The organism is Phycisphaeraceae bacterium (assembly GCA_019636795.1).
Classification (GTDB): domain Bacteria; phylum Planctomycetota; class Phycisphaerae; order Phycisphaerales; family UBA1924; genus JAHBWW01.
In genome coordinates this window covers 634,386-692,056 of sequence record JAHBWW010000002.1, presented here as the reverse complement: position 1 = coordinate 692,056, position 57,671 = coordinate 634,386, and the positions used below count along the sequence as shown (strand labels likewise).

General features: G+C 61.4%; 48 protein-coding genes (2 of these 48 cut by a window edge). 21 read left to right on the top strand and 27 right to left on the bottom strand.

All coding sequences use genetic code 11. The features are described from left to right. A protein-coding gene (locus KF757_06125) for a PAS domain-containing protein (GenBank protein MBX3322550.1) crosses the window boundary here: on the top strand, window positions 1-739 show its 3' portion. Its footprint begins 710 nt before the window's first position; only the last 739 of its 1,449 coding nucleotides appear in the window; its start codon lies beyond the left edge, outside the window; it ends in the stop codon at window positions 737-739. Here KF757_06125 and KF757_06120 read toward each other — a convergent pair. Further along, window positions 687-1,121 (bottom strand): hypothetical protein, encoded by a 435-nt coding sequence (locus KF757_06120; protein ID MBX3322549.1) that lies wholly within the window; start codon window positions 1,119-1,121, stop codon window positions 687-689. The two genes, KF757_06125 and KF757_06120, sit on opposite strands and share 53 nt — an antisense overlap. Before the next feature lie 116 nt (window positions 1,122-1,237). Here KF757_06120 and KF757_06115 point away from each other — a divergent pair, with 116 nt between their 5' ends. Both KF757_06115 and KF757_06110 read left to right on the top strand, forming a co-directional pair. Continuing rightward, complete coding sequence (locus tag KF757_06115; protein MBX3322548.1) at window positions 1,238-2,281, top strand: PhoH family protein; 1,044 nt, start codon at window positions 1,238-1,240, stop codon at window positions 2,279-2,281. A gap of 44 nt (window positions 2,282-2,325) precedes the next feature. After that, window positions 2,326-4,683 (top strand): HDIG domain-containing protein, encoded by a 2,358-nt coding sequence (locus tag KF757_06110; protein MBX3322547.1) that lies wholly within the window; start codon window positions 2,326-2,328, stop codon window positions 4,681-4,683. 211 nt (window positions 4,684-4,894) lie between these two features. Here the strand turns inward: KF757_06110 and KF757_06105 are convergent, their stop codons facing one another. From KF757_06105 to KF757_06090, 4 genes are all read right to left on the bottom strand, one after another. Beyond that, complete coding sequence (locus tag KF757_06105; protein MBX3322546.1) at window positions 4,895-5,617, bottom strand: hypothetical protein; 723 nt, start codon at window positions 5,615-5,617, stop codon at window positions 4,895-4,897. Window positions 5,618-5,884: 267 nt separating this feature from the next. Further along, the gene (locus tag KF757_06100) at window positions 5,885-7,024 is read right to left on the bottom strand and encodes a DNA adenine methylase (GenBank protein MBX3322545.1); all 1,140 of its coding nucleotides are present in this window, start codon (window positions 7,022-7,024) and stop codon (window positions 5,885-5,887) included. A 112-nt stretch (window positions 7,025-7,136) separates the two neighbouring features. Next, on the bottom strand, window positions 7,137-7,565 hold the full coding sequence (locus KF757_06095; GenBank protein ID MBX3322544.1) for a carboxymuconolactone decarboxylase family protein: 429 nt from the start codon (window positions 7,563-7,565) through the stop codon (window positions 7,137-7,139). 12 nt (window positions 7,566-7,577) lie between these two features. Further along, complete coding sequence (locus tag KF757_06090; GenBank protein MBX3322543.1) at window positions 7,578-9,911, bottom strand: thioredoxin domain-containing protein; 2,334 nt, start codon at window positions 9,909-9,911, stop codon at window positions 7,578-7,580. An 80-nt stretch (window positions 9,912-9,991) separates the two neighbouring features. Between KF757_06090 and KF757_06085 the strand changes: the two genes are divergently transcribed. Both KF757_06085 and KF757_06080 read left to right on the top strand, forming a co-directional pair. Beyond that, window positions 9,992-11,134 carry an efflux RND transporter periplasmic adaptor subunit gene (locus tag KF757_06085; protein MBX3322542.1) on the top strand — a complete coding sequence of 381 codons (1,143 nt, stop codon included), beginning with the start codon at window positions 9,992-9,994 and terminating at the stop codon, window positions 11,132-11,134. 12 nt (window positions 11,135-11,146) lie between these two features. After that, on the top strand, window positions 11,147-14,755 hold the full coding sequence (locus tag KF757_06080) for an efflux RND transporter permease subunit (protein MBX3322541.1): 3,609 nt from the start codon (window positions 11,147-11,149) through the stop codon (window positions 14,753-14,755). A gap of 72 nt (window positions 14,756-14,827) precedes the next feature. On the opposite strand, the gene KF757_06075 is transcribed toward KF757_06080, so the two are convergent. From KF757_06075 to KF757_06010, 14 genes are all read right to left on the bottom strand, one after another. Then, window positions 14,828-16,468 carry a hypothetical protein gene (locus KF757_06075; GenBank protein MBX3322540.1) on the bottom strand — a complete coding sequence of 547 codons (1,641 nt, stop codon included), beginning with the start codon at window positions 16,466-16,468 and terminating at the stop codon, window positions 14,828-14,830. A gap of 18 nt (window positions 16,469-16,486) precedes the next feature. After that, window positions 16,487-17,791, bottom strand: coding sequence for a hypothetical protein (locus tag KF757_06070; GenBank protein MBX3322539.1), 1,305 nt, complete (start codon window positions 17,789-17,791; stop codon window positions 16,487-16,489). Between the two features lie 36 nt (window positions 17,792-17,827). Next, window positions 17,828-18,142: a hypothetical protein gene (locus KF757_06065; GenBank protein MBX3322538.1), complete on the bottom strand. Its 315-nt coding sequence runs from the start codon at window positions 18,140-18,142 to the stop codon at window positions 17,828-17,830. 21 nt (window positions 18,143-18,163) lie between these two features. Continuing rightward, window positions 18,164-18,454, bottom strand: a complete 291-nt coding sequence (locus KF757_06060) for a hypothetical protein (GenBank protein ID MBX3322537.1) — start codon at window positions 18,452-18,454, stop codon at window positions 18,164-18,166. Window positions 18,455-18,484: 30 nt separating this feature from the next. After that, a complete protein-coding gene (locus KF757_06055; GenBank protein MBX3322536.1) occupies window positions 18,485-18,718 on the bottom strand; it encodes a hypothetical protein in 234 nt (77 codons plus the stop codon). Between the two features lie 65 nt (window positions 18,719-18,783). Next, a complete protein-coding gene (locus KF757_06050) occupies window positions 18,784-19,389 on the bottom strand; it encodes an HYExAFE family protein (protein MBX3322535.1) in 606 nt (201 codons plus the stop codon). Window positions 19,390-19,415: 26 nt separating this feature from the next. Further along, window positions 19,416-20,762, bottom strand: coding sequence for a hypothetical protein (locus KF757_06045; GenBank protein ID MBX3322534.1), 1,347 nt, complete (start codon window positions 20,760-20,762; stop codon window positions 19,416-19,418). 36 nt (window positions 20,763-20,798) lie between these two features. Next, complete coding sequence (locus KF757_06040) at window positions 20,799-21,701, bottom strand: ATP-binding cassette domain-containing protein (protein MBX3322533.1); 903 nt, start codon at window positions 21,699-21,701, stop codon at window positions 20,799-20,801. A gap of 49 nt (window positions 21,702-21,750) precedes the next feature. Next, window positions 21,751-22,524, bottom strand: coding sequence for a DUF4190 domain-containing protein (locus tag KF757_06035; GenBank protein ID MBX3322532.1), 774 nt, complete (start codon window positions 22,522-22,524; stop codon window positions 21,751-21,753). A 44-nt stretch (window positions 22,525-22,568) separates the two neighbouring features. Beyond that, entirely contained in the window at window positions 22,569-23,723 is a 1,155-nt protein-coding gene (locus KF757_06030; GenBank protein ID MBX3322531.1) for a cysteine desulfurase, read from the bottom strand. Next, window positions 23,724-24,329 carry a TetR/AcrR family transcriptional regulator gene (locus KF757_06025; protein ID MBX3322530.1) on the bottom strand — a complete coding sequence of 202 codons (606 nt, stop codon included), beginning with the start codon at window positions 24,327-24,329 and terminating at the stop codon, window positions 23,724-23,726. It abuts the gene before it with no gap. Further along, window positions 24,326-24,757, bottom strand: a complete 432-nt coding sequence (yidD, locus tag KF757_06020; GenBank protein ID MBX3322529.1) for a membrane protein insertion efficiency factor YidD — start codon at window positions 24,755-24,757, stop codon at window positions 24,326-24,328. The genes KF757_06025 and yidD overlap by 4 nt, the downstream gene beginning before the upstream one ends. Further along, window positions 24,696-25,100 carry a ribonuclease P protein component gene (gene rnpA, locus KF757_06015; protein MBX3322528.1) on the bottom strand — a complete coding sequence of 135 codons (405 nt, stop codon included), beginning with the start codon at window positions 25,098-25,100 and terminating at the stop codon, window positions 24,696-24,698. The genes yidD and rnpA overlap by 62 nt, the downstream gene beginning before the upstream one ends. A gap of 25 nt (window positions 25,101-25,125) precedes the next feature. Next, complete coding sequence (locus KF757_06010; protein MBX3322527.1) at window positions 25,126-25,635, bottom strand: hypothetical protein; 510 nt, start codon at window positions 25,633-25,635, stop codon at window positions 25,126-25,128. A 96-nt stretch (window positions 25,636-25,731) separates the two neighbouring features. Here KF757_06010 and KF757_06005 point away from each other — a divergent pair, with 96 nt between their 5' ends. The 3 genes from KF757_06005 to KF757_05995 all read left to right on the top strand — a co-directional run bounded on the left by KF757_06005 (window position 25,732) and on the right by KF757_05995 (window position 29,095). Continuing rightward, window positions 25,732-27,090, top strand: coding sequence for a hypothetical protein (locus KF757_06005; protein MBX3322526.1), 1,359 nt, complete (start codon window positions 25,732-25,734; stop codon window positions 27,088-27,090). Window positions 27,091-27,298: 208 nt separating this feature from the next. Then, window positions 27,299-27,754 (top strand): GxxExxY protein, encoded by a 456-nt coding sequence (locus KF757_06000; GenBank protein ID MBX3322525.1) that lies wholly within the window; start codon window positions 27,299-27,301, stop codon window positions 27,752-27,754. Between the two features lie 12 nt (window positions 27,755-27,766). Continuing rightward, entirely contained in the window at window positions 27,767-29,095 is a 1,329-nt protein-coding gene (locus KF757_05995) for a beta-ketoacyl-[acyl-carrier-protein] synthase family protein (GenBank protein MBX3322524.1), read from the top strand. A gap of 104 nt (window positions 29,096-29,199) precedes the next feature. Here KF757_05995 and KF757_05990 read toward each other — a convergent pair whose 3' ends face one another. After that, window positions 29,200-31,038 (bottom strand): hypothetical protein, encoded by a 1,839-nt coding sequence (locus KF757_05990; protein ID MBX3322523.1) that lies wholly within the window; start codon window positions 31,036-31,038, stop codon window positions 29,200-29,202. Window positions 31,039-31,291: 253 nt separating this feature from the next. Between KF757_05990 and lpdA the strand changes: the two genes are divergently transcribed. The 7 genes from lpdA to KF757_05955 all read left to right on the top strand — a co-directional run bounded on the left by lpdA (window position 31,292) and on the right by KF757_05955 (window position 43,258). After that, a complete protein-coding gene (gene lpdA, locus KF757_05985; GenBank protein ID MBX3322522.1) occupies window positions 31,292-32,839 on the top strand; it encodes a dihydrolipoyl dehydrogenase in 1,548 nt (515 codons plus the stop codon). Window positions 32,840-33,056: 217 nt separating this feature from the next. Continuing rightward, window positions 33,057-34,361 (top strand): hypothetical protein, encoded by a 1,305-nt coding sequence (locus KF757_05980; protein ID MBX3322521.1) that lies wholly within the window; start codon window positions 33,057-33,059, stop codon window positions 34,359-34,361. 169 nt (window positions 34,362-34,530) lie between these two features. Beyond that, a complete protein-coding gene (locus tag KF757_05975) occupies window positions 34,531-37,443 on the top strand; it encodes a hypothetical protein (protein ID MBX3322520.1) in 2,913 nt (970 codons plus the stop codon). Between the two features lie 127 nt (window positions 37,444-37,570). Beyond that, on the top strand, window positions 37,571-38,677 hold the full coding sequence (locus KF757_05970; GenBank protein MBX3322519.1) for a hypothetical protein: 1,107 nt from the start codon (window positions 37,571-37,573) through the stop codon (window positions 38,675-38,677). Between the two features lie 211 nt (window positions 38,678-38,888). Beyond that, the gene (locus tag KF757_05965) at window positions 38,889-40,262 is read left to right on the top strand and encodes a hypothetical protein (protein ID MBX3322518.1); all 1,374 of its coding nucleotides are present in this window, start codon (window positions 38,889-38,891) and stop codon (window positions 40,260-40,262) included. Between the two features lie 152 nt (window positions 40,263-40,414). Continuing rightward, entirely contained in the window at window positions 40,415-41,752 is a 1,338-nt protein-coding gene (locus tag KF757_05960; protein MBX3322517.1) for a hypothetical protein, read from the top strand. Between the two features lie 153 nt (window positions 41,753-41,905). Then, on the top strand, window positions 41,906-43,258 hold the full coding sequence (locus tag KF757_05955; GenBank protein MBX3322516.1) for a PQQ-dependent sugar dehydrogenase: 1,353 nt from the start codon (window positions 41,906-41,908) through the stop codon (window positions 43,256-43,258). Between the two features lie 164 nt (window positions 43,259-43,422). On the opposite strand, the gene KF757_05950 is transcribed toward KF757_05955, so the two are convergent. After that, window positions 43,423-45,393, bottom strand: a complete 1,971-nt coding sequence (locus tag KF757_05950) for a transketolase (GenBank protein ID MBX3322515.1) — start codon at window positions 45,391-45,393, stop codon at window positions 43,423-43,425. A gap of 267 nt (window positions 45,394-45,660) precedes the next feature. Here KF757_05950 and dnaN point away from each other — a divergent pair, with 267 nt between their 5' ends. The 6 genes from dnaN (at window position 45,661) to KF757_05920 (ending at window position 52,510) form a co-directional block, all read left to right on the top strand. Beyond that, window positions 45,661-46,839 carry a DNA polymerase III subunit beta gene (gene dnaN / locus KF757_05945; protein ID MBX3322514.1) on the top strand — a complete coding sequence of 393 codons (1,179 nt, stop codon included), beginning with the start codon at window positions 45,661-45,663 and terminating at the stop codon, window positions 46,837-46,839. 161 nt (window positions 46,840-47,000) lie between these two features. Continuing rightward, a complete protein-coding gene (bamA, locus tag KF757_05940; protein MBX3322513.1) occupies window positions 47,001-49,415 on the top strand; it encodes an outer membrane protein assembly factor BamA in 2,415 nt (804 codons plus the stop codon). Between the two features lie 103 nt (window positions 49,416-49,518). Beyond that, window positions 49,519-50,166: an OmpH family outer membrane protein gene (locus tag KF757_05935; protein MBX3322512.1), complete on the top strand. Its 648-nt coding sequence runs from the start codon at window positions 49,519-49,521 to the stop codon at window positions 50,164-50,166. A 9-nt stretch (window positions 50,167-50,175) separates the two neighbouring features. After that, window positions 50,176-51,237 (top strand): UDP-3-O-(3-hydroxymyristoyl)glucosamine N-acyltransferase, encoded by a 1,062-nt coding sequence (lpxD, locus tag KF757_05930; GenBank protein ID MBX3322511.1) that lies wholly within the window; start codon window positions 50,176-50,178, stop codon window positions 51,235-51,237. Further along, window positions 51,234-52,106, top strand: a complete 873-nt coding sequence (locus KF757_05925) for a UDP-3-O-acyl-N-acetylglucosamine deacetylase (protein MBX3322510.1) — start codon at window positions 51,234-51,236, stop codon at window positions 52,104-52,106. Before lpxD ends, KF757_05925 begins: the two co-directional genes overlap by 4 nt. Continuing rightward, window positions 52,103-52,510 carry a PEGA domain-containing protein gene (locus KF757_05920; GenBank protein MBX3322509.1) on the top strand — a complete coding sequence of 136 codons (408 nt, stop codon included), beginning with the start codon at window positions 52,103-52,105 and terminating at the stop codon, window positions 52,508-52,510. Before KF757_05925 ends, KF757_05920 begins: the two co-directional genes overlap by 4 nt. A gap of 4 nt (window positions 52,511-52,514) precedes the next feature. Here the strand turns inward: KF757_05920 and KF757_05915 are convergent, their stop codons facing one another. The 6 genes in view from KF757_05915 to pilM are tightly spaced (at most 31 nt apart) and all read right to left on the bottom strand, a layout consistent with a single transcriptional unit that may run on beyond the window. Continuing rightward, a complete protein-coding gene (locus KF757_05915) occupies window positions 52,515-53,144 on the bottom strand; it encodes a NeuD/PglB/VioB family sugar acetyltransferase (GenBank protein ID MBX3322508.1) in 630 nt (209 codons plus the stop codon). A gap of 15 nt (window positions 53,145-53,159) precedes the next feature. Then, complete coding sequence (tadA, locus tag KF757_05910) at window positions 53,160-55,175, bottom strand: Flp pilus assembly complex ATPase component TadA (protein MBX3322507.1); 2,016 nt, start codon at window positions 55,173-55,175, stop codon at window positions 53,160-53,162. A gap of 31 nt (window positions 55,176-55,206) precedes the next feature. Continuing rightward, window positions 55,207-55,917, bottom strand: a complete 711-nt coding sequence (locus tag KF757_05905) for a hypothetical protein (protein MBX3322506.1) — start codon at window positions 55,915-55,917, stop codon at window positions 55,207-55,209. Next, on the bottom strand, window positions 55,910-56,461 hold the full coding sequence (gene pilO, locus KF757_05900) for a type 4a pilus biogenesis protein PilO (GenBank protein ID MBX3322505.1): 552 nt from the start codon (window positions 56,459-56,461) through the stop codon (window positions 55,910-55,912). The genes KF757_05905 and pilO overlap by 8 nt, the downstream gene beginning before the upstream one ends. Beyond that, window positions 56,458-57,279, bottom strand: a complete 822-nt coding sequence (locus tag KF757_05895) for a PilN domain-containing protein (protein MBX3322504.1) — start codon at window positions 57,277-57,279, stop codon at window positions 56,458-56,460. Before KF757_05895 ends, pilO begins: the two co-directional genes overlap by 4 nt. 12 nt (window positions 57,280-57,291) lie before the next feature. Next, window positions 57,292-57,671, bottom strand: the end of a protein-coding gene (gene pilM, locus KF757_05890) for a pilus assembly protein PilM (protein ID MBX3322503.1). Its footprint extends 904 nt past the window's final position; the window shows 380 of its 1,284 coding nt (coding positions 905-1,284); its start codon lies off the right edge, out of view — the gene reads right to left on this strand; it ends in the stop codon at window positions 57,292-57,294.

Genomic DNA, 57,671 nt, shown 5'->3' with positions numbered 1-57,671 from the left:
CGTCGGCAACGCGTCGCACGAGTTGCGTACACCCATCGCGTCGATTCGGGCAGCGGTCGATACGCTGCTGGGTCCTGCGAAGAACGATCCGCAGATGCATACCCGATTCGCGGAGATGATCCGTGCCAATGTCGTGCGGCTCGAAGAACTGGTGCGCGATCTGCTGGACCTGTCAAGGTTCGAGTCAGAGGAATCGGTCGCGAGTTGTGCGGAGGTGGATTGTCTGGAGCTGTGCGCGGATCTTGCACAGGTTTTCGAGCAGGAGCACAAGGATCGCAGCATCGAGCTGGAGTTTCAATTGCATCAGGCATTACGACGTGTGTGGACAGACCGCTCTGCGTTGGAGTTGGTGCTCCGGAATTTGATAGAGAACGCGATCAAGTTTTCACACGATGGCGGAAGCGTACGGGTGCTGGGGTCGGTGGTGGCTGGCGAAGGCGGTTTGAGGCCGGGCGTGCGAATCGATGTGATCGATCAGGGGATCGGGATTCCGGTTTCACACCAGCAGCGGATCTTCGAGAGGTTCTTTCAGGTCGATCAGGCGCGTTCGGGCGGGGCCCAGCGTCGAGGTACGGGGCTCGGGCTTGCGATTGTCAAGCACGCGGTGCGGCGTCTTGGGGGCACTGTGGAGGTCAAGTCGGTGTGGAAGCAGGGGACAACGATGACGGTGCTGCTGCCCGATTCGGTCATGGGCGGGGGCGTCGAAGCGGAGCCGCCACGTCGCCGCGAAGTTGGGTGAAGCGTTCGGCCAGAGCATTGACGACGCGCAGTTCGTCGTTGGAGCGGCCGAAGCGCCCGATGGAGCAGGCGATTTCGATCTCGGAGTCATTCAGGCGCTTGAAACTGAGCGTGCCCGGCCCGCGGTCGAGTGAGTCGAGGCGATAGCGTTGGAGATCAGGCGAGGGGCTTGGGAGTCGAGTTTCGACCAGTTCATAAAGTGGAAGGATGCCTGCGACGACGGCGTCTACGTCGTCCCAGTCGCCTGCGACGGTGATCCGTGCCGGGCTGGTGTGGGCCGGGTCGTGTGCGGTGTCGCGGCGGGGTTGGGCGCATGCTGTCAGTGCCAGGAGGCACCCGAAAAGGGTGATACTACGAAGAGTATTGGGAAGGATTGCGTGCATACGCCCGAGAATACGCCGGGAGAGTGTGGTTGGTTTGTGAGCATGGGAAGAACCCGGCCCCTAAACTTAGGGTTCCGGTCTTTTGAATGCCGATGCGGTAGGGCCTGGAAGCGGAGTTGAACCTGGTGATCGTCACGATCTCGGTACCGAACGAAGAAGAGCGTGTGGGCATGGTGGGTGTCGCGGAGCGGAATCTGAAGATGCTTCGGGAGGCTCTGGGCGTGCACATCACGGCGAGGGAGAAGTTGATTCGGGTCGAGGGCGAGCCTCGGGCTGCTCAGGCGGCGCAGGGGGTGCTGGAGCAATTGCGGGCGGCATCGAAGGCCCAGAAGGGGCTTAGCCGCGAGCAGGTGCTGGAGATGATTACAGAGTCGGTCGGGCGTGATGGGGAACGTGGCCCGGCAACGGTCGGGGGCCATGGGCCTCCCTGGGTTGAAGACCTTGATGTGTATGTCCGTGGGGTGCGGGTGCGGCCTAAGACGCCGAACCAGCGGTTCTATCTCGACGCGATGCGCGATATGGACATGGTTTTTGGGATCGGGCCTGCGGGCACGGGCAAGACGTATCTTGCGGTGGCGGCGGCGGTGCATCTGCTCAAGCACAATCGTGCGCAGCGGATTGTGCTGGTGCGGCCGGCGGTGGAGGCGGGGGAGAAACTGGGGTTCCTGCCGGGGGATATGCAGGCGAAGGTGAATCCATATCTGAGGCCTCTGCTCGATGCGCTGCACGACATGATGGACTATCCGACGATCCGCCGATTCATGGACAATGACGTGATCGAGATCGTGCCTCTGGCGTTTATGCGCGGACGGACGCTGAACAACGCGGTGATTCTTCTGGATGAAGCGCAGAATACGACGCGCGGGCAGATGAAGATGTTTCTGACGCGCATGGGGCACGGGTCGAAGATGATCGTGACGGGCGACAGCACGCAGATTGATCTGCCCGATCCGACGCAGAGCGGGCTGCTGGATGCGGCTCGGAGGCTTCGGCGTGTCAAGGGGATCGGGTTCGTGTCGCTGACGGGGGAGGACGTGGTGCGGCACAATCTGGTGCAGCGCATCGTGGCGGCATACGGGGAGGATGATGCGGATCCGTTGTATGCTGGCGAGATCGGCGAGGCTCTGCTGGCGCGGGACGACGAGGAGGCGGGGGACTGATGCAGCGTGAGGCTCCCAAACCGAGTCGGGGTACGGGCGCGGCGATGCGTGGTCGTGGCCGGGCCGGTTCGGTGCAGCGCCGCCGGCGCTCGGTGGTCCGCGAGGTGCGTGAGCTGGTGCTGTCGCAGCGCGTGGGGTGGAGTCTTTCGGTGGGGCTGGTGCTGGCGCTGGTGACGAGCGTGACAGCGGTGTGGACGCGCGAGCAGCCTCTGGTGAGCGTCGGTCAGGTGATGCCTGAAACGTGGACGGCGAGGGTGGAGTTCTCGCTCGTCGATGACCAGCGTACGGAACTGGGGCGTGAGACGGCGCGGCAGAATCAGCCTCGGGTGTATGTGGCTGACGAGCGCGTGATCGACGAGATCCGGCGCTCGATCGAGAGGCTACCCGAGATGCTCGCGGGTGTGAGTTCGGTCGATGCGGTGGGGGATGACACCCGGCGAAGGTTCAGGCTCAATGAAGAGAGGATGGAAGCGATCAGGGCGCAGGCGGGCGAGGACCTGATCGGAACCTGGCGCGAGCAGACAGAGCAGTTGATCGGGAGGCTGATGCGTCGGCCGATTCTCGATGAGCAATCGTGGGTTGCGCGGCAGGAGGGGCTGAACCCGCAGATCAAGCTTGTGAGCCATCGCGGAGTCGACTTCGTCGAGAAGATCTCGGCGCCGATGAACTTCGGGGACACAGCCTCGTTTGATCGTGAGTGCGAGAATCTGGTGCGGCTGGCGGGGTTTGCTCCGCTTGTGGGTCCGATCGGTGCGGTGGGTGAATCGGTCAAGCATCGGCTGGTGTCTGATGGCAGGCCGACGTTTGTGTTCGATCAGGCAGCGACGATCGCTGAGCAGGCCCAGGCAGCGGAGGCGGTGCAGCCGGTGATCGAGACGATTGCCAAGGGCCAGCGTGTGTTCAGCCGGGGCGATGTGCTTGAGCCTTCGCAGTTTCGGATTTATGCCGAAGAAGTCAAGCAGTACCGGGCGGCGGCGGGGGTCTGGGCGGTGTGGACCGAGCGGGCGAGTGTGGCGGCATCGGTGTGGCTGATCGTGGCGCTGCTGATGGGCTATGTGGCGACATTTTCGCAGAAGATCAGTGCGAATCTCTCGAGGCTGGCGTGGCTGGGGGGCGTGATTGCGGCTTCGCAGCTTCTGGCGTGCCTTGCCTCGGTGATCGAGCCGCGGTATCTGGCGTTGACGGCGGTGGTGCCGACGGTGCTGGTTGCGGTGCTGTTGTCGATTGCGTACAACCGGCGCACGGCGATGTCGATCGGGGCGCTGATGGCGGTGCTCAACTGTGTGTCGCTCGATCAGTCGGTGGGGTTCTTTGTGCTGCTGCTGGTGGGGGTCGGGGCGGCGGTGTGGAGGCTGCCCGAGATCAGGGATCGTCAGAGTCTGGTGACGATGTCGCTGTGGGTGGCGGCGTCGTTGATGGTGGCGGCGGCGATCACGGGGCTGATGGAAAGGCCTTTTGTGGCGCGAGCGTTCAATGAAGCGGCGCGCGATGCGTTGCTGGCCGGGACGAGCGGGCTGCTGGTGGGCGGGATCACGCTGTTCGTGCTGCCGGCCATCGAGCGGGCGTTTGATATCACGACGAATTTGACGCTCATTGAGCTGCGCGACCCGAAGCAGCCGCTGCTGCGCGAGCTGCAGCAGCGTGCGCCGGGGACGTACAACCATTCGCTCAACGTGGCGAGCATTGCCGAGTCGGCGGCCGACGCGATCGGGGCCAACGGGCTGCTGACGTATGTTGGAGCGATGTATCACGACATCGGCAAGATGAACAAGCCCGAGTACTTCGTCGAGAACCAGTACGGCGGGCCCAACAAGCACGACAAGCTCAGCCCGGCGATGTCGCTGCTGGTGATCGTGGGGCATGTCAAGGATGGCATGGAGATTGCGCGTTCATTCGGGCTGCCCAAGGTGCTGCGGCACTTCATCGAGGCGCACCACGGGACGACGCTGGTCGAGTATTTCTATCACCAGGCGCGCAAGCAGGCGATGGAAGTGACTGAAGAAGGCAAGGAGCAGTTGACGGCCGGCGAAGACCGCGACCACGAGGACGAGCGTCTGCCCGACGAGGTGGACTATCGGTATCCGGGCCCCAAGCCTCGGACGAAGGAAGTGGCGATCCTGATGCTGGCCGATGCGGTCGAGAGCGCGACGCGCACGCTGGCCGAGCCGACGTCGAGCCGCATCGAGTCGCTGGTGCGTTCGCTGGCTGACAAGCGGCTGATGGACGGGCAGTTTGACGAGTGCGACCTGACGCTGCGCGAGCTGCGCGCGATTGTCGATTCGATCAGCAAGTCGCTGACGTCGATCTATCACGGGCGGATTTCGTACCCGTCGGGCACGCGCGGGCCCAAGACCGCAGCAGCGGGCGAGAAGGACGGGACGAAGGAGCGGAGCGCGTCGTAGGCCGGGCGGCTCATGATGTTGCTGCTGTTCACGATGGTGTCGAGGTTGGTGTCGATGTGGGCGGTGATGCGCTGATTCAGGCCGTGGTCGGTGGCACGGGTGGCATGCATCAACGGTTGCGGTCGGTGCCACCCGCCGACACCCCGCACCTTCCTGCAAAATGCAATGTTTATTGAAAGTCCAATACCATAGTATTATAAACGGCCCACGATCAGTAACTGTGAGGTCGATCAATAATTACATCCTGAAACACGCCGACAAATTCGATCGTATATTCGCCATGCTCGGGAACTGTGACCGTATGCTTTCCAATCACATTTGTCGCAAAACCGATGCGATAACGTCCCGGCAGCCAATCAAGAGGGGTAAACTGATACCCGGTATTCACTGATACAATAAATACACCTCTTGTATCTTCTGTACGAATGTCAAGTAACGTAGTCTGATAAGTAGAGGAATACGATACTGGTGGAATACTATCCGCTCTTCCTAGCGTCCAATCAGTCAGCGGAACTTTGACAGGTGCTCGATGTCTTCGAATGGGGAGTTCCTGCCCAGAGGGAAGGGCAATTTTAATGTTATGAGGATGAAACAGCGACGATCGATGGCGGTCGATAAGAATTTCAATAGCCTCAATTGGCATGACGCATAAAATGTCTACTACGAAGCCACCAGTAATATCATTCGTAATTGGTCGCATCCCAATTGGCATGGCAAACGATGAGGATAAATGCGATCTTTGTTCAATTATTGTTCTGGCAATTGTCGTTGTGTATCTCTCCGGCTCTATCGTGAGTTCAACAGGATGGCCATGGATAGTTATGTTCGGTGGAAGCGGAGAATCTACAGCAAACCTCGCAATCACTGCGCCGAAGACCATTCCCATAACAAGGCAAACGACGGCGATTAGAATTTGTGTTCTGCGAATTTCCATAGTATTTAGTTGAGTTTCAGATGGGGCGGTAGGTTGCAGGGGACTACTGTCCCTTGGTGACAACAGCCACGGCTAAGCACTGCAGCGGGGTGGCACCGACCACCGTTTGTTCCACGCTCTCTGTGCCACCGATCCGCGGCCCTGTGTACAGTCTTGAGCGGTCGGTGTGACTTTTTTATCCTTTCCATCACGTCCAGCACCAACGCTCTCTCCTCCATCTCTGCCCCGCCCGCATCGCTCCCGGATGCTGCTGCGCATGCTGCCAGCCTACCGATTCCACCCCCGCGCGTCAACAGCATCGGGCTCGGCGGTGTGCAGCGGTGCGAGGCGGGCGGCGAGGCAGTTGCGTGAGACGACGTAGAGAAACTCCTTGTTGCGGAGATGGCTCACGCGGCCGACCTTTTCGCCTTGTGGGTTGTAGATGCCGATCTGCGCGCCCACGTAGCGTTTGAAGTCGTTTTCGATCGTCGTCACCTTGCCCGCGCCGCTCCAGAGGCCCGCGAGCATGGCCTCCATTCCATCGCGGGCGATGTAGCCTTCATTGTTGAACGACACGACGAGGACCGGGGCGCGTACTTCTTCGAGCACCGCCCGCAGAGCCCCGGCGAACTGCGGCCTCGAGTTGAACGCGCTCTTGCGCTCGCGGACATCCATCCGCTTGCACGCGATGCCGTAGACCTCCGGCTTGTCCCAGCGGACGAGCGATTCCCAGACGTGGTAGTTGCCGAGATACGAGTGCTGGTTGTACGGCGGGTCGATGTACGCGACATCGGCTTCGAGGCTCCTGGCCGCGTCGAGCGCGTCGAGGCATGTGGCCCGGCACTTGCCCGCTGCGGCGCGCGGCAGCACCGCGGGCACGCGCAGTTCGAGCTCGTTGTGGGCGCGCGGGGCCCACGTCTTGAGGTACGCCATCTGCAGCCCGGTCGTCGAATCGACGCGATCGGCCGCTTCCATCAGCGAGACCAGCATGACCGCTTCGAGATCGGGCTCGAAGCCTCTGGCGGCGATGGCCTCGCGGATCGCGTCGATGCGGGCGCCGTTCCTGGGGTGAAAGAAGCGGGATTGCTCGCAGAACGTCTGCGTGAAATAGCCGGGCTCGCCCTTGATGCTGTTGAACTCGCGCACCAGTCGCCGCGCGTCATCGAGCACGTCCTGGGCATCGGCCTGCACATAGCAGCGCGCCAGGACATGGGCATAAGCGTTGTGATCGTTGGACAGCACGCGATACCCGGCAGCTTTGAGCGCGTGTCCGACACGCGAGGTGCCCGAGAACAGGTCGATCACCGATTCGGCGTCAGCAGCCCGACGCACCGCGTCGAGGATCATGGGAATCAGCGTGCGTTTGGAACCGATGTACTTGATCAACGAAGGTCTCCCGCCTGTCGTCGGGCCGCGCCGTGCAGCCACGCCAGCAATCGAACGAGAAAGCGAGTGTATTCAGCCGCAGTGCAGGTGTGGCGGATGGGCATTGGGGGCAGCGGTGGAAGCGGGCGGTGCGGGTGGTCTTGCGGGTGGCGGCCTAGACGCTCGCCGCGCGCTGGTCGAGGAAGTCGACGGCACGCCGCAGGTGCGGGATCACGATCGAGCCGCCGACGATCAGGGCGATGTCGAAGGTCTCGAAGAGGGCTTCGTCGCTGACGCCCTCGGCCTTGGCGCGGTCGATGTGGTAGGCGATGCAGTCGTCGCAGCGCAGCACCATGCTCGCGACCAGGCCGAGCAGTTCCTTGGTCGGCGTGTCGAGGGCGCCCGGCTCGTAGGCCTTGGTGTCGAGGTTGAAGAAGCGTTTGGTCACGAGCGTCGCGCCGGCGCGGGCCGAGCCGTCGGGGTTGGTGCCGCGGGATGCGTCGTCGCCGAGGATGCGCTCGTTGAGGCGGGTGCGGAACGCGACGAACTGTTCATAACGGTTGCTGTCGGGCCTGCTGCTTTCAGATCTGCTGCTGTCGGACATGTGGTGCTCCTGTCAATCGGTGGTGGTGATGTCGATGGTGATGTCGATCTCGAGCGCGACGGCTGCGGGCGCCAGGCAGGCTTCGCTCGAACAGGCCTGAAACGACACGCCCAGCACCGGCTTGCCCGCTGAAGCGCCCACGCCCGGGGCGTGCTCGAGCGCGACGGCGAACGAGACGAGATCGTGATGCACCAGCAGGGCCGGATCGGTCTCGAGCGGCTCGCCGGTCGGATAGTCGGCGTAGACCGCGACGCCCTGCCCGCGCGTCAGCCCGACGCGCAGGGGCGACAGCGCCATGTCCGAGCGCCCCGGATCGGCGGCGATGATGTGGTAGCCGGGTGCGATGCGCAGTTCGACGTGAAACACCGCAGGCTCACCGGGCGCGACCGTGACGGCGTCCACATCGGCAAAGACCGAGACGGGCTGAGCAGTCTGCTGGCCAGGGTACTGATCGGGGCGCGGGGCGGCGTCATCCTCGGGCAGCAGGTCGCGGATCGTCGGCATCAGCATGATCCGCAGCAGCGTCTGCGTCGCCAGCACCGTCGAGGTCGGCGAGGCGGCGATCTGCGATGAAAGCGATGCGAGCAGGGCCGCGGCCCGATGCGGGATGTCGGTGCGCGTGGTGTGGGCTGCGAGATCGACCAGCGCGGCGAGCATGAGCGAACAGCCGCTGGGGATCGCGCCGTCGTAGGTGCTGCGCGGACGGATGAACAGGTCGGTCGCGCCCGCAGGCGCGTCGAAGAAGGAACCGTGCTCATCGGAAAACAGCGTGTGCGCCCGGTCGGCCAGATCGAGGGCGGCTTCGAGTGGCGACGAGCCGCCAAGATCCGTGTCCGGGGCGGCGTCGTGCAGCGCGACCAGAGCGCGGATCATCGCGGCATGATCTTCGAGGAACGCGGGCGTGTGCGACGTGCCCGCGCGGTGGATGCGCAGCAGATTGCCGCCGGGATCGCGCATCGAAGCGAGGATGAAGCGGGAGGCCCGGATCGCGGCGTCAAGATATCGCGGCTCGTCGAGCACGACCGAGGCGGTCGCAAGGGCCCGGATCATCAGCGCGTTCCACGCGACGATCGTCTTGTCGTCGAGGTGCGGCTGCTTGCGCTGCCCGCGGGCTGCGAGCAGGGCGTCGCTGACGCGATCGAGCCGCGCGAGAAAATCTTCGAGGCTCAAGCCCATCTGAGCGGCCAGATCCTCCGGGCGATGAGCCAGGCGCAGGACATTGGCGGCGGGCGCATCCGCGTGGTGGGGGTCCTTGAAGTTGGGCCCCTTGTCGAGGCCGAAGACCGCCAGCGCGAACTCAGCGTCGGGGCCGAGCACGGTGCGCACCTCGTCGGGCGTCCAGAGATAGTTGAGCCCCTCGCGCGTGTCCACTTCGGCGTCCTGGGCGCTGGAGAACGCGCCGCTGTGCGGATCGGTCATCTCGCGCAGAACATAGTCGAGCGTGCGGCGGAGCGTGCGGCGGTAGAAATTGTCGTCATACACGCGCGCGGCCTGGGTATACGTCGCGGCGAGGAGCGCGTTGTCGTAGAGCATCTTCTCGAAGTGCGGCACCGTCCACGTCGCATCGACGGCGTAGCGGTGAAACCCGCCTCCGACGTGATCGTGAATGCCGCCCAGGGCGATACGATCGAGCGTCGTGCGCACGGCCAGGTCGATGGCGCTGCGGGTGTCATCTTCGGCGACGTGGTCGCGCGCGGCGAGCAGAAAATCGAGGAAGGCGGGCTGGGGGAACTTGGGCGCGCCGCCGAAGCCGCCATGCGTGCGATCGAACTGGCGGAGCAGGTGCGAGACCGCCGTCTCGTTGATCGTGGGCGAGAGCGAGATCGGGCCAGCGTGGTGCGAGAGCGCATCGGCGACGGACTGGGCCAGTCGGTCGGCCTGCGCGATGACGGTGTCGCGCTGGTCGCGCCAGGCGATGGCCATGCCTTCGATGACCTGCGTGAACGAGTGCATGCCGTGGCGCGGCTCGGGCGGGAAGTATGTGCCGCACCAGAAGGGCTTGAGTGAGTGTGGGTCGAGAAAGACATTCATGGGCCAGCCGCCGTGGCCGGTCATGAGTTGCGTGGCGAGCATGTAAAGTTCGTCGACGTCGGGGCGTTCCTCGCGATCAACTTTGATCGCGACGAAGCGGGCGTTGAGGAGGCGCGCGGTGGCTTCGTCTTCAAAGGATTCACGCTCCATGACATGGCACCAGTAGCAGGTCGAGTAACCGACGCTGAGGAAGATGGGGCAGTCGCGAGTTCGCGCAGCGGCGAACGCCTCATCGCCCCATGCGTACCAGTCCACCGGGTTGTGGGCGTGCTGGAGCAGGTACGGGCTGGTGGCGTCAATGAGGCGATTAGGCATGAAAAAGATACTCCAGGCGTGTGTTCGATGATTGGCCGGGCGTCGTCCTAAAGTTGTGGCGCGAACAGGAGAGCGTATCCGTGGGTAAGGTGAAGGTGCAGAATCGAGTGACAACTCGCGTGGCGGCTTTGTGCGTCGGGTTGCTTGCAGTGGGAAGTCTTGGCGTTGCCCAGCCCGAGGGCGGCCCCCCGCCGGCGACGGTGCGTGTGGCCGAGGTCACGCGCGATGTGGTCGAGCAGCGGCGGCAGGTGACCGGCGAGGTGCGTGCGCATCGGCAGAGCCTGCTGGCGTCGCAGGAGCCCGGGCTGGTCGAGGAGTTGAGTGTCGATATCGGTGATGCGGTCGAGGCCGGCGCGGTGATCGCGCGGCTGCAGCGCACACGCATGGATCTGGAACTGCGCGAGGCTCAGTCGCGTGTGGCGTCGACGCAGGCGACCGTCGCCGAGCGTGAGGCCCTTGTGGCGCAGGCCCAGCGCGATCTGGTGCGTGTGCGCGAGGTGCTGGCGCGCGAGTCGGGCGCAGCGCCGGAACTGGATCGGGCAGAGAGCGCAGCCGCGGCTGAAGAAGCACGGCTCGCTCAGGCCAGAGCGCAGCAGCAGATCGAGGAAGCGCGGGTGGAGTTGATCGAACAACGGCTCGATGATCTGACGATTCGCGCGCCGTTCAAGGGGCGCGTGGTAGCCAGGCGCACGGAAATCGGGCAGTGGATTCGCGAAGGGGATGCTGTCGTTGAGTTGATCGAGGTTGACCCGATCGATATCTGGCTGGATGTGCCTGAAGGACTGGTGCAGTTTGCGAGCCGGGCAGAGACAATCGCGGTGCATGTGCCGGCGCTGGGCGTGGATGTCGAGGCGAGAGTGATTGCGACGGTGCCTCAGGGCGACGCGCGATCGCGATTGTTCCCGGTGCGGCTGGAGGTGAGCAACGCCGACGGACTGATCAAGCCGGGCATGAGCGCGACGGGACTGGTGCCGATGGGACAGCGGGCACCGACGCTGCTCGTGCCTAAGGACGCGCTGCTCAAGGGCGAGACTGGCACGTATGTGTATTACGACGCGGGCGGGCGTGCGGCGATGGCGGCGGTGGAGCGGCTGTTCGCACTCGGCGATCAAGTGGCGATCCGCTCGGGGGTGCTCAACGAGGGCATGCGTGTGGTGGTGGACGGCAACGAGAGGCTGTTTCCGGGTCAGCCTCTGAACATCGTGCCCGATGCGTCCCGGTGATCGGAGTGATGTGTGGATCTGATTCGGCTTTCGATCAGCAAGCCCGTCGGGGTGGCGGTGTGCGTGATACTGGTGGTGATGTTCGGGCTCATCGGGCTGTCGCGGATTCCGATTCAGCTCACGCCGACGGTCGATACGCCGCTGATTACGGTGTCGACGCAGTGGCCCGGTCGCAGCCCGCAGGAAATCGTTGACGAGATCACACGCCCGCAGGAAGAGGAACTCAAGAATGTGTCGGGCCTGCAGCGGATGCTGTCGGTCTCGAGCCAGGGGTCGAGCGAGATCACGCTCGAGTTTGACGTCGGCACGGACATGTCGCGCGCGAGGCAGGAGGTCTCGGACTCGCTGAGGCAGGTGTCGAACTATCCGTCGGAAGTCGAAGAGCCGACCGTCAAGGTGGCCGATGGTGCGGCCGAGAACGCGATCGCGTGGATCATCATCGATCTGCCTGAAGATAAACTCCCGCTGCACGCGGGCTTTGACATCTCGACGCTGTACGACGCGCTTGACAAGGAGGTCAAGCCGATGATCGAGCGCGTCGAGGGCGTGGCCGAAGTCAACGTGTATGGCGGGCGCGAGCGCGAGGTGCGAGTGCTGGCCGATCCGATGCTGCTGGCCCAGCGGCAACTGACGTACGGCGACCTGCTTGGCGCATTGCGAGGGCAGAACCGCAACGTCTCGGCAGGGACCATCGCTGAGGGCAAGCGCGACTATCGCGTGCGACTGGTCGGCGAGTTCAGCCGCCCCGAGGATATTCTCGACACGGTGATCGTGTATCGCGGCGGGCTGCCGGTGTATGTGCGCGACGTGGCACAGGTCGAGGTCGATTATCAGAAGCGTCGCGGGTTCGTGCGCAGCCTCGGGCATCCGTCGATCGCGATCAACGTGATTCGCCAGTCCGACGCCAACGTGGTCAACGTGATGCGCGATGTGCGCGCGGTGCTTGAGGAAGTGCGCTCCGATGTGCTGCCCAACATCGGGGGCGTGTGGGGGCAGGGGGCGGTGGGCCCGAACCTGCGTTTGCGGCAGGTCTACGACGAGACGATGTACATCGAATCGGCAATCAATCTGGTCAAGACGAACTTGTACATCGGCGGTGTGCTGGCCGGGCTGGTGCTGCTGCTGTTTCTGCGGGCAATCCGTCCGACGGCGGTCGTGCTCATCGCGATTCCGATCTCGGTGATCGGGACGTTTCTTGTGATGCAGGCGCTCGGGCGAACACTCAACGTGATCTCATTGGCGGGCCTGGCGTTCGCGGTGGGTATGGTCGTCGATAACGCGATCGTCGTGCTTGAGAATATCGACCGCAAACTGCGCGAGGGACTGCCGCCGCTCGAAGCCGCGTATCGCGGCTCGCGCGAAGTCTGGGGTGCGATTCTGGCTTCAACGCTCACTACAGCGGCGGTGTTCATTCCGGTCCTGACGATCGAGGAAGAAGCGGGGCAGTTGTTTCGTGACATCTCGCTGGCGATCGTGGCCTCGGTCATGCTGAGCCTTGTCGTGTCGATCACAGTGATTCCTGCGTGCGGGCGGTGGCTGTCGATTGCGCCGCCAAAGACTCTGGCCGGGCGTGCTGTATCAAGCCTCTTCGGCGTTGCTCCTTTGCTCGAACGCATGAACCTCCTGTTGCAACGGCTGGTGCGATGGACCATCACGGGCTGGCGCGGCGTGCTGATTCGGCCAACCGTCATCATCGTGCTGATGGTCGGCAGCGTAGTGCTCAGCGCCAGGCTCATGCCGCCGCTCGATTATCTTCCTGCGGGGAACCGCAACCTGGTCTTTGGCGGCCTTCTCACGCCTCCGGGCCTGTCTGTTGAGCAGAAGGAACGCATCGCCCAGCAGATCGAGGGCGTCGTCGGGCCGTACATGAAAGCCAAACAGAGCGATCCGGCATCGCTGGCGTCGCTTCCTCCCATCTTTCGGTTGGAAGCACCAGACAGGCCTTTTGATCCGGTCGCGGTCGACAATTTCTTTGTCGGCGCGTTCGGCGACTTGATGTTTGTCGGAGCGACAAGTCAGGCCGAACAGGTCGTCATCCCGATCGGGTCGCTGCTCACCGGCGCGATGATGGGCGTGCCCGACAGCTATGGCGGTGCTGCTCAGACCAGCCTCTTCGGGCGCGGCATCGGTGGCGGCAACACCATCGACATCGAGATCAGCGGCCCCCGGCTCGACCGGGTTACGGCTGCTGCGAACTTCATGTTTCAGGCAGCCGGCTCCGAATACGGCTTTGGCAACGTGCGCGCCAACCCCAGCAACTTCAATATCGACGAACAGGAGTTCCAGGTCGAACTCAACGAGCGCGGGCGGCAGCTTGGCCTGACGACCGAGATGCTCGGGGTCGCGATCCGTGCGCTGTTCGATGGTGCATTCGCGGGCGAGTACAAACTGGGATCGGACACGGTGGACATCATGGTCGTTCCCCCGGGCGGCAGGCTCGAATACAAGGAAATGCTGGCCGACATTCCGATTGCAACGCCAGCAGGCGACGTAGTGCCGATCGATTCGATCGTCAACTTCGTCCCCGCGCTCGCTGCCCAGCAGATTCGGCGTTTCGAGCAGTTGCCCAGCGTTGCCGTGTCGGTGAGGCCGCCGACGGGCGAGCCACTCGAAGCGGTCATGCAGACGCTTGAGGATAAAGTGATCGCGCCAGCACATGCCGCGGGGCTGATTGATCGCACGATGCGCACACGCCTCGAAGGCACAGCAGCCAAACTTGACGACGTCAAATCAGCAATGTTCGGGCGAGGCGATGGCAAAGGCTGGGTGTCGCGCGGCGGAGCATGGGGGCTTTTTGGCCTGTTCCTGCTGGTGGGGCTTGCTGGGGCGGCGGTCTGCGTCGCGCGCGTCGGTCGCGGCAGAATGACGCTCTACGGCGCGGCCGGGTGCCTGCTGATGGCGGCCGTTCTCGGTGGTCTGACGGCGGGGCTGGCTTCGTCGCCGCATCTGCTCGAAGCACGCTTCATCTGGGCTCTGGTCGTTACATACCTGCTTATGGCCGCGCTGTTCGAGAGTTTCGTCTATCCGTTCGTCATCATGTTCACTGTGCCGCTGGCGATTGTCGGTGGGTTCGCGGGGCTGGCGATCGTGCACGCGTGGTCGATGGCCGATCCAACCAAGGCACCTCAGCAACTCGACGTGCTGACGATGCTCGGGTTTTTCATCCTCATTGGGGTCGTCGTTAACGCGGCCATCCTTCTCGTGCACCAGTCGCTCAACTTCATGCGCGAAGAAGGGCTCGCTCCGGCCGACGCAATCGGCAAGAGCGTGCGCACGCGCGTGCGGCCCATCTTCATGAGCGTCCTGACGAGCGTGGGGGGCATGATGCCGCTGGTCATTGCGCCCGGCTCAGGCAGCGAGATGTACCGAGGCCTCGGCAGCGTGGTTGTCGGAGGCTTGCTGGCATCGAGCGTGCTGACGCTGGCACTCGCGCCAATGGTGTTCAGTCTCGTGCTCGACATGCGGGCAGGGATGGCGCTGGCCTTCGAAAAGAGGGCACGTTCACCCAGACCAGTGCGGCGACCGATCAAACCCGCTTCCGCGTCGCCCGCGAGTGAATCCGGTTCAACGGGCGATTCGACCCCCGCAGCCGAGCCTGCCGAGGCGGTTGGCCGTGGCTGAACGCGCGCGATTGCCAGCGATCTTGTTGAGGTCGGCGCGGGCCAGCGGGGCGCACCGCCCCGGCACCAACATCTACCAGATCCAGCGCATGCGGCCGAAGTCGAAGATCGGGAGGCCAAAGTGCCGCTCGGGTCCGGGCAGGTAGACCACGAACGCCCGCCCGATGAGCATGTTGCGATGGACGACACCGGGAGGCGTGGGATATTTCTCGTGCATCGCTGGGTGCGCAGCGCCCCACGAGCGCCCGTCGAGGCTGCGGGCACTGTTATCGCCGCAGAAGAAGAACTCATCGGACCCGAGGATCAACGGCGAGGCCGGGTGCGTGCCCAGCCCTGGTCGGCCCGGGGTCGTGCTCGGTTCGCCCATCCAACTGGTGCGCTGGAACTCGGTCGGGCGGTAGAACAGATCGCGCTTCACCGCCAGCCGGTGGAGCGCAAACGAGCCAGCGTCAAACTCCCACGCGAGTCTGGGCGGGCTGTAAAACGACGGAGCCATGAGCCGCACGCTCCCCGAAGTGTCGGCGTCCAGACGCACCGCCAGATCTTCGCCGGTGTTGTTACGCAGTCGCTCGGCGATGTCCCATTCATACGCGCCGCGCTCCGGTCCGCCCGCTACCAGATGCCCGTCAACCCACAACCACAGCGCCTGATCGACATGCCAGAAATCGACGTTGGTGACGCGGCCCGAATCCAGCGCACTTCCTACCTCGGCCGAGTCGAGAGTGGTCCAGGGGGAGTCGTCGTTCGAGTCCGCGATAGACTGAAACGCGACGCTTGCCGTCGCGCGACCGTCGCCGACCCGTTCGATCATCGCGCGAAAGCGATGGCCTCGCGTCTCGATCAACACTGCGGCCGAGCGTGCCGCGTCTACGGGCTCGATGCCGAAGGAAACCGACAGGTCAGACACTGGGAAGGAATTCTGGTCCGAGCGGTCCCAGCGCTGGCCGAAGTTTGGCAGTTCGTTGTAGGAGTTGTAGTCGTCGAGCCGAAAGACGCGGTCGAGCCAATCCAGGCGCGTCGGGCCCGAACCGCCGAAGGTATAACTCGGCCCGGCATCGAGGCCCGTCCAGCCCGAGGTGCTGCCTCGCACCGGCGAACGGAAAGTCGCACTCTGTCGCGGGGCAAACTGACTGTCGAAGACAGGTTGCCAGACAGCCCGCTGAACACGCTCGGGCTTGCGCACGATCGACCAATCGGATTGCGACCAACCCGCGGGTCCGCTGCCAGACGCATCGAGCGGGCGCGTGAACACATCGCCATCGACCAGCGCGAGTTGCTCGCCGGGCATACCGACCAGACGCTTGATGTAGTTCTCGCTCGTGCGGATCGGAACCTTGAAAACAGTCACGTCCCATCGTTGCGGGCTGTGCATGGGTTCGAGGTACTTGAAGACAAACACCCGATCGCCCGAGCGGATGCGCTGGCGGACGGGCGCGATCTCGACGCCGGTCATGGGATCGGTCGGATGGACATGCTGCTGGCGCTCGGGTGGCAGGCCGCGATCTTCCGGGTACCAGGCTTCACTGGCCCAGTTGTAGCCGCCCAGCTCGCTGTGCGAACGGATATTGGCGCCCAGTAGTGTGGGAGCCATCGAACCGGTAGGAATCTGAAACCCCTCGACAACAAACCCGCGAAAGATCAGCGCAACGATAAACGCGATCATGATCGACGTGAGGGTTTCTTTGATTGACGAGGGCGGAGCACTTTCGGTCATGCAGCAGTTCCTGAGCGGTCAATCGCGCGGCGTGTCGGACGAATCATCGGCAGGCGAGGCAGGGCCCGAGTCCGGACCGCCGGGGCGACGCTTGCGGCGTCGCCGCTTCTTCTTGCGAGGCTGATCGCTCTGGCCATCCTCCGAGGGGGAAGTATCGCCGCGCGGAGCTTGCGGTTCGGCAGACGCAAGCGGCTGATCCTCGCCTGCAACCTTTCGGCGGCGACGGCGCTTCTTTTTGCGCACAGGTGTTGCCGAAGCATCGCCTTCGGCCGCTGTGGGCACACGGTCTGCGAGCGCACCACTGCTGCCGCTGCTGCTGATGGGCCGCACGCGCGGCTCACGCACTGGCGGGGAGGCTGGCCTGGGCGGTGCCTGTTCGAGCCCTGGCTCAGTGAGCTCTTCGAGCGGGACGGCAACATCGATGCCCGAGTCGAGACGGACCAGTACGAGCTGCGTGAGAATCTGTGAATCGATGACGATGCCATCGCCATCGGGCGTTCCGACACGCGTCTTGCGGCGAGGGAGGTTCTTGCGCAGTTCCTCGTAGGTCTGCTCTTCGTACCGCAGGCAGCACATCAGTCGGCCGCAACGACCACTGATCTTGAGCGGGTCAAGCGTGGCTTTCTGCGTCTTGGCCGCCTTCATGCTGATGGGCTTGAGAACCTTAAGAAAGTTCTTGCAGCAGCAGTACTGTCCACAGCGCTCGTAGTCAGCAACCAGACGCGCTTCGTCGCGCGCCCCGACCTGGCGCAGATCGATCTTGACCTTGAACGCAGTGGAAAGTTCAGCCACCAGCGAGCGAGGGTCGATGCGGGCTTCGCCGGTGTAGTACACTGTGATGCGATCGCCGCTGAGAATTGGCTCGACATCGACCACCTTAATGTCAAACCCCAGCCTGCGCACAACTTCTCGAGCCGTGTCGCGCAGGGCCTTGCGCGAGGCGTCGAGTTCCTCCTGCCGCTTCATGTCCTCGATAGTGGCCACGCGCATGACCCGGCCATTGGTGAAGAACGGGTACTGCCGGCCGCCCGAGCGGTCGATGTACTCGAGCATTTCCTGCCGCGAGATGCTCTTGGAGCAGCCCGAGTTCTGGCAGGTGGTGGTGAGCATGTCGCCGATCTCGATGCCTCTCTGGGTGCGGACGACTATTTTGGAGCCGCACCCCGGCGTGGAGTCTCCCTTGTAAGGAAACTCACCGACCATGCCCATGACGCCGAAGCGGACGACGATGGTCGTAGGCGGACGAAGTGCAGCGATGGCGCGAGCTTCTTCCTGCGCGGACAGGAGATCATCTTCGAACTGTTGAAGCGGAAGGATGGGCATGTGGTTTCAAGAAAGATCAATGAGGAAGGGGCCGGTCTAAGGCCGAACGCCCAGAGCCTGGTTGCGGGCGATCGAGAAGAGTTCGGGCAGCGACTCGCGAGCGCGGAGTTCGACCGAACGTGCCTGTTGGACCGAGTAGACGAGCAGGTCTTCGTTGCGATCGTCAATGACGAAGAGCAGTTCGCCGGTCGAGCCGCCATTGGCGGTCATTCCGGTGTAGGCACCGGTCTTCGAGACCATGTGAGCCGATGCGCTGGGGATGCCGACAGTCTGAAGGAGGATCAGACCTCCGAGGATCGCAGCGGTGATCGAAAGTGTTACGCGAGCAGCTTTCTGTTGAGTGTGTTCCATGCCTGAGTTCCTTTCTCGCGTTTAGCGGCGGATGGGAGCCTTGCTGTCATCCTGAAGACTTCTGAACCCGATGCCTTCAAGGACACGGCGTGAGTTGTTCCAGCGCAGCACGATCATCTCGGCGTTGACCGAGTCGATGATGTACACGCCTTCGGAACTGCCGGTGTCCAGATCGCCCGCGACCATGGTGTACTCGCCGCGGCCTCGATTGGCGTTCTGGGCCGTGGCCTGCGGAACGAGCGTGACGGCTCCGAGAATGGCCAGTAGTGCAAGGTTGAGCACGACAAGCCCACGATTGTTCTGCGATTTCATGTGAGACTCCTTGTCGGTGTGAGGTGTGTGTCAATCCTGGTGGCCACGCTTGCTCGGTAGCAGCGTCGCGATCACGACAACACCCCCGACGAGGATGGCCGTCAAGATGGTCATGATCGGTGTGGCCTTGGGTTGTCCGACGGGCTTGGGGATGCGCAGTTGCTGAGGCTGCGCAGGCTGGCCAATTTGCGCCGGTGCGTGCGAAGCGGCGACAGCACCAAACGTCAGGGCGATCGCGATCAAGGTACCGACGGGTCGTTTCATGCTGTTCCTTTCCTGATCCTGCAGGCCCGCGCGAGGCGGGCGGGTCGAAATCCGCGAATGAGAGTCTACACGGACAGCGGCTCGAACGCCGGAACCTCCGGGCCCGCGTCAGACCCAGCCCCGACGAGGGACGGGCCGAAGGGCTGGCTGCACCGTTCAAAGTCACTCGCCGACAGGTGGACAGTACGCCACCGCGGACTTCTGGTTCGCATGTGCTCAACGTAGGCGTTCAGATAGATCGCACGGAGCATGAACCACTTCCCCGCGTGCTCAAAAACCTCCTGAAACAACCCGTCGGGCGGCTGGAGCTCGCACTGGTAGACAAACACCAACGCCGCTTCAAACCCGAACCCGAAAAACTGTTGCCAAAGCTTCAATGATTCGACATCATCAAGCGTGACCCACGATTCGAGCCGGGCCGAGGTGCCCGCGCGTGAGGGTGTTGCACCAAGCCTGCGGCCCTTGATCTCTACAAGCAGGTTCGTCGTCGAGCCATACACGACAAAATCGAACGATTTGAGCGTTTGCGTGCCGTTGTCGCCGGCAACGCGAAACGGAGTCCCATCAGGCAAAATCGCCTTCTTGGCCTCATTGACAGCAACGTACGGAATCTTGCGGGCGCGAAGGTACGCCTCGAAAGCTCGCTCGTACTGGTGCCTGCGTTGTGCCACGACATCATCCTAACAACTTCCACGCATCATGGCGCGGGGGCATGGTGGATAATAGCGTCGAGCAGGGTTTTTTCCGCTCTCTGATAGGTCTGAAAGGCATCGTGGATCCGCTGCTGAAGCGACGCAATGGCTTCGGGAGAAAGCACGGGCGTGCCGCCGGTTTCGGTTTGCCTCAAAATGCTGTCAAGCGAGGCACTGGCAGCCCGCAGGTCGCTGACCGCGCCTGCATAAGCCCGCGCACTCGAATACAGCAGTTCTCGCTCCAGTTCCTTCTTGTTCGGCTGACGCAGCAGGCGCCAGGGCTGAGCCTTGATCTCGTCGAGGAACAGCCGAGCGTCGAGGCTGGCCAGTCGCACGTTGGTCATCGTGGCCTGAATATGCGGCCTCTGCTCGTTGACAAGCAGATTGAGCGAGTCACCCAGTTGACCAAAGTCGTCTACAGCTGCGCGTCCGCGTGCGATGGTCTGGTCGATCTCCTCGCGCGTGACCTCGTTGAAGTGGCGCGTTGCATCTTCAATATTGGCCAGAATCGTGTCGATGTTGCTGCGGGAATCGTCAAGAATCTCCTGCGAAGTGCGGATCACGCCACGCGCATCCTCGATGCCACCGCGGGCCTCCCCCACACCTTCAAGCGCCGAATCGACGATCTCGCGCGCCACCTCGCTGATCTCGACGCCCTTGTCGAGCATCGCGGTGACCTTGGGCGACCAGAGCGAGCGGTAGTCATGTTCGGCCATTTCGATGGTTCGCCTCGCGGACGCAAGCATCGCCGACACATCCGAAACGTTCGATTCGGCATTCGGTGCTATCGCGCCGGTGATCTGGGCAATGTCGGATGCAGCAGCATTGACTTCGCGCAGGATCGACTTCATCTCTTCGACTTGTTCAGGGCCGAAACCCGCCTGCGCGAGCAGGCTCGGGGCGAGTTTGCCACCCATGCGCGCGCCGGTCGCGAGCAGCGCGCTCCCGTCGTGCGGGCCGCCAGGATCGATGATGTTGATCGCTGCAAGCCCGCCAAGGATCGGGCGTTCGATCCACGCCTGCGCATTGTCATACAGCGGGACATCAGTGCGAACCTTGACCTCGACGCTGATCGACCGGGCGATCTGGCGACCATCGGGTGTCTGTCCTTCTCGAAGCCAGTCAACGCGCTCGACCCGCCCGACCGACTTGCCCCCAAGCAACACCGGCGAACCCTTCTCAAGCCCCGTCGCGCCGTCGCGCAACGAGAAGTCGATCACATACACCCGGAACGACCCGATGCGATCAAAGATGTCCGATGTCCAGAAACTCAGCACGACAGCAAAGATCAGCCCGAGGACAAGAAAGAGTCCGGCTAAAAAGTTGTTGCGCTGGGCAGTACGGGCGCTCATCGGTTTGTCCTCATGTTCTGCATAAGTCTGTTCCTGTCAGGAGATGCCCCGCGTGGGTTCGACACTGGGGACGGGCGACAACCGCGGAGTGCTCGCACCAAACAAATCGGCTTCATAGCCCAGATCATTGCGACGATCGGTGATCGGGCCCTCGGCATCGCCCCGCAGGAACTGGCGAATGAGTCGGTGATTTTCGTCAAGCTGGGCGGCCTCATCCTTCGACATATCGCGGAGCCGAGCGAACCAGTCGCGACTCTCGATCTTGATCATGCGCCCCTTGTCGAGCATGGCCATGCGGTCGGCAATCGTGAACGCCGAGTCCATTTCGTGCGTCACTACGACGCTCGTGACCCCGAGTTGGCGGCTGAGCGAAACGATCAGTTGGTCGATCTGCGCGCTCGTGACGGGATCAAGCCCGGCCGAAGGCTCGTCGTAAAAGAGAATCTCCGGGTCCAGCGCCATCGCGCGCGCCAGCCCCGCACGCTTCTTCATCCCGCCCGAGAGCTGGGCCGGAAACTTCTCCGCATGTTCGCGCAGCCCCACAAGCTCGAGTTTGATCTTCACCGTGATGTCGATGATCTCCGGATCCAGGTCCGTATGCTCGCGCAGCGGCAGCGCGACGTTCTCAGCGATGGTCATCGAGTTGAACAACGCGCCAGACTGAAAAAGAATACCGAAACGCTTGCGCACTTCGTTGAATTCCTCTTCGTTCATCGTGCCGACGTTCTTCCCGAGGATCTCGATCGTGCCCTCATCAGGAAGGAATGTTCCAATGAGCAGCCGCAGCGTCGTGCTCTTGCCCGAGCCCGAGCCCCCCATGACAACCATCGTCTCGCCCCGGCGTACGTCGAGATTGATGCCGTCAAGCACGGTCTGGTCGCCGAAACGCTTGACGATGTTGCGCAGACGAATCGCGGGTTGTTCCTCTGTTGCAGGCATGCTCAAGCGAGTATCAAGATCAAACGAACCTCCAGAGCCGGCATTCCGCTCAACCCTCGTCATCCATCTCAGGTTCGTCCGGTTGCGCTGGATCGACAGGCGCCGGAACTGCAGGCACGGCTGGCGGCACCGCCGACACCGAGGCAAAGTCCGACAACAAAATCTCAGTCCCGTCAGGAAGCACGACGAACAGATCCACAAAGAGCGGCGGCCCACCGCTGGTCTGTGCCGGATTGAACTGGAAGATCAGCAGCGCAACACCCTGATCAAAGTGCGCCGGCGTGGGGATCATGTCATTGCGACCCTGGAACACACCCACGTTTGGCCCAATCTCAGGCCCTACAAAGTTGGTCATCAATTCGAACCACCCGCTCGGCATGCGACTGAACGACCCAAGCTCCGCCTGATAGGCATCGCGGAATGCAATGAACTGTTCATCTGTCGTCGTTGCGCTCGCGCCTGACAGTGCCAAACGCACGCTGTCGAAGTCGCCAGCCTCAAGATTGAGATAGATCGGCTCGGTGATGCCCATGTACGCCTTGAACCCCTTCTCCGCGGCGACGAACGCGCTGACCAGTATGGCGGTGTTGATCACACCAATGATGATGCCCGCCACAGCAAATCCTTTGCCCGTGACCCGTCCTCTCGATGAACTGATCCCCACCAGCGAAAACACGCCGAGAATCGCTCCGAGAAACCCGATCGGCAGACAGCACCCGATCAGACTCAGCACCATCGAAATGATCGCCATCAGACTCGTGCGCGGCGGCTCGGACAGGTGATCGTGTCCGTACGGATCCGAGACATAAGGAATTTGTGTCATGCGAAGAGGGTACACCAATCCCCGCTCGCGTGCCACGATCCACCCTATGTCAGACGCTCGACAGCCTCAACGATGATCTCGACTGCCCGATCCAGTTCCTCGGGCGTCGTTTCACGCGACAGACTCATACGGATCGACCCATGGGCCACCTCCGGCCTCACCCCCATCGCCAGCAGCACCGGCGACGGATCCAGCGAGCCCGACGAGCACGCCGCCCCGGCCGAAGCACACACCCCGCGCTCGCTCAGGAGCATCAACAAGGCCTCGGCTTCCAGTCGCGAGAACCCGATATTGGTGGTATTCCACAGTCGTGGCGCGCGCCCGGGCGGGGCGTTGATCGCGGCCGACGGGCACCGTGACTCGATTTTAGTTTCAAAGCGGTCGCGCATGCCCGCGAGCCGGTCACGCTCCCCGGGCCGAGCCAGCCACTGTCCCGCTTCGATCGCAGCCGCACCCATGCCCAGAATGCCGGGCACGTTTTCAGTGCCCCCGCGCCGACCCAATTCGTGCGATCCGGGCATCGTCGGCCGCACGCCCAGCCCTTTGCGCACCCACAACGCCCCGACCCCCTTGGGCCCATGAAACTTGTGGGCAGAAAAGGTCATCAGATCGACACCGACGGATGGCGAAGCATTCAAATCCAGCGGCATCCGCCCGACCCATTGCGTCGCATCGCAATGAAATGGAACCCCAGCGCTCTGGCAGAGGGTGGCTATCTCCCCAACGGGTTGAATCACACCCGTTTCGTTGTTCGCCCACTGCACGCTCACGAGCGTGGCCGATGCGATCAACGGTGCCGCCGCGTCGAGGTCGATCAGGCCGCCCGGCTTGAGAGGCAACCAGTGGACTTGCACCCCGCCGTACTTCTCGAGTTGGGCTGCCAGATCGCGAATGGCGGCATGTTCAATCGCGGTCGTGGCCAGCACCGGCGTCTTGGATGTCGCCAACACCCCACGCAAGGCAAGGTGGATCGATTCTGTCCCGCCCGAGGTGAACGTCAACTCTTTCGGCTCGGCCCCGATCAGGGCAGCAACCTCGGCCCGCGCCAGCTCGACCGCAGCCCGCACACGCTGACCCTCGCGGTGCACGCTCGATGGGTTGGCCCAGAGTTCGGAGCAGGCGCGCTGCACAGCGGCGCACACAGACTCACTCGGGCGCGTGGTGGCATTGTTATCGAGATAGATCAACGGCCGGTGCACCTACTTCTCCGGCGGGCGTCCGACCAGCACACGCGACAGAACCTCCTGCACGTGTGTCCCGCTGGCGTCAATGCCGTGGTTGCGGATCTTCATGGCCGAAAGCACGCCGTAGCCCATCCCGATGTTGATCATCAGCCAGGCTAGCACTTCCGCCGTGTACTTATTCGTGACGCGATGAGCTTCCTGCGCGCGCACAATCTCCTTCTCAAGGAATGTGTGCACACTGGCGATATGGCGCGCGATCGCAGCCTGAATCATGTCGTCATCCACCTCGCTGATGGCCTGTAGAAACACCCGATACGCCTCGCGCCCACCCTCAGCCACCATCGGATTGTCGCCAATCAGACGACGCAGACGCTCGCCAGGATCGTCTGCACCCTCCAGATCCTGCTCCCAGCGCGTCAGCGTGCGTTTGCCCGTACGCTCGATCAGGGCAACGAACAGGTCCCGCTTGGATTTGAAGTGGCGGTAGATGATCGGCTCGGTCACGCCCGCAGACTTGGCCAACTGAGCGGTTGTCGCGCGCGCATAACCTTGGGCTGCAAAGAGTTCTGCAGCGCAGTCGAGCAGTTGTTCGCGCCGCTTGGCGGCTGGAAGTCGGCTCATGAGGATGGCCCTTCGACGGTGCGCGTATCATGAAGAGAAGGATGCGCCATGCCATCATCGGCAAGCCTGACTGTAGGGGACGAACGCCCCTTGGTACGCTCTGGTCGATCGATCGGCACCGGGTCGTACCCACCCCTCGAAAAGGGATGGCACCTCAACACGCGCTTGAAAGTCAGGGTCGTGCCGATCCAAGCGCCGTGACGCCGGTAAGCGTCCAAGGCGTAGAGCGAGCATGTCGGGTGAAATCGACATTGCCTGCCAACGAACGGCGACAGCGTCGCACGATACGCAAAAATCACCGCCACAAAAGGCCAAATCAAGACACGACGCACACCAATGACCGGTTTTGGGGGTGCTGTTGCCGCGTCAGGTTTGCCCTGAGTCGGATGTTCGTCGCTGGCGTCGGCAGTGTTCCCGGTGCAGTGCATGAACAGCCTCAAGGAGCAGGACGCGATAGGCCTGCATGGTGAGCAGATCGTGGGGCTGGGCTCCGACTACAAGATCGTACCCCCCGCCGTCCGGGGGGATGGGAAACTCGGCTTGCGACAGACGAAAGGCCTCTCGTAAGCGGCGCTTGACCGCGTTCCGCGCGACAGCAGGTCCGACCCGTCGGCCGATCGAGAGCCCCAGACGGTGCTCGCGGTGTTCGGTCGCACACGCCCAGACGATGAGCGGTCCCCGGGGTTTTTTGAGCCGTGTGTCATAGACCGCCCGAAACTCGCGCGCGTGGCTGAGCCGATGCCGAGGTCTGAATGGGGCAAAAAGTGCCATCCTGTGATCGTACAGCCCGACATCCTCAGGCGTCATCGGCCTGACTGCCCGACCGTGGCAAGGCCCCGAAAAGCAGGCAAATCGCAGCTGCAGCAATAATCCACAGTCGCGAATCGCGAGCGGTCACAAGACGCTGAAGCATCGACACCCTTGATGTGGGGGTGACAACTTCGATGGGCGGCGGCTCGAGCTCATGAAAAATCGACGCATGCCGGAGTGCGGGCATCGAAGCGGATGTCAGTGGGGTTTGTCCTGACGGGACCAAACCGAGTTGAGAGGCTGCAAGGCTTTGTGTCAGGTTCGGATCACCCTGTTTGAGGGAATCGCGGTAGGCGTGGTACCGTTCAAGGCGATCGAGGCGATGTTGCTCGAGTTGAAGGGCTGTATCGCGGCGCCAGCGGGCGTCGGCGAGGTCTTTCTGGGCGGGGATAAGAGCTGAGGCCGAGAGCAATCCCAGACCTGCGAGCAGGTACAGCCATCCCGGATCGAACGGGCCGAAGAGGGAACGGAGAGGTGTGTGTTCCTGAGAGGTCACGCTGTGAATCTCATCGGCCAGAGTCTGGCGAGTGCACGACTAGGGGTAGACGCCAAGGCGACATGGGGGGTTCGAGGCCGGTAGACTTGGGACTTGATGCGTCGTGAAGTTGTCATCAGTGGTATCGGAACGATCTGCGCCCTCGGGCTGGGTAAGGATGAGTTCTGGAACGGGCTTGTCGAGGGTATCTGCGCGCTGCGGGAGTTGCAACGGGTGGATGCGGATTCGATGCCGTGCCGGCTGGGTGGCGAGAGCGCGCCGTTTGAAGTGCGTGACTTTCTACCCAAGCATTATCGCAAGGCCACCAAGGTCATGGCGCGCGACACGGCGCTGGCGGTGACCGCGGCGTCGCTGGCAGTGGCGGATGCCGGACTGGTGACGCGGGCTGAGGGTGCGGAAAATCCGACTCTTGCATCACCCAGATTGGGGTGCCAGATCGGTGCGGGATTGATCGCGGCCGAGGCTGATGAACTTGGGCAGGCGTTCAGCAAGTCTCTTGACGATTCGGGCGAGTTCAGTCTGCGGGCCTGGGGTACAGCTGAGGCTCTCGATGGGTCGGGTGCCGGCGATGGGGGCATGAACCATCTTCCGCCGCTTTGGTTACTCAAGTACCTTCCGAACATGCTGGCGTGCCATGTCACGATTCTGCATGGGGCTGAAGGTCCGAGCAACACAATCACCTGCGCCGAGGCCAGCGGCCTGCTGAGCATCGGAGAGTCGATGCGGGTGATACAGCGCGGCGACGCTGACGCGTGCTTCAGTGGCGGCGCAGAATCGAAACTGAACTACATGGCGATGACGCGCATGGACCTGGCTGGACGGATTGCCCACACCTCCGAGACGGATGGCACGCGCGTGGTTCGGCCATATTCGCCCGAATCGGTCGGTGGTGTCCTTGGCGAGGCAGGCGCGGTTCTGATCGTCGAAGAGCGCGAACATGCCCGGGCGCGTGGTGCGCAGGCGTATGCACGCATCAGCGGGTTCGGGGCGGCCCAGACGCGTTCGGCGCTGCTCCCGACCGGTGTGTGGGAGCCCGAAGAGACGAACGTGGATCGGGGTCTGGTCGACGCGATCGAGTCGGCCCTGCGCGATGCGGGGCTCTCGACCAGCGATATCGATGCGATCGTGCCTCTTGGACTCGGAGTGCGCGATCTGGACACACGCGAAGCGGGGGCGCTGCGCGAAGTGTTCGGGCCTCGGCTCGGGTCGATACCGCTCCTGACCATCACGCCGAATCTGGGAAACTGCTCAGCCGGTCAGGGCGGTTTGATGGCAGCGGCAGCGGCTCTGGCGATCAGACATCAGGCGCTGTCTGCACGGATCCAGAGCGGGGCAGTTGCGGATGGACTGGATGCCGGCCGTGCACCTGCTCGATCGGCACAACTTGGGCATGTTCTCGTGTGCGCCCCGGCGCTTGGGGGACAGAACGCGGCGTTGATCCTTTCGTCCTTATGATACACGACAGACACTTTCTTCATGTTCAGGAGACTTCACTGTGCCACACTACTCGGATTCGCGCGACGATCGGCGCCACGACAACCGCAGACACGACAACAGAGGACGTCACGATCCCCGGCGGGGTGGGGGACGTCGCCATGATGAAGGCTCACACGGTACACCACTTTCGGAGCTGGATCCGAACCTCACGGAGTTGAGTCGGCGCGTGATCGGGTGCGCGATCGAAGTGCACAAGGCTCTTGGGCCTGGGTTCGCGCGAGATCTGTATGCCAATGCGCTGAACCACGCGCTCAAGACCGAAGGCATCGAGTTCAGCGTCGATCATGGGTTTGATGTGCGTTTCGGGGATCATGTCGTCGGGCAGGCGCGGGCCGACGTGTACGTCGGCAAGAGATTTCTCGTCAAGATCATGGCCGACCAGCGCGATGTGCGCGCACACGAGCGCACGGAACTGCGGGCGCAGTTGCGGGCAGCGGACGTGGAACTTGGGCTGATTATCAACTTTGGCGAGCGGAGGCTCAAGGACGGACTCGTGCGGGTGCTGAATCCCGACAAGCTTGCAGCGATGCGGGCTGAGCAGGAAGGCGATGAGGAGTACGAGGACGACGATGAGTACGAGGACGACGATGAGTATGAGGATGATGACGAAGAGAGCGAATGATCGGGCAGCACGATGAGCGCTCGGCGCGTTGTCATCACGGGCATGGGGTGGGTGACGCCTCTGGGGTTTGATGTGGATGCGGTGTGGTCGCGCCTGCTTGCTGCTCAGAGCGCGGTGGGTCCGGTGCAGCGGTACGACGCGCGCACATTTGCGACGAGTTTTGCAGCCGAGGTGCGCGGGTTTTCGCTGGCCGAGGTGATGGGGGAGCGCTCTGGCCCGTTTGTCGGATCGGGGCTGGGGATTCAGTTTGCGCTTGGCGCAGCGAGCCGGGCGATTGCACAGGCGGGGCTGGGCACGATGGACAACATCGATGCGCGGCGATTCGGGTTGTACCTCGGGTGTGGCGAGGGCAGCCTCGACTTTGACAATTTTGTGGCGGCGCACCTGGCAGGGTGGACGGGCGAGCGCATTGACGGCCAGCGATGGATGGCCAGCGCACGTCAGCGATTGACTGCTCGGCGCGAGATCGAGCAGGAGCCTCACGTTGCCTTGTCGTATCTGGCGCACGCATTTGGGTGTCGTGGGCCGGCGTTCAACTGCATGACGGCGTGCGCAGCCAGCACGCAGGCGGTTGGGGAAGCATTCGAAACGATCCGTCGCGGCGATGCGGAAGTGATGCTCGCGGGCGGCTCGCATTCGATGATTCACCCGCTGGGCATGACCGGGTTCATCAGGCTGACAGCGATGAGCACGCGGCGTGAGGAGCCGATGACTGCATCACGCCCGTTCGATCAGACTCGTGAAGGTTTTGTCATGGGCGAAGGCGCGGGCATGATCGTACTCGAGGAATTGGAACACGCGCTGGCGCGCGGGGCCAAGCCACTGGCCGAAGTCGCGGGGTTTGGTTCGTCGGCCGACGCGTTTCGCATTACGGACATTCAGCCGCAGGGGCAGGGGGCGCAGGTGGCGATGAACCGCGCGCTGGCGCAGGCGGGCATCGACCCGAAGCAGCGTGACGCACGCGGGCGAGCCCCTGTGCAGTACATCAGCGCCCACGGCACGGGAACGCCGGAGAACGACGGGATCGAGACGACTGCGGTCAAGGGCGTTTTTGGTACGCTAGCGCCTGAGGTTCCGTTCAGTTCGGTCAAGAGCATGCTCGGGCATTTGATACAGGCGGCGGGGGCGGTCGAGTTGATGACGTGTGTCAAGGCGATCGAAACAGGGCGCGTCCCGCCGACGATCAACTTGCACACAGCAGACCCCGAGTGTGATCTTGATCACGTTGCCAACGTTGCGCGCGACATGAACCCGGTGGGCGGCGTTGATGTGTGTCTTTCAAACTCCTTCGGGTTTGGCGGACAGAACGACACCATCTGCGTGCGTCGATTCACGGCTTGAGCGCGACATCTCGAGTGAGCGCCTTCGACTGCAAGAAAAAACCCGCTCGCAGTTGCGAGCGGGTTTGTGGTACGACAGAAGCGAAGCAGGCGAGCGGGAATCGTTCAGGGGCAGCCGTCGCTGAACGCCTGGAGGAAGATCTGCACATCGAAGAAGTTGTAGAGCCCGTCGTTGTTCAGGTCGGCTGAGGGATGATTGGCGGAGAATGCACCGAGGAAGGCCTGAACGTCGAAGAAGTTGACATCGCCGTCGCCGTTGAAATCGCCGAGGCAGGGCTGGGCGATTTCGAGCGATGCAAAGTCCATCTCGACGGGGGCACTCTTGCCGGTCACGAGCCATTGTTCGTACGCGACCTCGCCAGCATTGTTGGTCTTGTTTTCGGATCGCAGGAAGTCGATGTATTCCTTGGATGCTGTCTGATAGAAGAGCCGGGCTTCGACGCGTGCAGCACCTTGGGGGATCGTGAAGTCGGTGTCATCCCAATGCTGCCCGTCGGCGTAGGAGTATGCGACCGGGGCGGCCTGAATGGCCTCGAAGCCGGCGTTCGTGAACCCGCGCGGCGGGATGCGGTTGTCCTTGACATACATGTTGTTCAGGACGAAGTGGAAACTCTCGCCGGGTTCCTTGTCGAACAGCGGGGCGACTTCGGGGCTGATCCCGAGTTTGGCTTCATAGACCTTGGTGTTTCCGGTTGTGAGGATGGCGGTGTCGTAGTCATACGAGCCGTGTTCGACGAGCAGATTGTCCTTGCTGTCGAAGAACTTGACGTTGAGCCACATGCGCCGACCTTCGGGGTAGCCCGTCGGGAGTTTGTGGCCCGATTCGTTAGTGATGCGGACGCGCACCGTCGAACCGCCATCAAAGAGCTCCATATCTGAGGCATTGCGAAGCATGTCGACCGCCCGGGCGATGGAGTCGTTGACTGACTCTTGCGTCAGGCCGGTTTCGAAGTCAGGGTAAAGGTTGCGGACAGCCTGGAGCACCCAGGTGTTGCCGCCGTTGAAGAAGTGCTGGCGCAGATCGTTGCGTTCGGGGAAGTCCTCGAAGGTGCAACCCCGGCCTGTGGTCGTGGGCATGTGGCAATCCTGGCAGGTGCTCACATTGGGGTTGTTGCCGCCAAAGCGTCCGCCCATGTCGATAGGGCCCGAGGCGAATGAACTCATGAGCCATTCGCTATAGGTTCGTTCCAGCGGGAACTGGTCGTACTTTTCAAAACTCGCAGCCGGGGCGTTCCACTGGCCGGGGAGGTACTTGCCGTCGGGCTGGCGTTCATAGACGGGGTTCGAGACATCGTGGCATGTGGCGCACATTGACGCGCTTTGGTGGAACGGCGACTGAAGCCAGGGGTGAAAGAAGAACTTGGGCCCGAGGTCGCGCGGGCCGCGGCGGACATCCCACGGGTCCATGACGTACTGGCCCGAGTGTGCGCTTGCCGGGGGAAGCGGTGAAAGAGCGCCGAGAATCTCGACGTCCTCGATGGGGCTGACACCGGGCTTGTAGTCGGGATCGACCATGCGGTGGCAGAAGTTGCAGGAGACGCCTTCGAAGTCGGCACCGATGAGTGACGAGCCGTCGGTCGGGATGCTTCGACCATCGAGCCAGCCTGCGGGTGCGTGGCAGCGAATACACATGTCGCCCGAGCCTGGGGCATCCTGCTCAGCGATTGCGAGGCAGGCATGGAACAACGGATCGCGGGCGGCTTGGCCCATCATGCTGGCAGCCCAGGGTCGGTATGGCTCGTGAGTCTCGTTGTAGTTGCCGTGGCAGAACGAGCACGCCTGAGCGGTCAGGATGGGGTCGAGCATGGTCGAGGGCTGGGTGCCGGGGCCGAAGAAGTCTTCAATGGTGGTCGGCGCGGGCATCCCGATGCCAATGGCCGCGATTCCTGCGCCAAGCACTAAGACCCACAGCCCTTCTCGCTTCAACGATTTTCTTGAGATCACGAACTTCTCCCCGATCAAAAAACCAATCGCTCTACAGCTCCGATATCGACCATCTACGATATCCGATTCTGCACAATGGCACAAGACTTTTTTGGTTTGTCATCATGTGAAGTGTTTGCCTTGGAACGAGGATTGCGCGAGTCCGATAGCCCTGACCCGGCGGGGCGAGGGGTGGACTTCCTATAGTGCCCACGAACCTCGAGTTTGGGCTTCGAGATTCGGGTCAGGCACTCTCTGAGCAGGAACACTCAACGTGGCAAACAAGCACTACGACTTTGTGGTCATCGGCGGCGGTCCCGGCGGGTATGTCGGCGCGATTCGGGCGGCTCAACTTGGGTACAAGGTCGCGTGTGTTGAGCGGGCCAAACTTGGAGGGGTGTGTCTGAACTGGGGGTGCATTCCGTCCAAAGCCCTGCTCTCGAACGCCGAACTGATGGAGAAACTCAATCACGGTGATTTCTGGGGCCTCAAGATCGAAGGCGAGATCAAGTTTGAGTGGGACAAGGTGATCTCGCGCAGTCGAGGGGTGGCGGAAAAACTCAACAAGGGTATCGAGTTTCTGCTCAAGAAGAACAAGGTCGATCACATCGTCGGGTCGGCCAAGATTGTGCGTGCGCGCAAGGGCAAGGAGCCATGCGCGGTCGAGATTTATGATTGTCAGGTGCAGGAAGAGCGGACCGATGCGCCCGCCAGGCCGGCAGACAAGCCGCGCGAGACGATTACAGCGACCAACGTTCTGATCGCGACGGGCTCGGTCGCGCGCGATCTTCCTTTTGCCAAGTTCGGCACGGATCCGAAGATCTGGGGTGCGCGCGAGGCCATGTACAACAAGGAAAAGCCCGCCAGCCTGATCGTCGTCGGCTCGGGTGCGATCGGCATGGAGTTTGGTTACTTCTACCACTCCTTCGGCACCAAGGTCACGGTCATCGAGATGATGGACCGCATTCTGCCGGTCGAGGACGAAGAAGTTTCAGCTGCCATGCTCAAGCATTACAAGAAGGCGGGCGTGGAGTTCAAACTTGGTTCGACGGCGGTCGGTGTCGATGCCAAGAGCAAGACCGTGAAGGTCACGATCGCGCCGATGAAAGATGGCAAGCCCGACGAGAGCAAGAAGGAAACGCTCGAAGCCGACCGGATTCTGCTGGCGATTGGAGTCGGAGGCCGCTACGACGGGTTATTCGATGACAAGCTCGGACTCGAGACCCACAAGGGGCACATCAAGACCGATTATGTCCCCGGTGTGTATGGCGACCCCAAGCACATCGACTACAAGACCAATCTCGAAGGTGTTTATGCCATCGGCGATGTCATCGGTCCGCCCTGGCTGGCGCACGTTGCAAGCGAAGAGGCGATCCTCTGTATCGAGCGTATTGCCTGGCGCGACGGCAAGGAAAAGCACGAGCCGATTCCGATGGATTACTCCGTCATTCCCGGGTGTACATATTGCCAGCCACAAGTCGCCAGCGTTGGTTTCACCGAGCAGGCGCTCAAGGCTCAGGGGCTTAAGAAGGGCGAAGACTACGAAGTCGGCAAGTACAATTTCCAGGCACACGGCAAAGCCATCGCGGCGGCTCACACCGATGGGTTTGTCAAGATCATTCGTGGATTGCCTCGCGGGGAAATTCTTGGTGCACACATCATGGGCGATCAGGCGACTGAACTCATCGCAGAACTGACGCTGGCGCGCCGACTCGAAGCCACGACCGAGGAACTCATTGCAACGGTCCACGCACATCCGACGATGCACGAGGCGGTGCACGAGGCGGCGCTCGCAGCTGAAGGGCGACTGATTCACGGATGACCGCACGCTTTGACCGTGGATGCAAGGCTGCTGGATAGAACCAGCGAGACTGCGTTGCGGTTCGAGTGGCGATAGTGCGATTCGCGGAATACAGAACTTTGTAACAACACCGGAATCGGGTCGGGAATCCCCTTGATTTCGTATTGCGGCTCGCGCTGACTTGTGGTACGCTCAGGCACATTTCTCCATTCGGAGAGTGACAAAGGAGTGCTGTGCCATGAACGCGACGATTGCGACTCTTCTGGCTGCGGCTTGTGCCTCGCTGGCAAGCGGTGCTGGCCCTGATCTGATCGTGGGGGATCTCTTCGGCCCGACTCGGTGGGGCAATGATGGCAACATTCACGCCTATTCGTTCGGAGTCGCAACATGCAACGTGGGCAACGAGCCCGCAGCGTGGCACGCCAGTTCGTCCAATCACCCGATCATCACGATGAACCTGTATCGACTTCACGAGGGTCGATTTGAGCAAATCGGCATGAGTTGGGCGCATCACGGTTTCTTTGCGCTGCAGCAGGCGCTGTGCCAGACATGTACTCCCGGTACGCCGGGGGCGCAGCTCGGGGCGGGATGCTCGGAGGTCAGCAGTGCGTCGATCATGGGGCAGCAGCAGGGACTGGGAGCGCGATCCCGCATCAACCCATTCACCGGAGTGTTCGAGTTTCCTCAACAGGAAATGGGATCAGTTGGGAACATCATCTTCAAGCGTCTTCAAGTGCACGAGGCCGACCTGACGACTCCGGGTGCCAGTTACTATGCAAGTGCCCAGATCGTCTCGAAGGATGAATCGCCTACCGGCACCAACAGCCTCTCATGGAGACCCGTGACGGTGGCGCCAAACTTTGGGTTGACTTTCTCCGGCCAGACGCGGCGCATGCAGCCGGCAATCTTTGCGTGGGCAGAGGCTCATCCACAGGTCACTCTGAATCACGTTGATCTGCCCGATGACGGACGTTTCTGGGTCGGGGCGCTTGTCACGGACAACAACGACGGGACGTGGACCTACGAGTACGCGGTCGAAAACGTCAACGCCCATCGTGCCGCGAAAGGTTTCTTCGTGCCGATGGGCGACGGAGTCGTCAGCGTGATCGGGTTTCACGATGTTGAGTATCACTCTGGTGAGCCTTACAGCACGACAGACTGGGCGAGCGATATCAATGAGGGCCATGTCCGGTGGAATGCTGTCGTGGACTCTATTGACGAGGCGAACACCAATGCACTGCGGTGGGGAACGCTGTACAACTTCCGTTTCATATCGACCAGCCCACCGACAGCCGGAAATGTCAGGATCGAACCGTTCCTCGATGGAGTGCTCGATGTGGTGGACGTTGTATCGCTGATCCCGTCGACTGCGCCGTGCTTGGCCGACTTCAATGGTGATGGCGATGTCAACTTCTTCGACGTTCAGGAATTTCTGGCGGCGTTCTCGGCCAATGACCCGGCTGCGGATTTCAACGGCGACGAGTTGATCAACTTCTTTGACGTGCAGATCTTCCTTGGCCTCTTCAGCGATGGCTGCCCGTAAAAGGCCCGGGATAGGCAGGGAGTGATATCGGACGAAAGATCGCGATTTTTCTGACTTTGGGCATTCTGTAGCACTTAAACGCGGGTACGCTGTGTGTTTCAAGTCTCGCCAGACTCCGCTCGGAGGAGTGCGGTGCTGGTGCAGAGACTCTTAGACGGAGGGAGCAAACATGTTGAGCCGAGTGCCTGCTGTGGCTGCGCTTGTGATGTGTGCTGGTGCCGCGGTGTCGCAGACCGAATGGGTGAATGCGGCCGGTGGCAGCTGGAATACAGCGTCGAACTGGTCGCCCATGGATGTTCCCAACTCGCTCGTCGAGACGGCGCTGCTTGGTGATCTGGGCGTGGCATACACCGTTGGGTTCAATCTCTCGGCCAGCATTCTCGGGGTCACGCTCCACATGGGCAATACTCTCGAAATCGAAGCCAGTCGAATTTTCAGCCTGGGTAGCGGGGGGTTCATCAACAACGGATTGATCATCATCAACCCGACAGGTTCCAGTGTCGATGCACTTTTTCGAGCTATCGATCCCACCAGCATCACGGGCACCGGGCATATCGAACTCAACTCGATCACCGCCGATCTTGGCGATGCACGACTCAGCGGCACCGGTTCAGGCGTGCTCACCATCGGCCCCGGTCAGGTTGTCGCTGGTTCCGGCTTGCTGACTGGCCCCATCATGCTTGAGGGCACCATCAATCCCGACCGCAATGGACGCGACATTCAGCTTGCAGGGGACATCGACGCCAGTGCGGGGGGCATCATCTTCGGCTCCGGCGGCGGCAAGGCCATGCTCTCAGGCACCATTGTCGGCGGTGCCATCAGCAGTGTCGAGGCACAAGGAGCGGCAGCAACCATCAATGGATCGACTTCCACCGGCGACAATGGGGTCCGCCCGGGCGCCACACTCAGCATCCTTGGAGGCGGGCTTGTCAATGAGGGCAGGTGGGTCGTCAATACCTCCGCATCGACGACCAACGCCCTTGTGCGTTCCACCGAACCTGCGACCATCTACGGCTCGGGCACCATCGAACTCAACAGCATTACTGCAGATATCAACGACGCACAACTCAGTGGTTCGGTGGATGCAACGCTCACGATCGGTCAAGATCAGACCGTCAACGGTTCGGGCAGTGTCTCCGGCCCGGTTCATCTGCTCGGCACCATCAATGCCGATCGCAAGAATCGCGATATTGCAGTCTCTGGCTCGATCACAGCTTCTTCGTCCGGCACCATGCAAGGCACCAACGACGGGACAATCGCATTTCAGGGCAGCCTCGCCGGCGGCCATCTCGCGGGCGGCGTCGAGGCACAACTCTCCACCGGAAGTCTCGATGGTGTCACCTCCACCGGCATCAATGGCCTTCGCCCCGGCGCAACCCTCAGCGTCATCAATGCCGGGCTTGTCAACAACGGCACATGGATCATCAACACCACCGGCTCGACCACCAACGCCCTGCTCCGTTCAACAACACCCAGCAGCATCTCCGGCATCGGCAAACTCGAACTCAACAGCATCACCGCTGACTTCAACGACGCACAGATCGCAGGGGCTGCTGGTGCCACGCTGACCATCGGCAGCGGGCAGACAATCTCAGGTTCAGGTGCTGTGTATGGGCCCATGGTGCTCGATGGTGCCATCAACGCCGACCGCACAGCACGCGACATCGTGGTTTCGGGCTCGATCAACGCAGGCATCGATGGCATGCTCTGGGGGTCGAATGGTGGGGCTGTGTCGCTCCGAGGCACGCTGAGCGGGGGGCACATCGCCGGGAATGTCGAAGCCGATTTTTCACAGGCGATCTATGACGGCGTCTCGGCGTCGGGCGTCAACGGCGTGCGCCCGGGTGCCACACTCAGTCTCGCGGGCGGCGGGCTTTCCAACAATGGCACGATCGTCGTCAATACCGTGGGTTCGTCGACCAATGCTCACATGCGCTCGATTGCCCCAGCGGCCATCGTCGGCGACGGAAATATCGAGCTCAACAGCATCACCGCCGATCTGGGCGATGCTCAGATCGCGGGCGCTACCGACGCCGAACTGACCATCGGCAGCACACAGACGATCTCGGGCTCAGGCTCAGTTGCCGGCCCAATCGTGCTTGATGGCATGATCAGCGCCGACCGCAACGGACGCGAGGTTGCTGTCTCGGGCCAGATCGACGCCAGTGCAGGCGGAGTCATGCAAGGCACCAACGGCGGTACAGTCACCTTGTCGGGCATGATGACCGGCGGCATGTGGCTTGGTGGTGTCGAAGGATCGGGCAGCGCGAGTCGTGTCGACGCGACGACTCTTGAAGGAGTCAACGGTGTTCGCCATGGAGCCACGCTCAACATCGGCGCGGGAGGCATGACCAACAACGGCACGCTTGTTATCAACCCGGCAGGATCCTCAACCAATGCGCGACTGAACACTTCCGAGACAGTAACGATCGGTGGCAGCGGAATCATCCTGCTCAATGCCACTACAGCCGATCTTGGCGACGCACAGATGGGAACCACAGGTGATGGATCGGTCACAATCGGTCAACATCAGACCATTGCAGGGAGAGGCGCGTTGGATGGCTCGTTGACGATTCTGGGCACGCTCGATCCAGGATCTGATTCAGATCGCACGAGCCTCATTCACATCGGTACTTTGCCGATGCTGGCCGACACTACACAGCTCAAGTTCGACATCGCAGGCGCAGCGATCAACGATTATGATCGACTCACGACGAGCAACCAGGGCCTGTCGTTGGATGGCACACTCAAGATCGAGTTGCTTGATGGCTATGTCCCGCCTTTCAATACTCGCTTCACACTCATTTCCGGCCAAAACATCGTTGGCCAGCCCCACACGGTTCTTGTCCCACAGGTCGGTCTCGGGATTTTCAGGCTTCAGATCACAGCGACCAAGGTTGAAGCGGTGTGGACATGCGAGGCCGACGTCAACGCAGACGGCGTGCTCGATTTCTTCGATGTGCAGTACTTCCTCAACGCGTACACCAGTCAGGCTCTTTATGGCGATTACAACGGCGATGGCCTCATCGACTTCTTCGACGTCCAGGCTTTCCTGAACGACTACGCACTTGGTTGCTTCTGACGCTCCAGTTCGTTCGTGGCTTGAGAGCTCAAACGGCTCGACTTGACGCGATGGCTTGGTCGAGTCACAATCTTCCCGCACGGATGCATCTGGTTCCAGGCGTCTTGTGCTCGGCCGGAGGTTCATCATGAGAAGTCGGTCGCATTCAGGTTTCAATCTTTGTGTGCCGCATTGTATTTCGGCCGCGACCATCCTCGTGGGTGTCATCTCGCCAAGCGTCGCACAAGTCTTCAGTGACCCAGCCGTCAGCTACGTCATCGAGACCAATCAGACCGCTCAGACGATCGACACCGACCTTGGCGTTCCGATCTGCTCTGTGCCGTGGCCAGGCAATTGGAACGGCTCACAGGCATTGTCGATCAGTCAGATGTTGACCGAGTTCAACGGCGGATGCCCGCACACCACACTCGGGCGCGATATCAATGCTCAATCGCGCATCATCAACAGCAACTCGATATCCGTAGTGATCCTGTGCCGCATCAGGGCAAATCTTTCCAGCCAGATCGGACAGGTGGGCTTCGCGATCGGCCAGATGAGCACGCAAGTGACTGGGAGCGTTGTTTTGCATGAATGGGTAACCGCCGACATCGTCTGGAACTCAACAGCCAACCAGGCACTCCAGCAGGCGCAGACCTACCTTGACACAGAACTCGTCGGACCGGTCGATCCACTGACCAATCAGGGCGCGTTGATTCACGAAACATGGAGCGGGACAACCAGCGCAACGATGGCCTCGACCCAGAGGCTGCTTGCTCCGGGCCGATACGAGTTGCGCACGACCAGCACCGGATCGTTTGTTCCTGCGGGCGGGTTCGTGTTCACGGCGCAATCAAGCGCGTCTCTGGGTGTGAGCCATTGGGTGCCCGCCATGCCGCCAGCGTATCTTGATCTCACGGGCGATGGCGTTGTCAATCTCGACGATGCGTGCGCGTGGGCCAATCAACCGACCGACGCCAATCAGGATGGGACTATCAACGCACTCGATCTTGAACTCATCATGGCCCTGGCTCGCGCCGGCGGCGACACCGTGACCGACCAGAACGGCGATGGGCTGCCAGACCAATGCGTCTGTCCGGCCGACTGGAATGGGGACGGGGTGCTCGACTTTTTTGACGTCCAGGGGTTTCTCGGCGCCTATGCAGTCGGCGCGCCTGCAGCAGATTTGACGGGCGATGGAAGTTTCGACTTCTTCGACGTCCTCCAGTACTTATCCCTGTTTTCGGGAGGGTGCTGAATCTTATCGGGCGTTGACGACCGATAACTCAAAGATCTTTCTGCACTTGCAGGTACGAATTCAACAAGAAGTTGTCGATTTTTGAGTTGGACTGCCCAGGAAAAGCCGTTACACTGATCCTTGCGTCCGTCTCGCGGAGAGGCTGGCGATTGGGCCTTTTATGGATAGGCGATGCTTTGGAACAGGCATCGCTGCAAGGGAGAATGTCAAAATGAAGAAAACGCTCAACGGTGGCCGCGTGTCGGCCGGATTGGTTGCTCTCGCTGCACTCGCAGGGACCTCGGTGGCTAACCCGGACGTGATCGTCGGCGACCTGCCGAGTGCTGTGCACTACGGGGCGGTCGGAGGCATGAGGTCGTACGCCGTAGGGACGACGTCCTGCAACATCGGCACGACCCCGCTGTTGTGGCAGGCCAACAACCCGAATCACCCGGTCATTGGCCAGAACATGTATCGCGTCTGGAACGGCCGCATCGACAACATCGGCATTTCGTGGCTCAAGCACGGGTTCACCGCTCTGACACAGAACCTTTGCGGCTCGTGCCAGAATCCCGGCACCGGCAGCCTCCTCGGCGTGAACTGCTCTGACCCCTACGGCGCTTCGCTCAACGGCAGCCAGGGCGGCCTCGGGCCACGCTTCCAGGTCAATGCCTATACCGGTGTCTTCAACTATCCATGGGCCAACCCACAGGGCTCGACCGGCAACGCGATCTTCAAGCGCTGTCAGGTGCCCGAAGTGGACCTCACTGCCGCAAACTACCCAGGCGCGCTGTACTTCTTTGAAGGCCACTATGTGACCCCCGATGATGCTCAGGCGGGCAACGGCGGCAACAACGCTTCGTATCGCCGCTTCCGCGTCAATGCAGACTTCACACTCACCGCTCAGGGCACAACCCAGCGCCAGAAGGCCGCCATCTGGGCGTGGAAGGACAACGGCCTGGGCATCGGCGTTCCCGATCCCGACGTGGACATCACCACTCATTTCGCTCCCAGCGATGGTCGTTATCACGTCGGTCGCAAGGTCAAAGACAACGGCGACGGCACCTGGACCTACACCTATGCCATCCAGAACCTCGACTCCGATCGCTCAGGCGCATCGGTGGTCATCCCGCTGGGCAATGGTGCTTCCGCCAGCGATAACTACTTCCGCGCACCGCATTATCACTCCGGCGAGCCTTACGACAACACGCCGTGGGCGTACACCAACAGCGGTTCGTCGGTCTCCTGGGGCAACCCGGTCCCGTGGACCAACAACCCCAACGGCAACGCACTCCGCTGGGGCACGTTGTACACCTTCCAGTTCGTGTCTGACGGCGCACCGGTCGCTGGCAACATGACCCTCAACCTCTTCAAGCCGGGTCCTGGTGGCACATCGATCTCCATCCCCACGCTTGTTCCGGGCGATGTCAAGGTGCCGTGCCTTGCCGACTGGAACGGTGATGGCAACGTCGACTTCTTCGACGCCCAGTTGTTCCTCGGCGACTTCTCGGCCAACAACCCCGCCGCCGATCTGAACGGCGATGGCAACATCGACTTCTTCGACGCAGCGATCTTCCTGCAGGCGTTCAGCGACGGCTGCCCGTAATCGAGCATCGAATCAGGTAGATATTCCTCACGCCCCGCTTCTTCGGAAGCGGGGCTTTTTTATCCTCGCTTTTGTTCGTATTCGAAGATTGGTTCTTGGTTCAAAGCCCATGCTCTGGTATGGTGGATGCTCAACACATGAGGGGTCTTTGGATGAAGATATGTCTCGGGGTGATCTCGACTTCAATTGCGACGATTTCGGCGTGCGCACAGCCCGCGACACAGTGGACATTTGAACTCCAGTGCCGATCGAGTCTCAATCCGAACATCCCCCCGTTCAACCTGCCACCGAACAGTTCGCTCTCGAGCCAGTCGGTCGCTTTGGACGACGACGGCTCGGTGGCCATTCGGGTTTTCCTTGCTTCTGGTGTTGCGACCGAAGGCATTTTCTTCGGCTCGGACGGGATCGGGGGGCTTGTCCACGAGGTGAATAGTTCCGAACCGGTGTACACCTCCGGGCTTGGCAATCGCAACGGCCGCCTCGCTCTGTCGTACCTCCTGCACCCAACTCTCGGTGCGGAAGTGCGCAGCACCAACGGCACGCTGCTCCATTCCTATCCGCTCGGCGGTCCCGAAGGCATCAGTGGCGTCTCTGCGATTTCCATTGCGGGTGACGGCGCGATCGGGTACCGGGGCAGTTTCGGCTCGGGCCAGAAGAATCTCATCGAGGAGTTCATCGGCGGCGTTCGCAACGCAACGCAGATCGCCAACACGTTCGACGGCCAGTACACGTTCCTCTTTTCGCCTCAGATCAACGACGCCAGGCAGATGGTCGGCAAGGTGCTTCCGGCTTCGGGCGGCCAAGCCGTCATGCGATGGAACCCCGGCTCCCCACCAACGCTCATCGCCAGCACCGCAGCGACATACAACTCGTTCGTCAACAGCACCGCTCTGGCACAAAACGGCACCGTAGCGTTCACAGGCAGGCGATCAGCCGACTCGATCTGGGAAGTCGTGCGCTGGGATCAGGGCGGAACCCTGACCCCCGTGGCGCAGGGTGGCGACATGGGCATCATCAATGGCTCACTCGCGAACTTTCCCCCGGTTGTCAACTCGCAAGGGCTCGTTGCCTTTCGACCAAGCGATGCGCAGAGCACCGCGCTCTACGCGGGCGACGGCCTCGGGCTCGTCAAACTCGTCGAGTACGGCCAACCGATCGAAACCGACATCGGAACGCTGACTTTCGGGTTCGACTTTGGCGGCGGCACGGGCAAGCAGGTCATGAATGGCAATATCGCCATCAACGACGCCGGGCAGATTGCCTTCGCGGCGTTCTTCAATAATGGAACGATCGGGGTTTTTGTGGCGACCCCCGTCGTCGAGTGCGCGGCTGACTATAACGGCGACGGCGATGTGAACTTCTTCGATGTACAGGCTTTCCTGTCGGATTTCTCGATGCAAAACCTCACCGCCGACCTCAATGAAGACGGGGAGTGGAATTTCTTCGATGTCCAGATTTTCCTTCAGTCGTTCAGCGATGGATGCGATTGAAGTCCGGTAATGCGCGTCAGTTGGGCGCTTTGGAAGCACGAAGTCGGATCCTCCGGCTGTGAAACTGCGAATGAGTTGGCTATTGTTCGATGAGGGTCGGCGTCAGCCGAACAAAGAGAAAGCACACCATATTTCCTTGGGAGGGGAAACACCATGCGAATCGCAGCGCTCGCCCTGTCTTTGTCTATCGTCGGAGCACCAGCCTTGGCGGACATCACGCCTCTGACGACCGTTCTGGTTGCCGACGGGCTCGTCCGCCCCATCGGAGTGTTTCATGCTCCGGGCGACACCACCCGCATCTTTGTCATTGAGAAGCAAGGCATCGTCCGCATCATCGAGAACGGCGCTCTGCTCGCCACGCCATTCATGAACATCGATCCCATTGTCGGCGGGGGCACAACGACGTCATCCGAGCAGGGCTTGCTCGGCATGGCATTCCACCCCGACTATGCGAACAACGGCAAGTTCTACGTCAACTACACCAACAACTCCGGGCACACCACCATCGCCGAGTATCTCGTTTCGGCCGATCCCAACATTGCCAATCTTCTTTCGGCCCGCATTCTGCGGGTCATCAATCAGCCGTTCTCCAACCACAACGGCGGGTGGATGGAGTTCGGCCCCAATGACGGATATCTCTACATCGCCATGGGCGACGGCGGCTCGGCCAACGATCCTGGCAACCGTGCTCAGACCATCACCAATCAGCCTCTGGGCAAGATCCTGCGCATCGATGTCGATGGCAACAACGCTCCGGGCGGGCAGTATGGCATCCCTGCAAGCAACCCGTTCGTCGGTATCACCGGCGATGACGACATCTGGGCGTACGGCGTCCGCAACCCGTGGCGCAATGCCTTCGACCGGGCCAACGGCGACCTCTATCTCGCCGACGTCGGTCAGAATGCGTGGGAAGAAATCAACTATCAGCCCGGCACCTCGGTCGGTGGCGAGAACTACGGCTGGCGCTGCTACGAGGGAAATAACGCGTTCAACACCACCGGGTGTCAGCCTGCTGCGACGATGGTCTTCCCGGTGCATGTGTATGGGCGCGGGTCCGGGTGTTCAGTCACGGGCGGGCGTGTCTATCGCGGCTGCCGCATGCCTGAGAACCATGGCACGTATTTCTTCGCAGATTACTGCTCGAATATCATCTGGTCGTTCCGCATGGTCAATGGCGTACGGACCCAGTTCGCGGTCCGCACCGCTGAACTGGCGCCGGGCGGAGGCCTGAGCATCACCAGCATCACGTCCTTTGGCGAAGATGCCAACGGCGAGATCTACATCTGCGATCAGAACGGTGGAGAAATCTTCAAGATCGTTCCGGCTGGCGCGACCGTGGCCGACTGGAATGGCGATGGCAATATCGACTTCTTCGACGTCTCGGGCTTCCTGGCCGAGTTCAGCGGACAGACTGCCCGCGCCGACCTCAACGGCGACGGAGAGTGGAACTTCTTTGATGTGCAGTTCTTCCTGACCGTTTTCTCCACAGCCTGCCCAGCGAGTTAATCGCACACGCGGCACCAGAACGCCACGCGACAACAGACTGAGTCTTCCAAGCCCCGGCTTCAAAAGTTGGGGCTTTTTTCATGGCGAAAAAAAGGCTCCGGGGCGAAGATGTCCCGGAGCCTTTGTTCTTTGTTCCTTGCGAATCGTTGACCCTTGCCAGCGACTCATGCGACCTGAAGCAGTTTCATGACCTTCTTGACCATGTCTTCAGCTGTCAGCGAGCACATCTGGAGCATCTCCGCCGGCGTGCGGGCGCTCTTGGGGATCCGCCGGACGAACATCTGATCAAGGCTGAACCCGTCGCCCGATGTGGTCAGTGCGTCGGCCACTGCGGATCCAAGGGAGGCGCCGTAGTTGTCCTCGATCGAGATCGCGTAGCCGTTGTTCGACGAGATCACATCGAGCAGTTTTTCGTCGTCGAACGGAATGGAGTACATGTCCACAAGCGTGGCGCTGATGCCGGCCTTGTCGAGCAGCTCGACCGCGCGGTTTGCCTCGTGCACCATGTATCCGCAAGCGAGCAGCGCGACATCGCGCCCTTCACTGAGCACCTCGAATCCGCCAAGGTTGAAGACGTGGTCGTCGCTGTAGAGGAACTCGGTTTCGGCCCGCAGCGTGCGCATGTAGCACATGCCTTCATAGTCGGCCATGACGGCGGTCAAGGCGTACGCGCTGTAAGCGTCCGAAGGCTGGAGCACGTAACAACCCGGATTTCCCCGGTGATCCTGCACGGTTGCCAGCGCCCTGAACCACGCCACGTCGGGCAGCGCCATCTGGCTCGGGCCATCGGATGCGAGCGTGATTCCGCTGTGCGACCCGACGATCTTGAGGTTGGCCCCGCTGTTCATAGCCATCTCGATCTGGTCATACCCCCGCGTGACGAACTTGGCAAAGGTCGAACAGAACGGGATCTTGCCCGCTGCCGAGAGGCCCGCGCCAACCGACATCATGTTCTGTTCCGCGATCTTGCACTCGATAAACCGATCGGCCATGGCAGCATCGCGGGCGAAAGTCTCGGCGTAGGTCGAGTTGCTGACATCGGCATCGAGCACCACCACATCCGGGTTGGTCTGGCCGAGGGCGCGAAGCGCCACGCCATAGGCCCGGCGCGTGGCCATGCGTCCCGCGTTGATCATCGAATCCATGTCCATTGAGCGCATCATTTTGGTCAATGACGGGACATCGACACCGGCTGTCGATTTGACGGGCGCTTCCTGGGGAGGCTGAATCGTGAACTCGTCCGACCGGGCGAGCGAACTCGTCAGCTCGACGCGGCGTTCATCGAGTTCGGCCAAAGCCTTGCGCAGGCTGTCGCCGGTCGGCGGCTTCCCGTGCCATCCGTTGCCCTGAACACTCGGGGAGCCCCAACCCTTGACCGTTTTGGCGACTATGGCCATGGGTGGGGCCGAGTCGGATTGCGCAGCCGTGGCGAACTTGGCCAGTGCATCGCGGATGTGCTTCGGGTTGTGGCCGTCAATCGTGATGACGTCAAACCCGCAGGCCCGCAGTTTTCCTTCGAGTCGTTCATGCGATTGTTGCGCCGAGACCCGCCCTGCCTGGCCGTATTCGTTACAGTTGAAGATTGGCAGGACGTTGTTGAGCTTGTGGTCGATGATGAAATCAAGGGCTTCAGCCACCTGTCCCTCGCGGGATTCGCCGTCGCCGATGATGCAGTACACGCGCCGGTCGCTCTCATCGAGTCGAGCCCCAAGCCCGACCCCGGCTGCCACGCTCAGGCCTTGGCCGAGCGAACCCGTCGCTGCGTCGAAGAACGGGAACCCTTCCATCGGGTTTGGATGCCCATCGAGCACGCTGTCCCAAGATCGCAGGCCGCTCAGGTCAGCGACCGAGAGTTTCCGACGACTGCCGGGGTCGCGCCCGACCTGCATGCCCAGAATCGCAGCGGCGGCGTACACCGCCGGAACGGCATGGCCTTCGCTCAGCACCAGCCGGTCGCTGGTTGGGTAGTCCGGATGATCCGGGCTCCAGCGCATGGCGTGGAACATCAGGACGGTGACGAGGTGGCCGATGCTCATCGACGAAGTGGGATGTCCGCTGCCGCTGCTGGCACACATTTCCAGCGAAAGTCGATTGATTTCAATGGCTTGCGCGTGAACTGCCGCTTCAAATGACATGCCGGTCCATCCTTTCCTTCACGCATGGGGGTTTGTGTGCCGCTCTTGGCCCCCGACTGCGTGGTTGTTTCGTGAGAACACCCCACCCTCCGCAAGCGGGTGCAGGTGATCTACAGCATAGCCCAATCTGCCACCCCTTGCGTCACAATTGATCAATGAACGGCCCTGATCAGCGGCCCCAAGTGCGATCTTGACCCCCTTGTTCCGACGCACGGGCGGTGAGGTCGGTGTACACTCTGTCCTACTCAACGTACGAGGATCCACCATATGAAGGTTATCTGTGATCGCCCCGCGCTCCTTGACGCCATGCTGCTCATTTCGGGCGTCGCGGCCTCACGCACGAGCCGGCCTCAGTTGCAATGCGTCAAACTCGTTGCCGAGTCCGAAGGCGGAGCCGGTGAGCTGATTCTCGCGGCTACCGATGCCGAAATGTCGCTGGTCATCCGCCTCGGGCGCGTCGATGTCCAGAAACCCGGGGCGGCGCTTGTCATGGCCGACAAGTTGCTATCGATCATTCGGGCGGAAGAAAACGACCCGACACTCACCATTGAGACCAAGGGCGAACTCTGCCACATCCGCGGCACAGACGCTCACTTTCAGTTGCATGGGTACGACCCCGCAGAAGCGCCCCCGATCCCCGATTTTCAGGCCATCGCTCAGGGCGCAGGTGGACAGCGACCCGCCAAAACGATCTTTGCCCAGCGAGCAGGTTCGCTCGTGAGCCTCATCAATCGAACCACTTTCGCGACAGCCCGCGAAAATTCGAGATATGCGATCAATGGTGTGCTCTTCAAGCGGGCGGGCAAGAAGCTCGAACTTGTGGCGACCGACGGCCGACGCCTCGCGCTGGCACGCGGCACCCTTGTCGACGACGCTGCTTCTGATGGGCCCGTGAGTTGCATCATTCCAACCAAAGCCTTGTCGATGCTCTCCAAACTCGCCGAAGATCCGGAAGAACCGATCAACGTCGCGATTACAGATAACCAGGCTGTGTTCGCGTTCGGTCCACTCGACGACCAGAGCCGGGCGGTCTTGGCGACGCAACTGGTTGAGGGGACTTTCCCGCCGTATGAGGATGTCATTCCCAAGGATCTGGACATCAAAATCGGGCTGGACCGCGACGTGCTGTCCTCGGCGGTGAAGCGTGCAGCATTGCTCACGAACGAGGAATCCCGAGGCGTTCGGATGACGTTCAAGCACGCCGATCGTCAGGTTGAACTTTCAAGCCGAGCACCTGAAGTGGGGGAGGCTTGTGTGACCGTCGATGTATCGAGTTTCGAGGGGACCGACATCGAGATCGGGTTCAATCCTGGGTTTTTGGTTGATGCGTTGAAGGTGATCGAGCAGCCGGAGGTCATTCTTGAACTGAAGGGGCCGAACAAGCCGGGTCTGTTCAGGTCTGGGTCCGAGTTTGTGTATGTCGTCATGCCGGTTACGCTCGGGTGAATCCAACGCGATCCAACTTAAGGCCGAAGGTGGACGGCGCAGTGGCGTTGCGGGCGCGGCGGGTCACACCTATTTCGGGGGATCGTCATGGCGAGAGAGGCTGCGGTCAAGTTGTCGCGTGCTGGCCGGTCGGTTATGGTTTCGGTTCTGTGAAGGATGCGGTGCAACGAGTGTGTGCGTCGGGTCTGATGTTCTGCGCGATTGCGGGGCTTGCGGTGTCGATTGGTTCGGCAGAGGCTTGGGCGCAGACGGTGATTGCGGATCTTGAGCCTTACGAAGGGCGCGTGATTCGCGAGATCGTCCTTCAGTCGATGGTCGAAGGCGATGAACTCGATGGACGACTTGAGCAGATCGCCCGGAACAACATCCGTTCGGTGAGCGGGTCGGCGTTCCGGTTGCAGACGGTGCGTGACGACGTCAGCCGACTGAACCGTCTCAATGTGTTCGGAAATGTGCGCACGGGGGTGCAGTTGTTCGACGATGGCAGCGTGCGTCTGATCTTCACGCTCTCGGAACAGCCCGTGATCTTGGCGATTCAGGTCGCGGGGAATCTGAAGCTGACGGACCAGACAATCGGGCGCGTGATCGACCTGATCGTGGGCGCGCCGGTTGATCGGTTTCAGGTCGATCGCACCGCCCGCAAGATTGAGAATCTGTATCGCGAGAAGGGGTATTACTTTGCCCGCGTCACTGTCGACGAGCGCGAACTGACCGAGAGCGGCACGATTGTGTTCGACATTCGCGAAGGCGAGCGGGTCAAGATCACCGACATCCGGTTTCAGAACAACCAGTCGTTCGAGGATCGGGAGTTATTCCGCGAGATCAAGACCAGGACTGCCAACCTCTTCAAGAAGGGGCAGGTCGACGATACGGAACTGGACACGGATGTCGGGCGTCTGATTCAGTTTTACCGCAACCAGGGATACCTCGACGTACGCATCGGCTACAGGCTGCAACCGGCACCGAACGGTCGCGAAGCGATTGTGACGTTCATTGTCGAGGAAGGGCTGCTGTACACACTGCGCGATGTGATTGTGGAGTATCGCGATGTCGAGCCCGAGGCTGCGATTTTCGACCTGCCGCAGATCGAGGGGTTGTTCAAGGTCAAGCGTGGCGATGTGTTCGGGGCGCGCGACATCGAAGTAGGCGCTCGTGATGTGGTCTCTGCCTACGGCAAGCTTGGCTACATCAACGCCAAGATCGAGCGGTATGAGCTGCGCGATCCGGACAATCCGCTGGTGGATCTCAAGTTGATCGTGACGCAGGGCACCGCGTTTCGCACCGGTCTGGTCACAACGAGCGGGAACACGCTGACACGCAAAGAGGTCATTTTGCATGGCACAGAGTTGCTTCCGGGTCGGCCTCTTGACTCGAGTGCAATTGACGCGACGAGGCACCAGTTGACGCAGCGGCGGCTCTTCGCGCCTCGCTCGATCAAGATCACGCCTCAGCCTCCGGACCCGACGGAACCGGATCTGCGCGATGTGCTGATCGAAGTGACGGAGACGAGCACGGGGGATTTTTCGATCGGGGGTGCGGTGTCGAGCGACATGGGCGTCACGGGGCGCATTTCGCTGACACAGCGCAACTTTGACTTGATGGATTGGCCGGACACACCGGGCGAGTTTTTCAGCGGCCGGGCGTTTCGCGGTGCGGGGCAGACGATGAGATTCGAGGCCCTGCCTGGCAATCGTGTGGAGACCTATGCGATCAGTTTCATCGAGCCCTATCTGATGCAGACTGATTACACGCTTTCGACGCAGGTGTTCTATCGATCGCGCGATTACGACGAGTTCGATGAGCAGCGTTACGGCGCGCGTTTTGGCATAGGACGCAGATTTGGGACGCGATGGTCAGGATCGCTGAACTTTCGCGCCGAGTCGATTGACCTGAGCGATGTCATTCCGGATCGTCCAACGGATATCTTCGACGTTGCGGATCAGAATTTCCTGACGGGCATCGGCATCTCACTGAGTCGTACGTCGCTGGATGATCGTTTTCGTCCGACGCGAGGTTCGGGAACGTCGATCTCGATCGAGCAGGTCGGGGCTATGGGCGGAGATTTCGAGTTCACGCGGTTCGAAGCGGAACACACGTTGTATGTTCCGATCTTCGAGGATTACATGAGTCGTCGCACGGTGCTCAGTATGACGACAAAGGTGGGGTACATCCCGCAAGGGCGAAGTGAAACTCCGACGTATGAGCGGTTCTATCTCGGCGGGCAGGGTTTCCGTGGGTTGCAGTATCGCACGGTCAGCCCGCGCGGGGTGCGCAACGACAATGGCGAGCCGAGCGACGATCCGATCGGTGGCACATACATGTTCTTTGCCGGGGTGCAGATCCAGCAGCCGATCTTTGAGGAATTGTTCAGCATCGTGGCGTTTATTGATTCGGGAACCGTGACGTTCGATCCGGGTTTTGAAGACTATCGGGTGACGGCGGGGTTCGGGTTTCGGTTTTATGTGCCACAGTTGAGCCCGGCGCCGTTGGCTTTCGACTTTGGTGTTCCGCTTATGAAGCAGGACACGGACGACACGAGACTCTTCACGTTTTCGATCGATATTCCATTTCAGTAGCGAAGCGGCTACTCTTTTGTGTGCAAGCGGGGTAGTGGGTGTCAGTGAGCGAGCCGCATGGGCGGAGAATTGTCAGACGGAGTTCAGACCAAGGAGACGAAGCATGAGTGCGCCGATCGCGGTTCAGATTCGCATTTCTCGAGTTGCAGCGCTGATGGTGATGGTGTCGGTGGTGGTCGGGGCGGTGGCGTGGCGTGCGACCGCCAGCGAGCGGTATGTTCGGCCTCCGGCGACGCCGACAGCTGTGGCGGTCGTGAATCTTCCGATCATTCTCGAAGGGCTTGAGGAACGACTGGTGCGGCAGGGTTCACTGGATGATTCGGGAAAGGCCAGACAAGCGCAGCTTGATGCGTTGAGCGGGCGGATCAAGGTCGTGGAAGAGGACTTGAAGGTGCTCAAGGCCGGAACGGCGGAGTATCGGGAGAAACTGATCGAGCTGCGCGAACTTCAGGTGAGTCTTGAAGCTCGGTTCAAGTTGCTCAATCAGGTGTTGAGTTTTGAGCGCGGCGCGGTGTTGCGTGAACTCTACTTCAAGATCAATGACGCGGTTAAGCGCGTGGCGGAGCGTGATGGGTACGACGTGGTGCTGCTCAACGACGAGGGATTTCAGATTCCTGAGGAGGCTGGGCAGGACGACATGAATCGCGCTGTGCTGTCGAGGTCGGTGCTGTATACGCACGAGTCGGTGGACATTTCGGCGGCAGTCGTTCGGCTGATGAACAACGAGTTTCAGTCGGGTCGGCGTCCCTGAGTCGATGCCATGACCGTTTCATGCCTGACAACCGGGCAGGTGGCTCAACTCATCGATGCGGAACTCGTCGGGCGTGACGATCTTGTGATCGAGCGACCGGGGACGATCGAATCGGCTGGGCCTGGCGATATCTGCTTTATCAGGTCGGCGGAGTATGCGTCGAAGTGGAGCCGGTGCAGCGGCTCAGCAGCACTTGTGACACGCGGGATCAACGTGCCTGGGCATGATCCGGCGACCAGGGCGCTCCTGATTGTGTCTGACGCGGACCTCGCGCTTGTCAAACTGCTTGAACATTTTACAGCCCTGACAGAGCACGTTGTCGTCGGGGTGCATGCGTCGGCGGTGGTCGATGCGAGCGCAGAGATTGCGCCGACGGCTTCGATCGGGCCGATGTGCGTGGTGGGAGCTCGAGCGAAAGTGGGCGACGCGGCGAGGCTGGTCGCAAACGTGAGCGTTGGCGAAGGTGTACGCATCGGTGCGCGTTGCGTGCTGCATCCTGGGGTCGTGATCTACAACTGGTGCGTGATTGGCGATGAGTGCATTCTGCATGGCAATGTTGTCATCGGAGCGGATGGGTTTGGGTATCGACCGGCAGCGGGGGGAGTCGGGCTGGCGAAGATACCGCACATCGGTAACGTTGTGCTCGGGCCTCGTGTGGAAATCGGGGCATCGAGTTGCGTGGATCGCGCCAAGTTTGGCTCGACCACAATTGGCGAGGGCACCAAGATCGATAATCTTGTGCAGATAGCCCACAACACAACAGTTGGCAGGCATTGTGTGATCTGTGGCCACACTGGTATTGCTGGTTCGGTGAAGATCGGTGATGGCGTGCAGATCGGGGGCAAGGTGGGTATCCCTGATAACGTGACGATTGGGAGCCGCGCGTCGATCGGCGGCGGGTCTCTGGTGCTCAACAATGTGCCCGAGGGCGAAACATGGATCGGAAGCCCGGCGGGTCCGGCGCGCCAATCACTCGAGAGCCTTGCTGCACTTCGCAGACTTCCAGAGTTGGCACGCGAGGTTCGCCGACTGGGTAAGGTGATCGATGTCGATCGCGTGCAGGAACCATGACACGGCGACGCACCATTGCCAGCCCGGCGCGCGTGAGCGGTATTTCACTGTTTCGCGGGTGCGACTCGACCGTTTCGATGGAGCCTGCTGAAGCTGGAGATGGGGTGCGGTTTGAATATGGTGGGCATGCGGCACGAGCGGAGATTCAATGTCTGAGCCTCGACGCTGTGCACCCGGCATTTGCTGCGATGCCCGCGCGGAGTACGAACCTGAGACTTGGTGAAGGCGCAGTCGTGTTCACCGTCGAACATCTGCTGGCGGTTGCAGCTGCACTGGGTGTGACTGATCTGGTGGTTCGGCTTGATTGCGCGGAGCTGCCGATCGGCGATGGATCAGGCTTGCTCTTTCTCGAAGCGTTCGATCGTGCGGGGCTGATGGAACTGGAGACTGATGTGCGAGGTTTCACGCTTCGAGACGCGCTGAGGATTGGAAAACCAGACGGCGTGCGGATCGAAATCGAGCCTGCGGAGAAGGTCTTGTTCGAGTATCACCTTGATTATGGCCCGGGGAGCTTGATTCCGGCGCAATCGGCACGGTGGGATGGTTCGGCGGACAATTTTCGAAGGGACGTCGCGCCAGCCCGGACGTACTGCCTGAAACATGAAGCCGAGTTGATGCGCAGTCTGGGACTCTTTGGCCGGTTGACGCCACGAGACATGCTGGTGATCGGGGAGTCGGGTCCGATCGACAATGCGTTGCGATTCGACAACGAGCCTGCGCGGCACAAACTGCTCGACCTCATCGGCGATCTTGCGCTTATCGGCCGACCCTTCCCGCTGATGACTGTCAGGGCGTATGGTTCAGGGCACGCGTTGAATCATGAGGCGGCTCGTGCGCTTGCGGCGCTACTCGACGGAGCGATGTCATGAAGGGGATTGCACTCCTGCTCATTCCGATCGTGCTCACAGGCTGCATCCAGCGGCGCATTGTGGTGACGTCCGATCCGCCGGGGGCGATCGTTTGGCTCAATGACACAGAGATCGGTCGTACGCCTGCGGAGACAGCATTCACGTACTATGGACGATATGACGTGCGGCTGGAGTTGCCGGGATATCAATCGTTGCACACGAGCCGCCGCACTCGCGCGCCGTTTCATGAGTATCCCGGGCCGGATCTGGTCGCGACCGTCATTCCGCATCGTTTCAGCACGGTGATTGAGTGGCACTTCGAGCTGGAACCATTTCCTGAGAGTGTGGTGGATGCGGCGGAGTTTGAACGAGGCGTCATCGATCGAGCGCGAGCGTTGCGAGCGCAGACAGAAGAGGGGAAGTGAAAGGTCAGCGGGCCCGTGCTGGCACGCCGACAACGCATGAATCGGGAGCGACATCGCGTGTAACGACGGCACCGGCCCCGACGATCGCGCGATCCCCGATGGAAATGCCGGGCAACACGCGTGCCCCGAGACCGACGAAAGCATCGTCACCGACGTGCACCCGTCCACCAAGCACAACTGTTGGGGCGATGTGAGTATTGGTGCCGATGTGGCACTCATGTTCGATGACAGCAGAGGTGTTGATGATGGCGTGAGGGGCGATGGCGGCTCGGGCCTGAACAACGGCGCAGGGGCCGATGAATACCCCGGGGGCGATGTTCGATGTCACTGCGATGGATGCGGTTGGGTGGATGGCGGTTGCTGTTGTGCGGGCAAGCAAGGGATAGCGAGCCAGGAGCGTCCGCCTCACCATCACGTTTCCGAGTGCGAGCAAGAGTGGAGAGTTTGCGGGCTGGAGGCTCAGCACGGCATGAACTAGGCCGAGGTGTCGCAGCGCGCCCGAGCCTGATGCCAGGACCGCGTCGGCCCGATCGTCGCAAAAGCCGATGACGCTGGCTCCGCCTTGTGCAAGAGCCTCGGCAACGACCAGGGCGTGCCCGCCGCCTCCGACGAGAATGATTCCATGTTCGCTCACGCAGCGAGTGTATCGCTATTGAGTGGACTCCGTCACACGCAGGACTTCGGCGACGGTGGTCCGTCCGGCGATGGCCTTTTCCATGCCGTCCTGTCTCAGAGACACCATGCCGCGCTCGATACACAGCCTGCGGAACTCGGTGACATTGGGGTTGCGTGCGACGACGTCGCGTAAGGAGTCATCGACGGTGAGGAGCTCATAGAGGCCGACCCGGCCGGAGTAGCCGGTGTTGCGGCACTTTTCGCATCCGGCGGGCATCCACATGTGATCGACGCTCAAGCCCTGGAGTTCGAGGTATTCGGCCATTTCTTCTGATGGGGTCTGTTCGGCCTTGCAGTTCAGACACAGTCGGCGCACGAGTCGCTGGGCGAGTACGGCGTTGAGCGCGGCCCCGACGAGGAAAGGCTCCATGCCGATGTTGACCAGTCGCGTGATACTGCTTGGCGCATCGTTCGTGTGCAGGGTGCTGAGGACGAGGTGACCAGTGAGGGCTGCCTGGATGGCTATGTGTGCGGTTTCGTGGTCTCGAATTTCGCCGAGCATGATGACATCGGGGTCCTGTCGCAACAGGGCCTTGAGCGCCCGGGCAAAGGTCATGCCGATCTTCTCGTGCATCTGGGTCTGCGTGACGCCATCGAGGTGATACTCGACCGGGTCTTCGACGGTCGAGATGTTGAGCTTGGTTTTGTCGAGCTGGCGCAGGGAGGAATAGAGCGTGGTTGTCTTACCTGAACCCGTCGGACCGGTCACGAGGACGATGCCGTGGGGCTCCTTGATTGCGTTTTTCCAGATGCGCAGCGCCGAATCGCTGAAGCCGAGTTCTTCGAGTTGCACGTTGATCGAACGTGTATCGAGAATACGCATGACGGTTTTTTCGCCATACGTCGAGGGGAGTGTCGACATGCGCAGGTCGAGTTTGCGTCCCTGCACGGTGCACCGGATGCGTCCGTCCTGGGGGATGCGGCGTTCGGAGATATCGAGATTCGCCATGATCTTGAGGCGACTCGTGATCGCGGCCGACATCGACGCCGGGGGGTTCATCATCTCGAAGAGAATGCCGTCGATGCGATAACGCACCTTGAGTTTCTTCTCGCCGGGTTCGATGTGAATGTCGCTGGCACCTTCTTTGACGGCGGTCTGAATGATGTAGTTGACGTAGCGGATGACCGGGCTTTCGCCGGCTTTGGCCTCGAGGTCCATTGCATCGGCAGCCTGCTCCGATGCATTGACTTCGACGTCGCCTTCCTCAACGTCGGAAAGAATCTCGGAAAGATCGACCTGTTCTTCGCTTCCTCCGCCGACGATATCGAGTGCCGCTCGAAGATCGTAGGATGTGATGAGCACGAGTTTGAGGTTCGAGGCGCCAAGCCTCGATCGAATTTCGTCGAGGAGAAAGACATCGTCAGGACTGGTCGCACCGACGACGGTGCGTGAGCCCTCGACGCGCAGCGGCAGGATGCCGTGCTCCTTGCAGAACTCTGCGGTGAGCCTTTGAAGGAGTTTGCCATCGAATCCGCCTTCAAGACCCTTGTCGAGATCGACGCGCTCGAAAGGAACGCCAGCAAGGTCTGCGACTGCCCGTTGCACGCAGACCTCGTCAACGCCGCGTTCGATCAGCAGTTCGTGCAACTTGCGTCCGGGCGACTGCTTGAGAATCTGCTCGGCGGCGGTCAGCTCTTCAGGTGTGATGTTCCCTCGGCGAATGAGCAGTTCGCCAACTCCTTCGCCCACGACCGGTTCTTCGACGCCTGGTTCGAACACCATCTCTTCATCAAAGGATGGAGGCAATGGAAAGCCTGCGGCGCTCTCGCCGGCGTCGGCCGCATCCGATTCGTCGACTGTGCGTTCCGTAAATCGGCGCTGTGCCGAGGGCATCGACGGCAGCGGGCTGAACGATGCGGACGCCTCATCGATGGCGTGCTTGCGCTCTGGGCGCTGGCGCATCGGGGGTTTGCGTTGAGCGCCGTTCTCAGGCTCGGCATCGGCACCGAGTTGATTGAGGATGTCATCGATGTTGATCTTGCCCGCCAATGCTGCGCTCCTGCATGAGTCGATCGTGCGATTACGGCTTGATTTGAATGCCGGTCAGCCCGAGTTCGTAGATCTTGCCATCGCATTCGAGAATGACCGATCGGTCGCGAATTTCTTTGACAGCAAAGAAGTCGGCCACGACATCGCCCGCCCGCACGATCTGCGTGTTGACTCGAGCGGCCGGGATGCGCCCTCCGACGATGCTCTGAAGTCGAAGCGTTCCCAGTGCGCGTTCGATGGCCTGCTCGCGATCGCGTACGGCGCGGGCTTTGGCTTCGGCGGCTTCGCGAGCGGCGCGTTCTTCTGGCGTCTCGCGCGGGGTGTTGTCAACGAGCGTCGCGGTCTCGACCTTGAGTTCAAACGGGCTTGGCTGAAGAATCTTGCTGGGATCGACCTGCAGCGGACGGTCGCCGCTTTCGAGCGTAGTCATGAGAGTTTCAAATCGGACGGCCTCGATTTTGGGCCGATCGATGCGGTCGAGTGTGACATTGAAGTCGGCCGAAGCGGTCTTGACGCCGACCCCGAACTGGCGCATCAGCATGATGCCCCCCGCCGACAGAACAACCATGAATGCGACGACGATCGCGTGCGACGAGCGAAGCATTGCACCTCGGCCAAGGTCGGCCCGCACAGGCACAGCGCCGGCACCCGACCCGAGATCGACGAAGAGGCGGCTGCCTTCACGACTCTGGGCGACATCGTTCTCGCCGAGGAAGGATTCATCAATGCGATCTTCAGCCATCGTTACCCTCTCCTTGCTGGAAATAGATGCTCATCGTGAACTTCACGGTGATTTCCGGCTCTTTCAACTCTGTTCGGCCGCGCTTGATTTCCATCTGCACGACGCGTGTGATGCGAGGCAGGCGTTCGAGCCGCCGCAGAAACTCGTAGAAGCCTCGAAACGTGCCCGACGTTGTCATTTCGAGTGGCAGTTCCCAATACACCGATGCTTCGAGAGGCTTGAGGCTCTTCAGTGTCGGTGGGGCCAGACCCGATTCGATCGCCAGGCCCGAGACCTGCCGCACAATCTCGTCGACACCCTGCGATGAAGGCAGGCGTGCTTCGTCTTTCTTGATGCGTTCGGCGATGCGCCGATTGGCTTCGAGCAGGTCGGCATTGCGAGACGTTTCATCCTGCAAGCGGCGCAGGATGTCGCGCTTGTGCGAGATCTCGGTCAGCGAGGCTTCGATGTCCCGGTTCTGAGGTCGGAACACGAGAAGGTAACTCACGACCGGAATCATGAGCACAATGAGGAACGTGATGATTTCGCGTGTTCCCAGTTTCACTGCTTGTCCTCCATCGCTCGCATGAGCCCCTGCAGAAACGAGTTGGGCCTCGAGGGGGATGAATCGAGTGCCGTGGAGTCCGCGTCAAAGAGCGTGGTTTCCTCGGCAGCATCAACATCCGAGGCCTTGGCGTCGGGGTTGAGACGGGCCGTGATCTTGAACCGGCGCATCACGACGGTTTCGATTGTGGTCTCGCTGATGAACTGGAGCTCCACCTCGCGCAGCAGCGGAGATGCCTTGAGGCGGGCCAGATAATCAGCAATATGGTCGTTGCCCTCGGCGACACCTTCGATCTCGATACGATGGACAAACGTTGGTGGCGGCACCTTCAGGGGATCGACTTTCTTATCGGTTTCGGACTTGGCTCCACCACGGATCGACGCGACGGGCGATCGGGCTTTGTCTGCTCCCTCAGCAGGGGTTGCACGGATGCGTTCGCCGCTGAGCTTGACTTCGACTAGTGTTGCTTTCGATGGTTTGGCGCGCCAGAGTTCGGCCATCAGGACCGATCGTGGAATGTTGTCGCGTAGTGCTGCGACGATGGTGGCCTTATCCATGATTTCGGCGCGTTGCTTCTCGAGTTCTTCGAGCGAAGCAATCTTGACCGCTTCGTCCTGGAACTGAAGCCGGATGACTTCCTGCTCGGTGCGAACATTCTGCCAGCGCCGGTTGGTCAGGACGAATGCGGACACAACCGCGACCATGACCACGCCAAAGAGCAACAGCGAGATGATGTTCCATTTTGCTTCGTCCTTGCGACGGACGTAGTCCTCTGGAAGAAAGGTGGAGGAGTTTCCGCTCATGAATGCCCGGTTCATATCAGTCTCCAATTACAGGTCGGTCGGGCTGAGGCACATCCCAAGCGCCGCAGTCCAGCCTGGCTGCGGCTCGCCGAAGTTCACGCCGATGGTTGTTTCGCTGCCGCTGCGAGTCAGGCTGCCGATCGGGTCGCTGACCTGCACTGCCATTCGCAGCCCGCGTGCCAGATGCTGGCAGAGCCACGGCTGGCGTGCGTCGCCGCCAAAGAAAATCGCTCGCTCGATCGGGCGATTCGGGAACATGCTCTTGTGATAGCGCACACACATCTGGATCTCGTCGGTGAGGATCTCCAGTTGCTCTTTGAGGTTCACGCCCGGCGGAAAGACCGTCCTCGAAGGTGCTGGCGCAACTTCGCTGCCGAGCCCCGGTGCGTTCTTCTGCCCCATGCGGC

Coding starts and splice junctions, on each gene's coding strand:
- KF757_05935 (MBX3322512.1), top strand. CDS start 49,519: ATGAGTGCGCCGATCGCGGTTCAGATTCGCATTTCTCGAGTTGCAGCG.
- lpxD (MBX3322511.1), top strand. CDS start 50,176: ATGACCGTTTCATGCCTGACAACCGGGCAGGTGGCTCAACTCATCGAT.
- KF757_06025 (MBX3322530.1), bottom strand. CDS start 24,329: ATGAGCCGACTTCCAGCCGCCAAGCGGCGCGAACAACTGCTCGACTGC.
- KF757_06055 (MBX3322536.1), bottom strand. CDS start 18,718: ATGAAACGACCCGTCGGTACCTTGATCGCGATCGCCCTGACGTTTGGT.
- KF757_05975 (MBX3322520.1), top strand. CDS start 34,531: ATGTTGAGCCGAGTGCCTGCTGTGGCTGCGCTTGTGATGTGTGCTGGT.
- KF757_05970 (MBX3322519.1), top strand. CDS start 37,571: ATGAGAAGTCGGTCGCATTCAGGTTTCAATCTTTGTGTGCCGCATTGT.
- KF757_05950 (MBX3322515.1), bottom strand. CDS start 45,393: ATGTCATTTGAAGCGGCAGTTCACGCGCAAGCCATTGAAATCAATCGA.
- KF757_05920 (MBX3322509.1), top strand. CDS start 52,103: ATGAAGGGGATTGCACTCCTGCTCATTCCGATCGTGCTCACAGGCTGC.
- KF757_06005 (MBX3322526.1), top strand. CDS start 25,732: ATGCGTCGTGAAGTTGTCATCAGTGGTATCGGAACGATCTGCGCCCTC.
- KF757_05895 (MBX3322504.1), bottom strand. CDS start 57,279: ATGAACCGGGCATTCATGAGCGGAAACTCCTCCACCTTTCTTCCAGAG.
- KF757_06105 (MBX3322546.1), bottom strand. CDS start 5,617: ATGGAAATTCGCAGAACACAAATTCTAATCGCCGTCGTTTGCCTTGTT.
- KF757_06075 (MBX3322540.1), bottom strand. CDS start 16,468: ATGACCGAAAGTGCTCCGCCCTCGTCAATCAAAGAAACCCTCACGTCG.
- KF757_06065 (MBX3322538.1), bottom strand. CDS start 18,142: ATGGAACACACTCAACAGAAAGCTGCTCGCGTAACACTTTCGATCACC.
- KF757_06110 (MBX3322547.1), top strand. CDS start 2,326: ATGCGTGGTCGTGGCCGGGCCGGTTCGGTGCAGCGCCGCCGGCGCTCG.
- KF757_06060 (MBX3322537.1), bottom strand. CDS start 18,454: ATGAAATCGCAGAACAATCGTGGGCTTGTCGTGCTCAACCTTGCACTA.
- KF757_06045 (MBX3322534.1), bottom strand. CDS start 20,762: ATGAGCGCCCGTACTGCCCAGCGCAACAACTTTTTAGCCGGACTCTTT.
- KF757_05965 (MBX3322518.1), top strand. CDS start 38,889: ATGAAGAAAACGCTCAACGGTGGCCGCGTGTCGGCCGGATTGGTTGCT.
- KF757_05960 (MBX3322517.1), top strand. CDS start 40,415: ATGAAGATATGTCTCGGGGTGATCTCGACTTCAATTGCGACGATTTCG.
- yidD (MBX3322529.1), bottom strand. CDS start 24,757: ATGCACTGCACCGGGAACACTGCCGACGCCAGCGACGAACATCCGACT.
- KF757_06040 (MBX3322533.1), bottom strand. CDS start 21,701: ATGCCTGCAACAGAGGAACAACCCGCGATTCGTCTGCGCAACATCGTC.
- KF757_06070 (MBX3322539.1), bottom strand. CDS start 17,791: ATGCCCATCCTTCCGCTTCAACAGTTCGAAGATGATCTCCTGTCCGCG.
- KF757_06095 (MBX3322544.1), bottom strand. CDS start 7,565: ATGTCCGACAGCAGCAGATCTGAAAGCAGCAGGCCCGACAGCAACCGT.
- KF757_05995 (MBX3322524.1), top strand. CDS start 27,767: ATGAGCGCTCGGCGCGTTGTCATCACGGGCATGGGGTGGGTGACGCCT.
- dnaN (MBX3322514.1), top strand. CDS start 45,661: ATGAAGGTTATCTGTGATCGCCCCGCGCTCCTTGACGCCATGCTGCTC.
- KF757_06120 (MBX3322549.1), bottom strand. CDS start 1,121: ATGCACGCAATCCTTCCCAATACTCTTCGTAGTATCACCCTTTTCGGG.
- KF757_05905 (MBX3322506.1), bottom strand. CDS start 55,917: ATGGCTGAAGATCGCATTGATGAATCCTTCCTCGGCGAGAACGATGTC.
- KF757_05925 (MBX3322510.1), top strand. CDS start 51,234: ATGACACGGCGACGCACCATTGCCAGCCCGGCGCGCGTGAGCGGTATT.
- KF757_06035 (MBX3322532.1), bottom strand. CDS start 22,524: ATGACACAAATTCCTTATGTCTCGGATCCGTACGGACACGATCACCTG.
- KF757_05955 (MBX3322516.1), top strand. CDS start 41,906: ATGCGAATCGCAGCGCTCGCCCTGTCTTTGTCTATCGTCGGAGCACCA.
- KF757_05980 (MBX3322521.1), top strand. CDS start 33,057: ATGAACGCGACGATTGCGACTCTTCTGGCTGCGGCTTGTGCCTCGCTG.
- KF757_06090 (MBX3322543.1), bottom strand. CDS start 9,911: ATGCCTAATCGCCTCATTGACGCCACCAGCCCGTACCTGCTCCAGCAC.
- rnpA (MBX3322528.1), bottom strand. CDS start 25,100: ATGGCACTTTTTGCCCCATTCAGACCTCGGCATCGGCTCAGCCACGCG.